The sequence below is a fragment of the Acetobacter sp. AN02 genome (assembly GCF_029759835.1).
Lineage (GTDB): Bacteria > Pseudomonadota > Alphaproteobacteria > Acetobacterales > Acetobacteraceae > Acetobacter.
Map to the genome: position 1 here is coordinate 1 of NZ_JAJJND010000006.1, position 55,339 is coordinate 55,339.

At 59.8% G+C, this 55,339-nt stretch carries 52 protein-coding genes, 1 tRNA gene and 1 other RNA gene; 27 read left to right on the forward strand and 27 right to left on the reverse strand.

Annotated features, from left to right (window positions below):
- Positions 1-333 precede the first annotated feature (333 nt).
- Together LOC54_RS01275 and LOC54_RS01280 are read left to right on the forward strand one after the other, a co-directional pair.
- Complete coding sequence (locus LOC54_RS01275; RefSeq protein ID WP_408740266.1) at positions 334-1,803, forward strand: circularly permuted type 2 ATP-grasp protein; 1,470 nt, start codon at positions 334-336, stop codon at positions 1,801-1,803.
- Positions 1,800-2,867: an alpha-E domain-containing protein gene (locus LOC54_RS01280; protein WP_279312010.1), complete on the forward strand. Its 1,068-nt coding sequence runs from the start codon at positions 1,800-1,802 to the stop codon at positions 2,865-2,867. Before LOC54_RS01275 ends, LOC54_RS01280 begins: the two co-directional genes overlap by 4 nt.
- A gap of 5 nt (positions 2,868-2,872) precedes the next feature.
- Here LOC54_RS01280 and LOC54_RS01285 read toward each other — a convergent pair whose 3' ends face one another.
- Positions 2,873-3,457, reverse strand: coding sequence for a DsbA family protein (locus tag LOC54_RS01285; protein ID WP_279312011.1), 585 nt, complete (start codon positions 3,455-3,457; stop codon positions 2,873-2,875).
- Positions 3,458-3,517: 60 nt separating this feature from the next.
- Positions 3,518-4,477, reverse strand: a complete 960-nt coding sequence (locus LOC54_RS01290) for a bile acid:sodium symporter (protein WP_279312012.1) — start codon at positions 4,475-4,477, stop codon at positions 3,518-3,520.
- A 117-nt stretch (positions 4,478-4,594) separates the two neighbouring features.
- Here LOC54_RS01290 and LOC54_RS01295 point away from each other — a divergent pair, with 117 nt between their 5' ends.
- Together LOC54_RS01295 and LOC54_RS01300 are read left to right on the forward strand one after the other, a co-directional pair.
- Positions 4,595-5,539, forward strand: coding sequence for a hypothetical protein (locus tag LOC54_RS01295; protein WP_279312013.1), 945 nt, complete (start codon positions 4,595-4,597; stop codon positions 5,537-5,539).
- 80 nt (positions 5,540-5,619) lie between these two features.
- Complete coding sequence (locus tag LOC54_RS01300) at positions 5,620-6,471, forward strand: lipid-binding SYLF domain-containing protein (protein WP_408740270.1); 852 nt, start codon at positions 5,620-5,622, stop codon at positions 6,469-6,471.
- On the opposite strand, the gene mltG is transcribed toward LOC54_RS01300, so the two are convergent.
- The 5 genes from mltG to ispG form a co-directional block, all read right to left on the reverse strand.
- On the reverse strand, positions 6,465-7,433 hold the full coding sequence (gene mltG / locus LOC54_RS01305; RefSeq protein WP_279312015.1) for an endolytic transglycosylase MltG: 969 nt from the start codon (positions 7,431-7,433) through the stop codon (positions 6,465-6,467). The genes LOC54_RS01300 and mltG overlap by 7 nt on opposite strands.
- Before the next feature lie 15 nt (positions 7,434-7,448).
- The gene (locus tag LOC54_RS01310; protein WP_279312016.1) at positions 7,449-8,330 is read right to left on the reverse strand and encodes an aldose 1-epimerase family protein; all 882 of its coding nucleotides are present in this window, start codon (positions 8,328-8,330) and stop codon (positions 7,449-7,451) included.
- 46 nt (positions 8,331-8,376) lie between these two features.
- The gene (gene prfA / locus LOC54_RS01315) at positions 8,377-9,435 is read right to left on the reverse strand and encodes a peptide chain release factor 1 (RefSeq protein ID WP_279312017.1); all 1,059 of its coding nucleotides are present in this window, start codon (positions 9,433-9,435) and stop codon (positions 8,377-8,379) included.
- Positions 9,432-10,691, reverse strand: a complete 1,260-nt coding sequence (hisS, locus tag LOC54_RS01320) for a histidine--tRNA ligase (protein ID WP_279312018.1) — start codon at positions 10,689-10,691, stop codon at positions 9,432-9,434. Before hisS ends, prfA begins: the two co-directional genes overlap by 4 nt.
- Before the next feature lie 85 nt (positions 10,692-10,776).
- On the reverse strand, positions 10,777-11,928 hold the full coding sequence (ispG, locus tag LOC54_RS01325) for a flavodoxin-dependent (E)-4-hydroxy-3-methylbut-2-enyl-diphosphate synthase (RefSeq protein ID WP_279312019.1): 1,152 nt from the start codon (positions 11,926-11,928) through the stop codon (positions 10,777-10,779).
- A 326-nt stretch (positions 11,929-12,254) separates the two neighbouring features.
- On the opposite strand from ispG, the gene LOC54_RS01330 reads away from it, so the two are divergent.
- Positions 12,255-14,648 carry a TonB-dependent receptor gene (locus LOC54_RS01330; protein ID WP_279312020.1) on the forward strand — a complete coding sequence of 798 codons (2,394 nt, stop codon included), beginning with the start codon at positions 12,255-12,257 and terminating at the stop codon, positions 14,646-14,648.
- 5 nt (positions 14,649-14,653) lie between these two features.
- Here LOC54_RS01330 and LOC54_RS01335 read toward each other — a convergent pair whose 3' ends face one another.
- Positions 14,654-15,127 carry a nuclear transport factor 2 family protein gene (locus LOC54_RS01335; protein WP_279312021.1) on the reverse strand — a complete coding sequence of 158 codons (474 nt, stop codon included), beginning with the start codon at positions 15,125-15,127 and terminating at the stop codon, positions 14,654-14,656.
- 104 nt (positions 15,128-15,231) lie between these two features.
- On the opposite strand from LOC54_RS01335, the gene fumC reads away from it, so the two are divergent.
- From fumC to LOC54_RS01350, 3 genes are all read left to right on the forward strand, one after another.
- On the forward strand, positions 15,232-16,680 hold the full coding sequence (gene fumC / locus LOC54_RS01340) for a class II fumarate hydratase (RefSeq protein WP_279312022.1): 1,449 nt from the start codon (positions 15,232-15,234) through the stop codon (positions 16,678-16,680).
- Between the two features lie 134 nt (positions 16,681-16,814).
- A complete protein-coding gene (gene argH / locus LOC54_RS01345) occupies positions 16,815-18,230 on the forward strand; it encodes an argininosuccinate lyase (protein ID WP_279312023.1) in 1,416 nt (471 codons plus the stop codon).
- Positions 18,227-18,367: a hypothetical protein gene (locus LOC54_RS01350; protein WP_279312059.1), complete on the forward strand. Its 141-nt coding sequence runs from the start codon at positions 18,227-18,229 to the stop codon at positions 18,365-18,367. The genes argH and LOC54_RS01350 overlap by 4 nt, the downstream gene beginning before the upstream one ends.
- A 25-nt stretch (positions 18,368-18,392) precedes the next feature.
- Here the strand turns inward: LOC54_RS01350 and LOC54_RS01355 are convergent, their stop codons facing one another.
- From LOC54_RS01355 to LOC54_RS01390, 8 genes are read right to left on the reverse strand one after another with little or no spacing between them, the layout of a single operon-like run.
- Positions 18,393-19,205, reverse strand: a complete 813-nt coding sequence (locus LOC54_RS01355; protein WP_279312024.1) for an MBL fold metallo-hydrolase — start codon at positions 19,203-19,205, stop codon at positions 18,393-18,395.
- A gap of 17 nt (positions 19,206-19,222) precedes the next feature.
- Positions 19,223-20,017 (reverse strand): TatD family hydrolase, encoded by a 795-nt coding sequence (locus LOC54_RS01360; RefSeq protein WP_279312025.1) that lies wholly within the window; start codon positions 20,015-20,017, stop codon positions 19,223-19,225.
- Entirely contained in the window at positions 20,014-21,549 is a 1,536-nt protein-coding gene (gene metG, locus LOC54_RS01365; protein ID WP_279312026.1) for a methionine--tRNA ligase, read from the reverse strand. The genes LOC54_RS01360 and metG overlap by 4 nt, the downstream gene beginning before the upstream one ends.
- Positions 21,546-22,490 carry a DNA polymerase III subunit delta' gene (locus tag LOC54_RS01370; protein ID WP_279312027.1) on the reverse strand — a complete coding sequence of 315 codons (945 nt, stop codon included), beginning with the start codon at positions 22,488-22,490 and terminating at the stop codon, positions 21,546-21,548. The genes metG and LOC54_RS01370 overlap by 4 nt, the downstream gene beginning before the upstream one ends.
- A 4-nt stretch (positions 22,491-22,494) precedes the next feature.
- Complete coding sequence (gene tmk, locus LOC54_RS01375) at positions 22,495-23,142, reverse strand: dTMP kinase (RefSeq protein ID WP_279312028.1); 648 nt, start codon at positions 23,140-23,142, stop codon at positions 22,495-22,497.
- A complete protein-coding gene (locus LOC54_RS01380) occupies positions 23,139-24,365 on the reverse strand; it encodes a D-alanyl-D-alanine carboxypeptidase family protein (protein ID WP_408740267.1) in 1,227 nt (408 codons plus the stop codon). Before LOC54_RS01380 ends, tmk begins: the two co-directional genes overlap by 4 nt.
- Positions 24,366-24,373: 8 nt before the next feature.
- Positions 24,374-25,240 carry an RlpA-like double-psi beta-barrel domain-containing protein gene (locus LOC54_RS01385; protein ID WP_279312029.1) on the reverse strand — a complete coding sequence of 289 codons (867 nt, stop codon included), beginning with the start codon at positions 25,238-25,240 and terminating at the stop codon, positions 24,374-24,376.
- Positions 25,237-26,235 (reverse strand): lytic transglycosylase domain-containing protein, encoded by a 999-nt coding sequence (locus LOC54_RS01390; RefSeq protein ID WP_408740271.1) that lies wholly within the window; start codon positions 26,233-26,235, stop codon positions 25,237-25,239. The genes LOC54_RS01385 and LOC54_RS01390 overlap by 4 nt, the downstream gene beginning before the upstream one ends.
- 128 nt (positions 26,236-26,363) lie before the next feature.
- Between LOC54_RS01390 and LOC54_RS01395 the strand changes: the two genes are divergently transcribed.
- The gene (locus tag LOC54_RS01395; protein WP_279312030.1) at positions 26,364-27,005 is read left to right on the forward strand and encodes a DedA family protein; all 642 of its coding nucleotides are present in this window, start codon (positions 26,364-26,366) and stop codon (positions 27,003-27,005) included.
- Positions 27,002-28,093: a D-alanine--D-alanine ligase gene (locus LOC54_RS01400; RefSeq protein WP_279312031.1), complete on the forward strand. Its 1,092-nt coding sequence runs from the start codon at positions 27,002-27,004 to the stop codon at positions 28,091-28,093. Before LOC54_RS01395 ends, LOC54_RS01400 begins: the two co-directional genes overlap by 4 nt.
- A gap of 8 nt (positions 28,094-28,101) precedes the next feature.
- Here the strand turns inward: LOC54_RS01400 and LOC54_RS01405 are convergent, their stop codons facing one another.
- Positions 28,102-28,563, reverse strand: a complete 462-nt coding sequence (locus LOC54_RS01405) for an MlaD family protein (protein ID WP_279312032.1) — start codon at positions 28,561-28,563, stop codon at positions 28,102-28,104.
- A 181-nt stretch (positions 28,564-28,744) separates the two neighbouring features.
- Between LOC54_RS01405 and LOC54_RS01410 the strand changes: the two genes are divergently transcribed.
- From LOC54_RS01410 to glyS, 7 genes are all read left to right on the forward strand, one after another.
- A complete protein-coding gene (locus tag LOC54_RS01410) occupies positions 28,745-29,602 on the forward strand; it encodes an undecaprenyl-diphosphate phosphatase (RefSeq protein WP_279312033.1) in 858 nt (285 codons plus the stop codon).
- A 51-nt stretch (positions 29,603-29,653) separates the two neighbouring features.
- Positions 29,654-31,195 carry an amino acid permease gene (locus LOC54_RS01415; RefSeq protein ID WP_279312034.1) on the forward strand — a complete coding sequence of 514 codons (1,542 nt, stop codon included), beginning with the start codon at positions 29,654-29,656 and terminating at the stop codon, positions 31,193-31,195.
- Between the two features lie 70 nt (positions 31,196-31,265).
- Positions 31,266-31,340, forward strand: a tRNA-Met gene (locus LOC54_RS01420).
- Positions 31,341-31,455: 115 nt separating this feature from the next.
- Positions 31,456-32,322: a glycosyltransferase family 2 protein gene (locus tag LOC54_RS01425; protein ID WP_279312035.1), complete on the forward strand. Its 867-nt coding sequence runs from the start codon at positions 31,456-31,458 to the stop codon at positions 32,320-32,322.
- A gap of 133 nt (positions 32,323-32,455) precedes the next feature.
- On the forward strand, positions 32,456-33,331 hold the full coding sequence (locus LOC54_RS01430) for a bestrophin family protein (protein WP_279312036.1): 876 nt from the start codon (positions 32,456-32,458) through the stop codon (positions 33,329-33,331).
- A gap of 110 nt (positions 33,332-33,441) precedes the next feature.
- The gene (locus LOC54_RS01435) at positions 33,442-34,347 is read left to right on the forward strand and encodes a glycine--tRNA ligase subunit alpha (RefSeq protein WP_408740268.1); all 906 of its coding nucleotides are present in this window, start codon (positions 33,442-33,444) and stop codon (positions 34,345-34,347) included.
- A 4-nt stretch (positions 34,348-34,351) separates the two neighbouring features.
- Positions 34,352-36,415, forward strand: coding sequence for a glycine--tRNA ligase subunit beta (glyS, locus tag LOC54_RS01440; protein ID WP_279312038.1), 2,064 nt, complete (start codon positions 34,352-34,354; stop codon positions 36,413-36,415).
- A gap of 3 nt (positions 36,416-36,418) precedes the next feature.
- On the opposite strand, the gene LOC54_RS01445 is transcribed toward glyS, so the two are convergent.
- The 5 genes from LOC54_RS01445 to LOC54_RS01465 all read right to left on the reverse strand — a co-directional run bounded on the left by LOC54_RS01445 (position 36,419) and on the right by LOC54_RS01465 (position 38,727).
- A complete protein-coding gene (locus tag LOC54_RS01445) occupies positions 36,419-37,234 on the reverse strand; it encodes a TIGR00282 family metallophosphoesterase (protein ID WP_279312039.1) in 816 nt (271 codons plus the stop codon).
- Positions 37,235-37,349: 115 nt separating this feature from the next.
- Positions 37,350-37,910: a 5-formyltetrahydrofolate cyclo-ligase gene (locus LOC54_RS01450; RefSeq protein WP_279312040.1), complete on the reverse strand. Its 561-nt coding sequence runs from the start codon at positions 37,908-37,910 to the stop codon at positions 37,350-37,352.
- 8 nt (positions 37,911-37,918) lie between these two features.
- Positions 37,919-38,075: non-coding RNA, 6S RNA (gene ssrS, locus LOC54_RS01455), on the reverse strand.
- Between the two features lie 9 nt (positions 38,076-38,084).
- A complete protein-coding gene (locus LOC54_RS01460; protein WP_279312041.1) occupies positions 38,085-38,423 on the reverse strand; it encodes a cell division protein ZapA in 339 nt (112 codons plus the stop codon).
- Between the two features lie 4 nt (positions 38,424-38,427).
- Complete coding sequence (locus tag LOC54_RS01465) at positions 38,428-38,727, reverse strand: hypothetical protein (protein ID WP_279312042.1); 300 nt, start codon at positions 38,725-38,727, stop codon at positions 38,428-38,430.
- Between the two features lie 197 nt (positions 38,728-38,924).
- Here LOC54_RS01465 and LOC54_RS01470 point away from each other — a divergent pair, with 197 nt between their 5' ends.
- From LOC54_RS01470 to LOC54_RS01480, 3 genes are read left to right on the forward strand one after another with little or no spacing between them, the layout of a single operon-like run.
- Positions 38,925-39,245 carry a hypothetical protein gene (locus LOC54_RS01470; protein ID WP_279312043.1) on the forward strand — a complete coding sequence of 107 codons (321 nt, stop codon included), beginning with the start codon at positions 38,925-38,927 and terminating at the stop codon, positions 39,243-39,245.
- A gap of 55 nt (positions 39,246-39,300) precedes the next feature.
- Positions 39,301-40,215: a class I fructose-bisphosphate aldolase gene (locus tag LOC54_RS01475; RefSeq protein ID WP_279312044.1), complete on the forward strand. Its 915-nt coding sequence runs from the start codon at positions 39,301-39,303 to the stop codon at positions 40,213-40,215.
- 13 nt (positions 40,216-40,228) lie between these two features.
- Complete coding sequence (locus LOC54_RS01480) at positions 40,229-40,822, forward strand: thiamine phosphate synthase (RefSeq protein ID WP_279312045.1); 594 nt, start codon at positions 40,229-40,231, stop codon at positions 40,820-40,822.
- Positions 40,823-40,826: 4 nt separating this feature from the next.
- Here the strand turns inward: LOC54_RS01480 and LOC54_RS01485 are convergent, their stop codons facing one another.
- Complete coding sequence (locus LOC54_RS01485; RefSeq protein ID WP_279312046.1) at positions 40,827-42,272, reverse strand: FAD-binding protein; 1,446 nt, start codon at positions 42,270-42,272, stop codon at positions 40,827-40,829.
- A gap of 85 nt (positions 42,273-42,357) precedes the next feature.
- A complete protein-coding gene (locus LOC54_RS12320) occupies positions 42,358-42,720 on the reverse strand; it encodes an NrtR DNA-binding winged helix domain-containing protein (RefSeq protein WP_408740272.1) in 363 nt (120 codons plus the stop codon).
- Between the two features lie 817 nt (positions 42,721-43,537).
- Between LOC54_RS12320 and LOC54_RS01490 the strand changes: the two genes are divergently transcribed.
- Positions 43,538-44,227, forward strand: coding sequence for a carbonic anhydrase (locus LOC54_RS01490; protein WP_279312047.1), 690 nt, complete (start codon positions 43,538-43,540; stop codon positions 44,225-44,227).
- A 10-nt stretch (positions 44,228-44,237) separates the two neighbouring features.
- Positions 44,238-45,101, forward strand: coding sequence for an endonuclease/exonuclease/phosphatase family protein (locus tag LOC54_RS01495; RefSeq protein ID WP_279312048.1), 864 nt, complete (start codon positions 44,238-44,240; stop codon positions 45,099-45,101).
- On the opposite strand, the gene LOC54_RS01500 is transcribed toward LOC54_RS01495, so the two are convergent.
- Genes LOC54_RS01500 through secA form a run of 3 tightly spaced genes read right to left on the reverse strand, consistent with a single transcriptional unit; the run spans position 45,098 to position 49,127 of the window.
- Complete coding sequence (locus LOC54_RS01500) at positions 45,098-45,544, reverse strand: hypothetical protein (RefSeq protein WP_279312049.1); 447 nt, start codon at positions 45,542-45,544, stop codon at positions 45,098-45,100. The genes LOC54_RS01495 and LOC54_RS01500 overlap by 4 nt on opposite strands.
- Positions 45,545-45,588: 44 nt before the next feature.
- Entirely contained in the window at positions 45,589-46,338 is a 750-nt protein-coding gene (locus LOC54_RS01505) for a YebC/PmpR family DNA-binding transcriptional regulator (protein WP_279312050.1), read from the reverse strand.
- A 53-nt stretch (positions 46,339-46,391) separates the two neighbouring features.
- Positions 46,392-49,127 (reverse strand): preprotein translocase subunit SecA, encoded by a 2,736-nt coding sequence (secA, locus tag LOC54_RS01510; protein ID WP_279312051.1) that lies wholly within the window; start codon positions 49,125-49,127, stop codon positions 46,392-46,394.
- Between the two features lie 294 nt (positions 49,128-49,421).
- On the opposite strand from secA, the gene LOC54_RS01515 reads away from it, so the two are divergent.
- The 5 genes from LOC54_RS01515 to LOC54_RS01535 form a co-directional block, all read left to right on the forward strand.
- Entirely contained in the window at positions 49,422-50,366 is a 945-nt protein-coding gene (locus tag LOC54_RS01515) for a peptidylprolyl isomerase (protein ID WP_279312052.1), read from the forward strand.
- Positions 50,367-50,468: 102 nt separating this feature from the next.
- Entirely contained in the window at positions 50,469-51,701 is a 1,233-nt protein-coding gene (gene argJ / locus LOC54_RS01520) for a bifunctional glutamate N-acetyltransferase/amino-acid acetyltransferase ArgJ (RefSeq protein WP_408740269.1), read from the forward strand.
- Positions 51,702-51,821: 120 nt separating this feature from the next.
- Complete coding sequence (locus tag LOC54_RS01525; RefSeq protein WP_279312053.1) at positions 51,822-54,221, forward strand: mechanosensitive ion channel family protein; 2,400 nt, start codon at positions 51,822-51,824, stop codon at positions 54,219-54,221.
- Positions 54,211-54,939, forward strand: coding sequence for a 2OG-Fe dioxygenase family protein (locus tag LOC54_RS01530; RefSeq protein WP_279312054.1), 729 nt, complete (start codon positions 54,211-54,213; stop codon positions 54,937-54,939). The genes LOC54_RS01525 and LOC54_RS01530 overlap by 11 nt, the downstream gene beginning before the upstream one ends.
- A gap of 247 nt (positions 54,940-55,186) precedes the next feature.
- The coding region (locus LOC54_RS01535; protein WP_279312058.1) for a transposase at positions 55,187-55,339 on the forward strand (153 nt) is incomplete at its 3' end.

Here is a 55,339-nt window from a genome sequence, read left to right on the forward strand (position 1 = left end):
GACAGATCAAAGCTTCAGCGCGATGATCTATCTCACCGCAGCCGTTATCCATTCACGATGAATCCTCACAGACCTTAGACCAGATAGGCTGAGACGGGCGAGAGAGATGAAATGCCGGACATGGAGTCTGTCTCCTTTTCGGAAAATTCCGGTCCGCCCGTGCCCGTGCGTTCCGACGACGTGTTTGTTCCTGGTTACGGGCAAGAGTGCGTCTCAAAAATAAAAATATGGTTAACGCCGGTCCTGCGAGATTTTTACGCTTGGCGAACGACCTGAAACTTGCTTGGCTGAACGGGAAGGAAAGCGGCTTCCTGTCTGCTTCCGGATGCCCTGATGCAGGAAGGACGGATGAACGAACATATGTCTGCCGGCTTATTCTCTTCCTACAAGGTTCCGGATTTTTTCTGTGAGCTGATGAACTCCGGTGCAGGGAGCGACCCCCAGATCGAGATGATCCGGTCGCGGCTCAATGCCCTGCCCCCTGATGATCTTCGTGATCGTTCTGCCATTGCCGAGCAGGAGTTCTACAATCACGGGATCACATTCACCGTTTATACGGATCGTGATGCGATTGACCGGATCCTGCCTTTTGATCTGATTCCGCGCATTCTGCAGCAGAAGGAGTGGCAGACGATCGATGCGGGCGTGCAGCAGCGCGTCCGGACGCTGAACATGTTTCTGCATGACATCTATCATGACCAGAAGGTTCTGAAGGACGGGATCATTCCGCGTGATCTGGTTGTGGGCAATGCGAACTATGCCCGCATCATGGAGGGTGTTGATGTTCCCGGCGGCACGTATGTCCATATCAGCGGTACGGATCTGGTGCGTGACGAGCAGGGGAATTTCCTGGTTCTGGAGGACAATGCCCGTACGCCGTCGGGTGTGTCCTATGTGATTGAGAACCGGCATGCGACGCTGCGTGTCTTTCCCGAGATAGCGGCCGGGATCGATCTGATGCCGGTTGATGAATACGGGATGCGTCTGAGCAGTGCGTTGCGGGAGGTTGCGCCTGCGGGGGTTGACCAGCCGCAGGTGGTTCTTCTGTCTCCCGGTATTTATAACTCCGCCTATTTCGAGCATGTTTTTCTGGCCCGTGAGATGGGGGTTCCTCTTGTGGAGGGGCGTGATCTTACGGTTGAGAATGACCGTGTCTATATGCGCACGACAGCGGGTCTGAAGCCTGTTCATTCCATCTATCGCCGGATTGATGACAACTTCCTTGATCCGCAGGTTTTCAATCCGGGCAGCATGCTTGGCGTTCCGGGTCTGGTTTCGGCCTATCGCAAGGGGAATGTGACGATTGCGAATGCGATCGGCACGGGTGTTGCGGATGACAAGGCGGTTTATGCCTATCTCCCCCGTCTGATCCGGTATTATCTGTCCGAGGAGCCGATCCTTTCCAACGTCGAGACCCATATCTGCGGCGAGGCGGAGGGGCTGGCCTATACGCTGGCCAATCTTGAGAAGCTTGTTGTCAAGCCTGTGGGAGAGTCCGGCGGTTATGGTCTGATCATCGGGCCTCATGCGACGAAGGCCGAGCTTGAGACTTTCCGTGCCAGCCTGCTGGCTGATCCGTCGAACTATATCAGTCAGCCCGTGATCCGGCTGTCGGTGTGTCCGACCCTGTGTGAGGGCGGGCTTGAGGCGCGGCATGTTGATCTGCGGCCGTTTGCCGTGACAGGCAGGAGCACCTGGGTTCTGCCCGGTGGTCTGTCGCGTGTTGCACTGCGGCGGGGGTCTCTTGTCGTCAATTCGTCCCAGGGGGGCGGTTCCAAAGATACGTGGGTGCTTGCATCATGATTGCCCGGACCACGACTGATCCTGTTTCTTCCGCTCCGCCGCAGCCTCTGCTGTCCCGCTATGCCGAGAGTGCGATGTGGCTTGCGCGGTATATGGAGCGCATTGAGAATCTGGCGCGTCTGATTGACGTGACGGAGACATTTGTCCGTTCCGGTGCGCGCAGCGGCTGGGATGCGATCATCCAGATCAATGCGGATGTGGACCGTTTCAGGGAAAACCATGCGGAGGCTTCGGCCGAGCGTGTAATTTCCTTTTATGTGACGGACGCGGACAATCCGAACTCCATTTCCTCCCTGTCCCATGCGGTCCGTGAGAATGCGCGGGCGCTGCGGCCGCTGATCTCGACAGAGATGTGGACGCATCTGAATATCTTCACGAAGTTTCTGCGCGGGCTGAAGGCTGAGGATATCCGTCCGTCCGTGATCACGCAGCTCTGTGCGAAGATCAAGCAGGAGTGCCAGACGCATGCGGGGATTACGGAGGGGACGTTCTACCGTGATCAGTGTCATGCGTTCTATCAGGCGGGGCGTTATCTGGAGCGCGCCGATCAGATCACGCGTCTGATTGACATCAAGTATCACACGCTTCTTCCCTCCCCGTCTTTTGTGGGGTCGCAGGTTGATATCAGCCAGTGGACGTCCGTTCTGCGTTCGGCTGCGGGGTATCATGCGTATCGCCGGGTGATGTCCTCGGACATGAGTCCGGAGAGTGTGACCGGGTTTCTTCTGAAAAGTCAGGCGTTTCCGCGGTCTCTTGCGACCAATCTGCGGATGCTGCACGTGAGCATCAGCCGGTTGCGGACGGATTACGGTCTGAAGGCGAGCGGGGATATTCTGGAGGCGCTGGAGTTCCTGCGCGCGGGGCTGGATGATCAGTCTTCGGGGCAGATCATTCTGCGCGGGCTTCATGAATTTCTGGACTGGGTTCAGTGCCGTCTTCAGGATATTCAGGCGGCGATTGCCCGGGGATTCTGGCCTGGTACGGAGGAGGATTCCGCTCCCGCTGCGGAAGGTGCCGGGGAGCGTTCGTTTTCCGGGGCCTGGCAGTCTCAGGGGCAGTCCTGATCCGTTCAGTCGTGGCTGTCTGCCCTGATGGCTGTGGCTGCGGCGTCCAGAAGGCGTTCGTAGACGGGTTTATCCTGCAGGCCCGTTATGGCGTAGGGTCCGGCGAGGACGACCGGGATTCCGTTCAGTCCCCGCCGGGCTGAGAGCCGGTGGTCCGCGCTGACGTGTCCGGCGAGCAGTTTTCCCGAGAGAAACGGGAGGACGCGTTCGGGCTCCATGCCGCACGCTCCGGCGGCAGCGGTGAGGACTTCCCTGTCCGAGATGTCCCTGTTTTCTGAAAAGCGCGCGTGGAAGATGTATCTGACGGCGGGTTCCGCGTCCGTGCGTGAGGACAGCCAGGCGATCAGTCTGTGTGCATCGACGGTGGGAGCCGGTTCCGAGAGTGCTCCGGGGCTGAAGCTCAGCCCCTGCTCTGCGGCCTGATCTCTGAGTATCCGTGCGAGGCGTGTCAGCCGGCCCGGGGTGAATTCGGCAGGATCGAGAAGGAAGGGCCGCCAGGTGAAGTCCGGGGTGATATCCGGCCTGTCATCGAGCAGTGAGAACAGCCGTTCCGTGGCCAGCCATGACCACGGGCATGAGAAGTCGAACACGATTTCAACAGGAATCCGGCGGGTATCCGGTCCGGCTGCATGCACTGTCGTGTCCTTTCCTCAGTCGGTGGTTGTGTCCGGTCTGCGTGCGAAATACCGGGCCAGGGCTGCGCAGGCGAAGAGCTGGATCTGGTGGTAGAGCATCAGTGGCAGCACGACGGAGCCGACGGTTGCGGGCGGGAAGAGCACGTTGGCCATGGGGACGCCGGATGCGAGCGTTTTTTTCGAGCCGCAGAAGGTGATGGTGATTTCGTCTTCCGTTGAGAAGCCCAGCAGTTTTGATCCGACTGAGGTTATGATCAGGAGCAGTGCGAGCAGGACGGCGTCGATCAGGGCGATCATACCGATCTGTGACGGCGGGAGGCGTGACCACAGGCCCTGCATGACGGCTTCGCTGAAGGCTGTGTAGACCACGATCAGGATTGATCCCCGGTCGGTGAAGGACAGGAGTTTCTTGTTCCTGCGTGCCCAGTCTCCGATCACCGGCTGAAGGAGCTGTCCCAGGATGAAGGGCAGGAGCAGCTGGAGGACGATGGCCATCACGCCGCCGCCGCCCGCGCCCTGTTTTGCGAGGACCAGTCCGACGAGCAGCGGTGTGATGAAAATTCCGAGGATGTTTGAGGCGGTTGCCGCGCAGATGGCGGCAGGGATATTGCCGCGGGCGATCGAGGTGAAGGCGATCGAGGACTGCACGGTTGAGGGCAGGCAGCACAGGAAGAGGATTCCGAGCCAGACGTCATTGCTCACGAGTCCCGGGGCGAGGCTGTGCAGGGCCATTCCGAGAAAGGGGAACAGGACGAAGGTGCAGGCGAGGATGACCAGGTGCAGGCGCCAGTGCGTCAGGCCTTTGACCATTTCCTCCCGCGAGAGGCGTGCGCCCTGGAGGAAGAACATGATGGCGATGACGATGATGGCGAGGTTCTGGAAGATCGGTACGGCCGCGCCGTGGCACGGAAACACGCTTGCCAGAATGACCGTTGCGATCAGGCTGATGAGGAAAGGGTCAGGTCTGAAGGGCATGATTCGGGTATTCTTCTCTGTTTTTTGCCGGTCTGTGGCCGGAGAATGTCGGTTTACGAAGGGCTGACCTGATCGCGTGCCATTGCTCAGCCGCCTAGATTGCGTCAGATTTACTGCGTGATGAAGATTTTCGCCATTCCCCCTGCCCTGTTCCCTGTCCTCACGGTTTCGTCAGTTCTGGCTGTGCCTGTTCTGTCGGCTCCTGTTCTTGCCGGGTCGGCTCTGGCGGCCCCGGTCCCCGGGAGCTGTGCCGTGATCCGCCATGACGAGACCCGCTCTGCGGGGACTGTCGTTCAGAAGAACGTCACGGTTTCGCTTCCTGCGGGTCCGTCGCTGAAGGCGTCGTCCCTGAAGGTGACGGGAGCGAAGGATGCGCAGAGTGCTTCAGAACTGGCTGATGCGGCCAGTGTGCTGTTTCTGACGGCCATGAGCAACCACCATGTTGCTGCCTGCACCGACTGGCTGAAGGCTCAGGGTGCTGCGACGGAAGCGGCTCTTGAGGCGGGTGCCCGTCCTTCGTTTTCCTGGTCCGCTCTGAGTGTTGCGAACGGTCGTCTGACCATTCAGGCGCAGTCTGCTGCTTTTTCCGTTTCTCAGGCTGATGGCGGGAATGCCGGGGCTGCTCTGTCCCTGAATGGTCTGAACATTCAGGGGACGACCATTCCCGATCTGCTTCCGGAGCAGGCGCAGGCGTCTTTCAGCATGCCTGTGAAGGAGCTGTCTTCCCTGATGCAGGCTGTCGGCGGGCGTCCTTCGGGTGAGCCTGTCGCGCATGTGAACATTGATTCGTTTTCCGCCAGCCGCGGTGATGTGTCTCTTTCCGGTAACGGGTCCGCGCTTCTGACGGGATCTCAGGATACGGCGCAGGCTTCGGGACATCTTGAGGTTGCGGGTCTGAACACGCTGATCAGTGCGGCGCAGTCTGACAGTCAGACGAAGCTTGCGGCCGGGATGGTTGTGGCGAAGCTGGTCAGCCATAAGAGCAATGGCCGCAACACCTGGGATGCGTCCTGGAAGAGCGGTGTCCTGACTGTGAACGGTGTTCCTGTCCCGCTGCGCTGAGGCTGTCCGTCCGGCCATTCTATGGCCACAAATCGACCTTTATTATTCTGCCGGTTATGGCTGAGCGGAGTTTTCTGATGATGCGCGTCTGGCGTGAAGCGGCAGCGGTTCTTGTTGCGGGCGTTTCCATTGTGGCGGCTGTTCCGGCGCGGGCGGCTGACTCGCAGCAGACGCTTGTGGATAAGGCTACCCTGACGGTTCAGGACATGTTTTCCGGAGCGAAGCCTGACAGCGGGATTATGAAGAACATACGGGATGCCCGTGCCGTTCTGATCTGCCCGTCGATTTTCGAGATGTCGATTGTCTTTGGCGGTTCAGGCGGCGGTTGTCTGCTGCTGGCGCGTGATGCGCAGGGATCGTGGTCTGATCCGGCGTTTTACAGGCTCAGCAGCGGATCGTTCGGGCTGCAGCTCGGGATGCAGGATTCCCAGGTGATGTTTTTCATCATGACGGATCGCGGGCTTCAGGCTCTGCTGGACAGTCAGATGAAGCTGGGTGCCAATGCTTCCGCATCCTTTGCCACAATGGGGTCCGGTGTGGGCTCGGGCAATGCGGGGCGGTCCAACACGGATATTACGGGTATCCAGAAGTCCAAAGGGCTGTTTGCCGGGGCTTCCCTGAGCGGGTCCAAGCTTTCCGTGAACAGTTCTGCCAACCGGAGCTATTACAATCAGGCGGTTGGTCCGGAGGATATTGTCATCACCATGCGGGTGAACAATCCGGCGGCTGATTCCCTGCGGTCCATTCTGATGAAGGTGGGCGGCAAGTCTGCTGCCGCGTCGGCGGCGGGCGGGTCTTCTGCGGCGGCGTCAGGGTCTGAGGATGCGGCTCCGGATTATGTGCCGTCTTCGTCGTCTTCCGGTTCCGTTCAGTCCAGTTCCCTGCCGCCTCTGACATCGTCCTCAAAGAAGGCCTCATCCAAGAGCTACTGAGGTTTTTTCCTGAGTTCCGCGACATTGACGTTATGTGCGGTGAGCGTTTCTGAGAAGCGTGTGGTGCCGTCGGGCATGGCGACGAAATAGAGCGCCCTGCCCGCTTCGGGATGTGCCACGGCTGCGAGTGCGGCCTCTCCGGGGCTGCAGACGGGTCCGGGCGGGAGACCTGCGATGATGTAGGTGTTCCAGGGCGTTGCGGATGACATATCCTGGTGCGTCAGGGGGCGTCCGAGTTTTCCGGCTCCCCCGGACAGTCCGTAGATCGTGGTCGGGTCTGACTGCAGTTTCATTCCCGCTTCCAGACGATTGAGGAAGACGCGTGCGACCATGGGGCGCTCTTCGGGGCGTCCGGTTTCCTTTTCCACGATTGAAGCGAGTGTGAGCAGTTCCTCGGGGGATCTGAGGGGCTGAGCGGGATCGCGGGTGCTCCAGATCGCGGCGAGTCTGCGCGCCATGGCGTGCTGCATCCTCTGTGTCAGGCTCAGACGGCTGGTTCCGTAGACGTACTGGTAGGTCTGGGGGAGGATACTGCCTTCGCGGATGTCCGGTGTGCTGCCTGTCAGGGCCGGGGCTGCATCGATCAGCGGGCGTATCTGTGCGGATGTCAGTCCTTCGGGGATTGTCAGCATGTGCTGCACCGGTCTGCCATGGCGCAGGGTGGCGAGTATGGCGGTCATGCTGGCATGTGCCGGGAAGGTCAGTTCCGCAGCGTGAAGCGGGCCGTCATGGCGTGTGAGCCAGAGCACCGCGCGGAAGATTTTCTCATCCGTCCATCTGTCGCGCAGTACGCCTGCCTGCTGCAGGGTACTGATCGTGCTGGCATATCCGCCTCTGGGGATGACGACGTCCGTGGCCTGGCTGAGCGGGCCGGGTCCTGTGGCGGCTCTCCAGGCGAGGCCCGTGGCTGCCAGCCCGCCGAGGAGGACGAGGAGACATAGTCCGATGATGATACGGCGCATGTTCAGGTGTCTGTTTCAGGCGTCTGTGAGTGCGACGTACCAGGCGGCCCGCCAGCTTTCTCCGGGCGGGAGATGGAGCAGTCCGGGTTTTTCCTCGAACGGGCCGCTGAAGGTTTCGGGCGAGGCATAGCCGTACCAGGGTTCTATGCACAGGAAGCCGGCGCCGGGTTTCGTCCAGATTCCGAGCTCGCGGTATCCTTCCCAGGAGATATGCAGACCCGGGTGCCCGGGGCGGCCGAATGTCAGTGCGCTGCTGTTCAGCGAATCCAGGATCAGGGCGTCGTCTCTGAAGAGATCCGGTGTGAGGTGCAGGATCTTTCCGCTGACGGGGGTTGGAAATCCCGTTTCTGCCAGCAAGCCGTCCTTTACGCGTCTGATCGGTGCGGGTTCGGGTTTTTCGAATGTCAGTGTGTAATCGGTCTGTCTGGTTCCCGGCTCCGATAGCCAGCGGAAGGCCGGATGCGCGCCGAGTGAGACGTGCATGACGGTCTGCGGGTCCGGGTTGATGATGGTTGTGATGACGCTCAGGCGTGCGCCGCTCAGCCTGTATTCAATCCTCAGGCGGAAGCGGAACGGCCAGAGCTTCAGGGTCTGCGGGTCTTCTGCCAGTTCGAGGATGCAGCCGTCGGGATTTTTCTCAATCCAGGTGAAGGCGCGGTCCCGGGCGAAGCCATGCTGCGTGAGTTTGTATGTCCGGCCGTCGATTTCTGCCCGGTCGTTTTTCAGCCGTCCGACGATCGGGAACAGGATGGGGGCGTGACGTTTCCATTCCTTTCCCGCATTCCACAGGAGGTCCTGTCCATCTGCGGTCCGGAGCCGGATGAGTTCCGCGCCGTCTGCGCTGACTTCTGCGCTCAGGAGCGGGGAGCTGAAGTGATGGGAGCCTGTGGTGCTCATGATCTCTCTCCGTCGGCGGATCAGCGGTGGTGCCCGGGTGCTGTCCTCACAGGTTTTCTGCGGCCAGGAGTGCGGCCTGATTCTCCTGTATCAGAGCATTGATGACCTCGTCGAATTCACCGAGCATGACGCGGTCGATTTTATGCAGGGTCAGCCCGATACGGTGATCGGTCACGCGGCCCTGCGGGAAGTTGTAGGTGCGGATACGCTCCGAGCGGTCTCCGGTACCGATCTGCGAGCGCCGGTCTGAGGCGCGGGCTTCGTGGGCAGCGGCGCGTTCCTGCTCGTACAGCCGGGCGCGGAGGATTTTCATCGCCTTGGCTTTGTTTTTGTGCTGGCTTTTCTCTTCCTGCATCGTGACGACGATGCCGCTGGGCATGTGTGTAATGCGGACGGCGCTTTCGGTTTTGTTCACGTGCTGCCCGCCTGCTCCGGAAGCGCGATACACATCGATCCGCAGGTCGGTTTCATCGATATGCACGTCCACCTCCTCTGCTTCGGGGAGGACGGCGACCGTGACGGTGGAGGTGTGGATACGGCCCTGGCTTTCCGTGGCCGGGACGCGCTGGACGCGATGGACGCCGGACTCGTATTTCAGCCGGGCGAAGACGCCTGCGCCCGTGATCGTGGCGCTGGCTTCGCGCAGGCCGCCGAGTTCGCTTTCGTCATATTCCAGAATCTCGAAGCGCCATCCCTGCATGTCTGCGTAGCGACGATAGGCATCGAAGAGTTCCGAGGCGAAAAGTCCCGCCTCGTCTCCGCCTGCGGCGGGGCGGATTTCGAGGATGGCGCTGCGCTCATCGGCGGAGTCTTTTGGCAGCATGGCGATGCGGACATCGTGGTGCAGGCTGTCCAGTTCGCCGCGGAGCGTATCGAGTTCCGCCCGGGCGAGGTCTTTCATGTCCGGGTCCACCAGCAGGATTTCCGCCTCTCCTATCTGCTGTTCCGCGGTTCGGAGGGCCTGTATCTTGCGGACGATTTCTTCCGTTTCCGCGTATTCGCGTGAGGCGCGGATGAAATCGTCTCCGGTGATTCCCGAGGACAGCAGGGCTTCCAGCTCTTCTGATCTGGCGACGATTCTGTCCAGCCGTTCATGAAGACTCATGCGGAGGTTCCTGCCGCCTCCTGCACGAGCTGCGCGATGATGCTGTCGGCGGAGAGGTCTGTCTGTGATCCGTTCTCAAGATTTTTCAGGCGGATGACGCCTCTGGCGAACTCCTCCTCTCCGAGGATCAGAGCGCGGACGGCGCCGGATTTATTGGCGCGTTCGAGGCGTTTTTTCATGTTGCCGCGATAGGCCATCTCGCAGCGGATTCCGGCGCCGCGGAGGTGGCTGAGCATATCGACGGCGGCGCCCTGCATGGTGTCGGAGGTCGGGATGATGGCGACGGTGCGTTCGGCGTGTGTGAAATTCTCGAGCAGCATGGAGAGGCGTTCGATCCCGGCTCCCCATCCGACTGCGGGGGTTTTCGGGCCGCCCATTTCGGCGATCAGTCCTTCGTAGCGCCCGCCTGCCAGCACCGTTCCCTGTGCACCGAGGCGGGTTGTAACGAATTCGAAGGCCGTGTGACTGTAGTAGTCGAGGCCACGGACGATCATGGGGTTTTCCCTAAACGGCACGCCGAACGCGTCGAGACTGCGGCGCAGGTCATCCCAGAACGCGCGGGAGGTTTCGTTCAGGCAGGATGCGAAATCCGGGGCGTCTGCGAGGAGCTCGCGGTCTTCGGGAGCCTTGCTGTCCAGAATACGCAGGGGATTTTTTTCGAGGCGCGTGCGGCTGTCTTCCGAGAGACGGTCGCGCAGGGGGGTGAAATAGGCCACGAGCCGGTCGCGCCAGATCTGGCGGCTTTCGGGGTCTCCCAGGGTGTTGAGCTCAAGCTCCACGTCTTTTTCGAGTCCGAGGGCAATGAGGATGTCGTAGCCCATGCGGATGATTTCGGCGTCGGCCATGGGTTCAGACGGGCCGATGAGTTCCGATCCGATCTGATGGAACTGCCGGTAGCGGCCTTTCTGCGGGCGTTCGTAGCGAAACATCGGGCCGGTGTAGAACACGCGCTGCGGGAGGGTCTGTGTCAGGCCGTTGGTGATGAGCGCGCGGCAGATTCCGGCGGTGCCTTCGGGGCGGAGGGTGAGTGAGTCTCCCCCGCGATCGGTGAAGGTGTACATCTCTTTCGAGACGATATCGGAGGTATCGCCCAGCGTGCGGGCGAAGACGCCGGTGTCTTCAAAGACGGGTGTCTGCCACTCGTCAAATCCGTAGAGCGATGTGATGCGTCTGGCGGTATCGACCACATGAGCATGTTTCTTCTGCCCTTCCCCGATCAGATCATGGGTTCCGCGGACAGGCTGAATCATACTCAAGGGTTTTTCTCCGGATGTTGAGGCAGACGCGCATCATCTGCCTGACCTGGCGGATGTCCGCCAGAGGGGCGGACATCCGGTGTTTTCAGTTTGCCGTTGCGAGGAACTCGGCTTCCTTGTCCTTTGCGGCGGCGTTTTCCGCCTCAATCGCGGCGACTTTTGCTTCCACGAGATCGACGATGTGGCTGATCATGTCATCGCCAGGGACGGTGTGATCCTGCTTGCCCGCGGCATAGACCATGTGGCGGCCCGAGCCGCCGCCCGTGACGCCGAGATCGGTCATCAGGGCTTCTCCGGGGCCGTTCACGACGCAGCCGATGATAGACAGTGTGAGCGGGGTTTTGATGTGTGCAAGGCGGTCTTCCAGCGTCTGCACGGTCTGGATGACGTTGAAGCCCTGGCGTGCGCAGGACGGGCAGGAGATGATTTTCACACCGCGATGGCGAAGGCCGAGGGATTTGAGGATATCCCAGCCGACGAGCACTTCCTCTTCCGGCTCTGCGGAAAGCGAGACGCGCATGGTGTCGCCCACGCCGGCCCACAGGAGATTGCCAAGACCGATGGAGGATTTCACTGTTCCGGCGCGGCGGCTTCCGGCTTCGGTGATTCCGATATGCAGCGGGTGATCACAGGCTTCCGCGAGCTGCTGGTAGGCTGCGACGGCGAGGAAGACGTCTGAGGCTTTTACGCTGATCTTGAATTCGTGGAAGTCGTGATCTTCCAGGATTTTTGCGTGTTCCAGCGCGCTTTCCACCAGTGCGTCAGGGTTGGGCTCTCCGTATTTCTCGAGGAGGTGTTTCTCCAGAGAACCTGCGTTGACACCGATGCGGATGGAGCAGTTGTGGTCCTTTGCGGCCCTGACGACCTCTCTCACGCGTTCCGCGCTGCCGATATTGCCCGGGTTGATACGCAGGCAGGCGGCTCCGGCCTGGGCGGCCTCAATGGCGCGCTTATAGTGAAAGTGGATATCCGCGACGATCGGCACGTTCACCTCGCGGACGATTTCCGCGAGGGCTGCGGTGCTTTCCTCATCCGGGCAGGAGACGCGGACGATATCGACCCCGGCCAGCTCCGCGCGGCGGATCTGGGCGATGGTAGCCTCCGCGTCGCTGGTGAGCGTGTTGGTCATGGTCTGGATCGAGATCGGGGCATCGCCGCCGACCGGGACCTTGCCGACATGGATCTGCCGCGACTTGCGACGTTCGATGTGCTGATAGGGGCGGTATCCACCACTCATCGTCCGGTTCTCCCTGTCTGGCCCCGGTGAGGCCGTCTTTGCGGCCGCGCGGCGTTCTGCCGTTTGCCGTCCTGCATTGATGACCGCTTTCTGCCAAATCCGGCGGCGTATGGCTATAGCGCAGAATCTGACATCTGATCTGTCTGCGGGATTTTCAACCTGCTTCCCCGGTCATGACTGTGTCCGTTTTGCAACAGAACGAAGAAAGGTGCTTCGGTATTGTTGTGATTTCGGAATGTTGCGAAGAGTATATGAATACCCGTGTGTTCGTGGGAACGCTGCTGACGGGACACATCATCCGGGCCGGACGGCAGAGGAGTATGATCATGCGCAGAGCAGAGCGGGATGCAGGGTTTCTGTCCTTCCTTAAGGGGACCACCACGCTGATCGGTGCAGCCGGTTTTCTGTGTTCCTCTGCCTTTGCGGCCACACATCACAAGGCGGCGCACCGTCCGCATGCCCGCACGACGGGGGCATCGTCCGTTCCGATGAAGGGGGCGCCCTCCCCTGTGCGCGGGCATCCGTCTGATATTGCCGCGCGGGATAATGAGGCGGTGTCGGTTCATATTTCCCGTCATCATCATGAGGCCGGTGGCGGCGTGATGAAGATCGAGACGGCTCCGCATAATGTCCAGACGATTTCAAAGACTTACATTGCGATGCAGAGCCCGACGAGCACGGTACTTGATCTTGTGAAGCTGTCTCCGGCGCTCAATGCGGTCAATGCGGACAGTTCGGGCATGCAGGGCGGCCGGATCGAGATCCGGAGTCTGACGGATCTGGATATGGGCCTGATGCTCAACGGTGCGCCGACGACGAATGCGAATTATCTCAATGAGACGGCATCTTCCGAGGATGTGGAGAGTGTGACGATCACGCCGGGCAGTTCCTCGGTTGATCTGCCGACGGCGAATGCTGCGGCGGGTGTTCTGGATGAGCGCACGCACACGCCTCTGGCGAAGGCGGGCGGCATGATGGATTTTTCCTACGGCACGAACAATATGTCCCGTCAGTTCATCCGGCTTGAGAGCGGTGAGATCGGGCATACGGGCATAAGGAACTATATTTCCTATGCTCACACGCATTCGCGTTCCTGGATGGGGGCCGGTATCAACGAGCAGCATCATGTTGATTATGGTCTTCAGAAGAACTGGGCGAACGGGTCTCAGAACAATTTCTTCCTTTCATGGAACAAGGAAGATTTTGTTATTGATGTCTATCCGACTGCGGCTCAGTTCTATAACTACAAGCATACGGGCGACGGTTATGGCCGTTATGCCGAGTATGACAAATCACGCCCTGATGCGGGCAATTACTGGCGGAATAATATCGACCACTGGAACCAGATTTTCCTTTCGGCTCCGCAGCATATTGTCATTACCCGCCATGTGAATCTTGATATCACGCCGTATTACAACATGGGCCGGGGCTGGGACGGCAGTTCCGGGGGCAAGGCCGAAGCGGGGCAGTATTACCGCTATGACGGTACGGCGGTTGCTGCGGGCCAGCAGCTGACGTCGTATTATCATCAGAACAATGCCAGTGCCGTTGGCGTGACGGCGAAGCTTGGCATTGATCTGGACAAGCACAATCATTTCATCATCGGATACTGGTACGAGAACAATTATTCCGTATTCGGTCTTCCGACCAGCATCACGATGGATAACGGGCGCAATCCGAGTCCGAACTGGCAGTCGAACATGGCGTTTACGAAGGCGGCTGACGGGAGGCTTTTCCCGGCGCGTCCGAGTATTGACGGCGGGTATGAGATTCATTCGCTGTTTATTGGCGATACGGCGAAGTATCTGGATAACAAGCTGACGGTGGATGCCGGTTTCAAGTTCGTGATGGCCAATCAGTGGTATAAATTTTCCACTCCGGCCGGGGCCTATTCCCATCTGGGGCAGAATCCGACGGCTCCCCTGCCCCATCTGTCGATTGCGTATCGTTTCAATCAGCACCATCAGATTTACGTCAATGGCGAGGGGGATTTCCGTCTGCCTGATCCGACGGCGATGGCTCTGAGTGCCTCTGGGCAGCTTCAGAAGAACCAGTATACGATCAAGGAGGAGATCGGTTACCGGTATAATGGCGATATTGTCATTGCTGATCTTTCATTCTTCAATTCCGCCATCACGAACCGTCTGCAGTCGACCTATCTGGGCAATAACCAGAGCGGTGTGATCAATGTGGGCAATCAGACCGCGCGCGGGTTTGATCTTCAGGTGGGCACGCATTCCTGGCATCACTGGTCTCCGTTTTTCGGGTTTGAGTATCTGGATGCCCATGCTGATTCCAATGCGCCTTATGGCGATACCTATCTCAGGACGAAGGGGCGCCGGGCGGTTATGGCGCCGCGTGTCTCGGCCTCTTTCAACCTGGCGTATGACGACAGCCATTTCTTCGGGAATTTCGGCCTGAAATATATCGGTCCGCAGAAGACCACTCTTGTGGGCGATGAGCGGATGCCGGGCTTCGTGTCTGATTCGATTTCCGTCGGGTATCACTTCAAGCCTTTCAGCTTCCTGAAATCTCCGACGTTCCGGCTGAACTTTGCCAATCTGACGAGTGCCATCGTGCGGCAGGTTCCCAAGGGTATCGGCACCAATGTCTATCCGACCCAGCTTATGGACGGGACGACGATCGCCGGAGGCAATGGTGCGACGTATTATGTGATGCCCCGGTTTAATATGAGCGGGACGATCTCTACTGATTTCTGATGTTCTTAAAGCCCCAGTTCCGTCAGGCCGGGATGATCTTCCGGTCTGGGGCCGCTGATATCCCAGTGGAACAGGCGATCCTTTCCTTTGATGGGAACGTCGTTGATTGAGGCGTGGCGGTGCGCCATCAGGCCTTTTTCGTCAAACTCCCAGTTTTCGTTTCCGTGGGAGCGGAACCACTGCCCGGCAGCGTCGTGCCATTCATAGGCGAAGCGGACCCCGATACGGCTGCCTCCGGCGAGCCAGAGTTCCTTGATCAGTCTGTATTCGTTTTCCTTCTGCCATTTCCGCGCGAGGAAGATCTTTATGGCGTCCCGGCCCCGGATGAATTCGTTGCGGTTTCTCCACAGGCTGTCGGGGGTGTAGGCCAGCGAGACCTTTTCGGGATCGCGGGAGTTCCATGCGTTTTCCGCGGCTCTGACCTTCAGGAGGGCCTTGTCTGTCGTAAAGGGCGGAAATGGTGGTTTTTCTTCAGTCATGCTGATCGGCCTTTCCGGGATGCGGAGTGTGTTGCCGGCAACGCTTGCGATGTCGTGCCGTTGGTATGCAGACACAGATCATGCCGCGCGGGAAGGATCATTCCATGGCAGAGCACCCCGTTATGAAAGATATTCCGATTGGTCTTCATGCCGGCGGGGTTCGCCGGGAGTTTGACAGCATGGGCACGGTGGAGGTTCCGGCTGATCATTACTGGGGTGCCCAGACGCAGCGTTCCCTGCATCATTTCTCGATCGGCGGGGATCGGATGCCGGTGGAGGTTTACCGGGCGTATGGCGTGGTCAAGAAGGCCTGTGCCGAGGTGAACCGGGATAACGGCAGTCTTCCGGGGTGGAAGGCCGAGGCGATTATCCGGGCGGCTGACGAGACGATCCGCGGGGATCTGGACAGCGAATATCCTCTGTTTGTCTGGCAGACCGGGTCCGGCACGCAGTCCAACATGAACGTCAATGAGGTGATCTCGAACCGGGCGATTCAGCTTCTTGGCGGGGAGCCGGGATCGCAGGTTCCTGTCGGTCCGAATGATGATGTGAACCGGGGGCAGTCTTCCAACGATACATTCCCCACTGCGATGCATATTGCGGCCGTGGAGATGCTGGATGGCACGCTTCTGCCGCAGCTTGAGGCTCTTGCCGGGACGATCGAGCACAAGGCTGAGGGATGGACGGATGTGGTCAAGATAGGCCGGACCCATCTTCAGGATGCGGTACCTCTGACTGTCGGGCAGGAATGGTCTGGCTGGGCCGGGCAGTTGCGGGATGTGATCAGGGAGATCCGGCACAGTCGCGAGGGGCTTTATGAGCTGGCTCTGGGCGGGACGGCGGTCGGGACAGGGATCAATGCGCCTCGGGGATTTTCCGTGGCGGTTGCGGCGAGGATTGCGGAATATACCGGTAAGCCGTTTGTGACTGCGCCCAACAAGTTTGCGGCGCAGGGGTCTCTGGATGCGATTGTCCGTGCCCATGCGGCGCTGCGCGGGGCGGCGGTTGCGCTGATGAAGATTGCCAATGATATGCGCTGGCTTGGTTCGGGGCCGCGCTGCGGGATCGGGGAGCTGAAGATTCCGGATACCGAGCCGGGATCTTCCATCATGCCGGGGAAGGTCAATCCGACGCAGTGCGAGGCAATCGTGATGATTTCCATTCAGGTGATCGGCAATGATACGGCGGTGGCGTTTGCGGGCAGTCAGGGCAATTTTGAGCTGAACACGATGCGGCCTGTGATCATCCGTAATTTCCTTCACTCTGCGCGTATTCTGGCGGATGGATGCAGGACGTTCCGGGAATTTTCGGTCGAGGGGACTGATCTGAACCGGGAGGTGATTGCCCGGCATGTTGCGGGGAGTGTCATGCTGGTGACGGCTCTGTCTCCGGAGATCGGCTATCAGGCGGCGGCGCATATTGCGGAGGAGGCCATGGCGAAGGGGCTGACCCTGCGGGACGCGGCTCTGGCGTCGGGCAAGGTGGATGAGGCGACGTTTGATCGTCTGATCGTGCCTCTGAATATGGTCGGGCATGGTCTGGCCGGTGCGTAGTTTTCCCGTCCCTTCGTCTGGCTGAGAGCGGCCGATCCGGTCTGCTGTCAAAACAATGTTTGCACGGTGCCTGTCGTCTCAGTAGGGTCACGCCCGGTTAATGTATCGGGCCGCATCTGAGGACAGGACGGGATATGAGCGCAAAGAACGGGGCCGGGGCCAACATACAGTGGGGCGGTCGTTTTGCTGATGGTCCTTCTGCGATCATGCAGGAGATCAACGCCTCCATTGGGTTCGATAAGGCCATGTGGCGGCAGGATATTGCCGGTTCCCGTGCCCATGCCGCGATGCTGGAGAAGGTCGGGATCATTTCCTCTGAGGACAGGGCGGCGATTTCTTCCGGTCTCGATGAGATTGCGCATGAGATTGCGGAGGGGGCGTTCGATTTCTCTCCCCTTCTGGAAGATATTCACATGAATATCGAGGCGCGGCTGTCCGAGCGGATCGGTGAGGCCGGGAAGCGTCTGCATACGGCGCGGTCGCGCAATGATCAGGTGGCGACGGATTTCCGTCTCTGGGTGCGTGATGCGATTGACGGGACTGCCGCGCAGATTTCGGCGCTGATGCGGTCTCTGTCGCTGCGGGCGCTGGAGTATGCCGATGCGATCATGCCGGGCTTTACGCATCTGCAGACCGCGCAGCCTGTCACGTTCGGGCATCATCTTATGGCGTATGTCGAGATGCTCTCCCGTGATCGCGGGCGGCTGGCGGATGCGCGCAGGAGGCTGAATGAGTGTCCGCTCGGCTCTGCGGCTCTGGCCGGGACATCGTTCCCGATTGATCGCGCGATGACGGCGTCCCTTCTGCATTTTGACCGTCCCACGGCGAATTCGCTCGATGCCGTGTCGGACAGGGATTTTGCACTGGAATATCTTTCCGCGCTGGCGATCATGGCGATGCATCTTTCGCGGCTGTCGGAAGAGATCGTGATCTGGTGCTCCTCTCCTTTCTCTTTCATCCGTCTGTCTGATGCATTCACGACCGGTTCCTCGATCATGCCGCAGAAGCGCAATCCGGATGCGGCTGAGCTTGCCAGGGCCAAGACCGGGCGGGTGAACGGGGCTCTGATCGGGCTTCTGACGGTTATGAAGGGGCTTCCGATGGCCTATGCCAAGGACATGCAGGAGGACAAGGAGCCTGTGTTCGAGGCCACCGAGGCTATGACGCTCACTCTGGCGGCCTGTGACGGCATGATCCGGGACCTGACGGCTGATACGGGCAGGATGCACGCTCTGGCGGGGTCCGGTTTTTCCACGGCGACGGATCTGGCGGACTGGCTGGTGCGTGTCCTGAAGCTGCCATTCCGCACGGCGCATCATGTGACGGGTCAGCTGGTTGCTCTTGCCGAGCGTAAGGGGACGGATCTGTCCGATCTGTCTCTTGCGGAGATGCAGGCTGTCGAGCCGGGCATTACGCAGGATATCTATTCCGTGCTGACGGTTGAGGCTTCCGTGGCATCCCGGGTCAGTGCGGGGGGGACGGCTCCGGCCAATGTCCGTCGTGAGGCTGAGGGCTGGCTGGCCCGGCTTGATAAGGAGACGGTTTCGTGATGCGCTCTCTGCTGATCCTGCCTGTATTTCTCGGCGTTCTTCTGTCGCTTTCCGGCTGCGGAAAGGTCGGCTCCCCTCACCCTCCGGGGCCTGCGGATAAGGTGATCTATCCCCGGACCTACCCTGCGCCTGACTGAGGAGCCGGGTCCGGCTCTTTCGGGGTTATATTCTTACGCGCAGACCGTCGAAGGCGGGTTCGGTCCCTTCGGGCAGATTCTGCTTCATCCAGGCCCAGTCCATTGTCGGGCCGAGATGGGTGAGGATCGTGCGGCGCGGACGGATGCGGGCGTGCCACTGAAGGACGCGGTCGAGCCAGGCGTGTGAGGTGTGAGGCGGCAGGCGCTGGAAGCAGTCCACGATCCAGATATCGAGATCGCGCAGACTGTCGAGCACGCTGTCCTCAAGTTCCACGACGTCGGTGCAGTAGGCGATATCCGCGTGGCGGAAACCGAGGCTGTTCAGACGTCCGTGGCTCTGTAGGAAGACGTCGAGGGTGAAGCCCGCGATCGTGATGGTTTCTCCGGGTGTGACCGGGTGGGCTGTAAGGCCTGGTCTGTAGATGTCCTGCGGGGTCCAGGGCTGGAACGCGTAGCTGAAGCGCTGTTCGATCTGCTGCAGGGTTTCCGGGCTTCCCCAGGCTTCAATCGGGCGTTTTATGGTCCAGTTTATGGCGCGGACGTCATCGAGGCCGGCGATATGATCCGCGTGGGCGTGGGTGTAGAAAATCGCGTCGCACCGGCTGATGCCGCAGCTGAGAAGCTGGTGCCGCAGATCGGGGCCGGTATCGACGAGGAGATTGTGCTCCTCTCCTGCGAGCATGATGGAGGAGCGGGTCCGTCTGTTGCGAGGTTCCTGCGGATCGCAGTCTCCCCAGTAACCTTTTCCGTCCGGGCCGCCGATCATGGGCACGCCGGATGAGCCGCCGCAGCCGAGAAAGATGATCTCGCGCAGCGGGGACTGATCCTGCTCCTGCATTTTCAGGGCGGCGCCTGTCACAGCCGGGCCTGACTGAAAAGACGGAGAAAATTGCTGGTTGTCAGTTCCGCAAAAGCGGCGGGCTCCATGCCGCGCAGTTCCGCGACGGTCTGTGCGGTGAAGGAGACGAAGGAGGGTTCGTTACGCTTCCCTCTGCGCGGGACGGGCGCGAGATAGGGCGCATCGGTTTCCACGAAGATCCGCTCTGCCGGGGCGTCGCGTGCGACGTCTCTGATGGTTTCGCCTTTGGGGAATGTGGCGATGCCGGAGAAGCTGAGATATCCGCCGAGGTCGAGCGCCGTGCGTGCGAGGTCGTGGCCTGAGGCGAAGCAGTGCAGGAGGAACGGGAAGGCTCCGTTTTTCTCCGTTTCCTGTGTCAGGATCGCGGCCATGTCCTCATCGGCGCTGCGTGAGTGGATAACCAGCGGCAGCCCGGTTTTGCGTGCAGCGGCAATATGGGCGCGGAAATATTTATGCTGGAGCGGGCGCACTTCCTCCGTGCCGTGGAAATAATCCAGGCCGCTTTCCCCTATGGCGATCACCTCTTCCGGTTCTGCGAGGGCCGAGATGGCGTCCGCATCCAGATACTCTTCCTCCGAGACGTGATCGGGGTGCGTGCCGATGGCGCACCAGATCGTAATATCCGTGCGGCTCCGGCGGGTCAGGGCTTTCTGCTGCCCGTGTCTGGAGAGACGTGTACCGATCGTGACCATGCCGGACAGGCCTGCACTTTTCGCACGGTCGAGCAGCGCGGGCAGCTCTTCGTCGCTGAAGTGATCCAGATGGCAGTGTGTGTCGATCAGGCCTGTCATTTCGCCTCTTCCGTGTAGCGCGGGAATATCCCCTGCGGTGCGGGCAGGCTGCGGCCTCCGGGCAGAGGTGTGGCGAGAGCCGCGAAGCTGCGCTCCTGCTCTTCCGTGCCGAGCTGCGTGAGCATTTTTGCCATGCTTTCAGGCATCCAGGGCTGGAGTACCGTTGCGATGATACGCAGGGCATCCGCGAGGACGCGCAGGACGTGGGCCATGCGGTCCGGATCGGTCTTTTTCAGCGCCCACGGGGCCTGATGATCGATATAGGCGTTACAGGCGCGGATAAGTTTCCAGACTTCTTCCAGCGCATCGGTCAGCGCGCAGCGGGCCACCTGCCCTTCCATGACGGACGGCAGCAGGCTGGCCGGGGCGAGGAGCTGCTCATCTTCCGGGGTGTGCGGGCCCGCATCCGGCAGCACGCCGCCGCAGTTGCGTGCGATCAGGGAGAGCGTGCGCTGGGCGAGGTTGCCCAGATCGTTGGCGAGTTCGGTGTTCAGCCGGTGGATGAAGGAGCGCCGGGAGAGGTCGCTGTCTCCTCCGAAAGGGACTTCCCGGATCAGGAAGAAGCGCACGGGATCGACGCCGAATTCCTTCACCAGATCGCGCGGATCGATGACGTTTCCGAGCGACTTGCTCATCTTCTCGCCCTCTACGGTCCACCAGCCGTTGGAGAAGACCTTTCCGGGCAGCGGGATGCCGGCGGCCATGAGGAAGGCGGGCCAGTAGACGGTGTGGAAGCGGGCGATGTCCTTGCCCACGAGGTGGAGGTCTGCGGGCCACCAGGCCATGCGGGGTGCGGAGGTATCGGGATATCCGAGGGCCGTCAGGTAGTTCGAGAGCGCGTCGAACCAGACATACATGACGTGGGCCTCGTCACCCGGTACGGGGACCCCCCATCGGAAGCTGGTGCGGCTGATGGAGAGGTCTCTCAGGCCCTGTCTGACGAAGGAGACGATTTCGTTCCGGCTTCCGTGCGGTCCGATGAAGTCGGGCTGTGTCTCGTACAGCTCCAGCAGGCGGTCCTGATATTTCGAGAGGCGGAAGAAATAGGACGGTTCCCTGACCCATTCGACGGGGGCTCCGGTCGGGGCGACCTTTGTTCCGTCCGGACGGGTGGTGAGTTCGTCTTCTCCGTAGAACGCCTCGTCCCGCAGGGCGTACCAGCCTTCGTAATGGCCGGAATAGATATCTCCGCTTTCCGCGACTTTTTCCCACAGGGCCTGAGCGCCTGCGATGTGGCGCGGTTCGGTCGTGCGGATGAAGTCGTTGTAGGAGATCTGCATCGTGTCCGCCATCGCACGGAAATCCGCGGCGATGCTATCGGTGAAGGCCTGGGGAGTTTCTCCGGCGGTGGCGGCAGCCTGTTCGACTTTCTGACCGTGTTCGTCCGTGCCGGTCAGGAAGAAGACGTCATCTCCGGCGAGGCGGCGGAAACGGGCGACGATGTCGGCGGCGACGGAGGTGTAGGCATGACCGATATGCGGGGCGCCGTTGACGTAATAGATGGGAGTTGTGACGTAGAAACGGCGGGTCATGACGATCTCACGAGGTTTATGGCTTCGATAAGGGCTTCCTGGCGGTCGAGACTGAAGCGTTCGGTCTCTGCTGTCAGGCGGCGCAGGTTTTCCCACAGCCGGGCACTTCGGTCTGCGGACGGATGGCGGGCCAGCGCGCCGGTGCGGGCACGCTCCGCGACGAGGGCGGTGAGCCGGCTGAGGAACAGCATGGCTGCATTTTCGTCGCGCCCTGTTTTATCGGCAATTTCAATGGCGCGGGCAACTGAAACCCCGTTCATGGCTTCTTCCGCCAGGGCCGTTGCGGTCCTGAACTCTCCGGACAGGAGGGTGATCCCGCGACCGGCGGAGCCTCCGGCCTGATCTGCCGCGTGCGTGATGTCATCGGCGGAGGCTTCGGGCATGGCACGGGCGAGCACGGCCTGCAGATCCGTGGTTTCCAGAGGACGGAGGGGCAGTGTCCTGCAGCGGCTGCGAATTGTGGGCAGGAGCCTGCCCGGAGCGGAGGCTGTCAGGATCAGGAGTGCGTCCGGCGGCGGTTCTTCCAGGACTTTCAGCAGGGCGTTGGCGGCGTTGCGGTTCATTGTGTCCGCGCTGTCTATGATGACGACGCGCCATCCGCCTTCCGCTGCGGTTCTGTGGAGGAAGGACGCGACCGGCCGGATCTCGTCGGCGACGATTTCCGGACGCAGGCGGTTTTTCTTCTCATCCCAGGCGCGGGAGATACTGAGCAGGTCTGCGTGGGTTCCTGCGGTGATCCTGCGCCCTGCCGGGCTTTCTCCGTTTTCTCCGTTCAGGACGATCCTGGCCATGCGGAAGGCCAGGGCGGCCTTGCCCGTGCCCTCCGGACCGCAAAGCAGCCACGCATGATGGAGGCGACCTGCCTCGAAGGCGTGGCGGAACGCGGTCAGGGCTTCCTCGTGTCCCCGGAGGCGGAGGGAGGCGTCCTGTGGCGTATCCATCGGTTCAGGCCGCTTTCTTCAGCCGTGCATTCACGACTGCTGTCGCGGCTTTTGTGACGGCGGGGATATCGCGGTCGTCAGTGCAGATTTCGTGGAAGCGGTCCGGGTCTGAGGCGGCGATGGTTCTGAACCCGTCGCGCACGCGCTGGTGGAACATGTGATCTGCCTGTTCGTAGCGATCTGCCCGGGCGGCGCGGGCGGTAAGCCGCTCCTGCGTGATGGCCGGGTCTGCCGTAAAAAGCAGCGTGAGATCCGGACGGATGGCGACGAGTTCCGTCAGTCTTGCGATCAGCCCGACAAGCTCCGGATTCCCGGCGGCGCGTCCGTAGCCCTGATAGGCCATTGTGGAATCCGAAAAGCGGTCACACAGGACGATTTTTCCGGCTTCCAGAGCGGGCCTGATCACGCGGTCCACGTGATCCGTGCGTGCGGCGAAATGCGCCATGACTTCCGCGCGGACAGAGAGTTCCGCCTCCCCGAAGAGCAGGAGCTGACGGAGGGCTTCAGCCCCGGGGGAGCCGCCGGGCTCCCGGGTTGTGACGACCTCGTGTCCCTGGTCACGCAGGGCATCCGCGATCAGCGGGAGCTGAGTTGATTTCCCTACCCCCTCCCCGCCTTCGAGCGTGACGAACAGACCGTGACGGCGGGTCAATGTCCGCCGAGGCCCAGTCTGCGTCCGATTCGCCCGCCGAAGCCGAGTTTCGGCACGGCATTTCCGGCCACGAGCGGCACGGGGATATTCTGCCCGCCGTCGAGAGCGATCGTGATCTGTCCCACGGCCTGGCCTGCGGCGACGGGTGCGGGCACGGGCTGGTTATAATCGACGCTGAAATGGACTTTTGACTGCCAGCCGCGGGGCAGCGTGAGGGTCAGGTCCTGTGCGGGGGTTCCGGGGACGGTCCGGGCGGTGCCGTTCCATACCGGAACCTGTTCCAGCACCTGGCCTTTTTTCAGAAGCGGTACGCTTTCGAAGTTTGCGAAGGCCCAGGCCATCAGGCGTTCACCCTCATGGGCGCGTTCGTTTGATGACGCCATGCCGTTGATGGCCATGACGACCCGGCGACCGTTACGCAGGGAGGAGGCGCACAGGCCATACCCGCCTGCATCGGTGTGTCCGGTCTTGAGGCCGTCCGCGAGCCCCTTGTCCACGAGCACGTTGCGGTTGCCCTGGGAAATCTTGTTGTATTTGAACTCTGTTTCCGAAAAATAGTGGTAGTATTCAGGGAAATCACGGATCAGATGAACGGCGATCGTCGCCGTATCCCGGGCTGACATGTAGTGATTGTCCGAGGGCCAGCCGGTTGAGTTCATATAGTGCGTGTTTGCCATGCCCAGCTTGCCGGCGGTGTCGTTCATCAGATTGACGAACTGCTCCTCCGATCCGGCAATGCCTTCTGCCAGAACGATACAGGCATCGTTTCCGGACTGGATCAGCATGCCCTGGATCAGTTCCTCTACGGACACCATTCCGCCAAGCGGCACGAACATTTTCGAGCCCTGCATCTGCCAGGCGCGCTCGCTGACCGGGAAGCTCTGGTCTAGGCGGATGCGACCGGCGCGCAGCATCGCGAAGACGACGTAGGCCGTCATCATCTTCGTCAGGGAAGACGGCGGCATATGATCGTCTGCCGCTTTTTCCAGCAGCACGGTTCCGCTGGTGAAATCGACGATGAAGGCCCAGCGGGCGACGGTATCCACCGGCCCGAGGGGAGATGTGGCCGGGGTTCCGGCGACGGGTGCCGCGTCATTCCCTGCGGCGGCCGGTTTCTTACCGGCGCGGGCGGGAGCGTGGCGGTGATGCGGAGCGGCCAGCAGCTCCTGCGCGGTGACTACGGAAAAAGCGCTTCCGGCAAGGAAAAGGCGACGGGTCTGCACGGCATATCCTATCTGACGACGATCCGCGCTCCGGTTACCCCTTCCCTCAGGGCAAGGTCCAGAGCGGCATCTGCTTCTGCAATACTATTAAAAGGTCCGGTCTGTGCAATCCAGCGACCTGTACCCTGTGTTCCGGCTTCCGTTACGGTGCCTCCGGCCTGCCGGGCCATCATGTCGGCGTACTGGCGGCCTGTGAAGCGTCCGAGCTCGATCCAGAGCAGTCCGCCGGTTGCGTATCCCTGCGACCATGTTGCCGGGAGATCCGGCAGGGTTGCGGGGGATTCGGGTGCGGCGTGCGTGACCGTTGCCGTCAGCGTGGCGGACGGTGCGTCGAGCGAGACGGCCTGCACCGCCTCGACCGGAGCCGCGGTCAGGGGGAGAAGAGGTCCGCCGGGCAGCGTTTCCGCAAGGGTTCGCGAGACCTGGACGTCTTCCGTTATTTCCACCCGTGCGGGGGCCGCTCCCATTCCGAGGAGCGAGGCCACGCGCGGCGTGACGGACAGGATGCGTCCGCGCTGATCGGGGCCGCGGTCATTCAGGCGGATTCTCACCACTCTGCCGTTATCGAGATTGCGGACCTGGACAATGGCGGGCAGCTGCAGCCAGGGATGGGCTCCGGTCATGCTGTCTGCGTTATAGGGTTCGCCGTCGACCGTGCGGCGTGCGCCGCTACGACCGGAATCCGTGACGGCGATTCCCGTGCCCTGCCAGGCAAAATCCTCGTGCGGGTAGGTCCAGACGCCGCCTGCCTGCCATGCTGCTCCGACGACGTAATGCGGTGTGGCGTCAGGAAGCTGTTCTGCACGGTGGTGGCAGGCCGTCATTGCCAGCAGACCTGCGAGGCCTGCGTATCTCGCACGGATGCGCGGGATCATGTTGTCATGTTGCCCATCAGGCCGACGCCGAGTGCATAATAATCCGACGGGTTGTACCGGCGGATCACGTTGAAGTTGTGATAGACCATGAAGGCTTCCCCGCCCTCTCCGTCCGGGCGCACGATGGCGCCGCTGACATCGCCTCTGGAGAACCTGCTGCCGTCCTCCCGCCGCACTCCGGCCTGCATCCAGGCGTCGAGCGTGCGGGTATTCTGCCGTCCGATCTGGCTCTGTGTGAGCGAGTCCGGCATCTGCACCGGCTGCCCCCAGGGTTCGCCGCTGCGCCATCCGCATTTTGCGAGGTAGTTGGCAATGGAGGCCAGGATATCGGGGATGCTGGTCCAGATATTGCGCGGGCCTCCTGCGGGGAAGCTCTGGGCGTAGGTGAGATAGGCGGAGGGCATGAACTGCGGCTGGCCCATTGCACCGGCGTAGCTTCCTTTCATGGCTTCCGGTGTGATGTCTCCGTCCCCGAGAATTTTCAGGGCTTTCATCAGTTCGCTGCGGAAGAAGGAGGCGCGGCGGCCTTCATAGGCGAGTGTGGCGAGGGCATCGATGATGTGGAAGTTGCCGGTGATACGGCCGTAATATGATTCGAGGCCCCATATTCCCGAGAGCGGCGGCATATCCACGCTGTAATGGGCGGAAACCTCTTCGAAGGTTTTCCGGTTCTGTGCGACGGCTGCCTTGCCGGCTGCGACTTTCTCCTGTGTCAGCACCTTTTCCCGGTACTGAGCCCATGTCAGGGTGAATTCCGGCTGGTGCCGGTCCAGCTTTATGACTTTCGGGTTCGGCACCCGTGTCAGCGCCAGTGCGCGGCTGATGATGTCGGACGGGATTCCCTTTGCCTCCGCGTCGCGGCGGACACCGTCCAGGAATGTTGCGTAGCTTCCGGCGGCAAGGGATTTTCCGGCGGGTATCGTGACTGCGGCCGCGAGAGGCGGCAGCGCGCGCAGGAGACCGCGGCGGGACAGCCCCGACCGCACTGGAATTATCGTCACGATCGCATCCTTACCTGTATCGCGGCGGTATTTGCTGACCTGCCGGGCTGTGGGTGCCTTTTATGGCGCAGCCGGTATGCGGCAGCAAGAGAGCCGGAAAATATGTCACGGGATATGCTTCTGTGCAGAAATTCTGTCATAATGGTGGCTCTGCGGTCATTTCCGCGGAAGAGGCCGGAGGCGTGACGATTCATCTTTCCTTTACAGATGTGGAGAAGCTGCCGACTCTGTGGCAGGTGCCGGTCATCATCGCAGCCACCTATCTTCTGGAGGACGGGGCGACTGTCGCGACAGCCCTGGCGGTTGCGGACGGTCATGCGGACTGGATGATCAGCCTTGCGGCGCTTTGGTTCGGGATCATTTCCGGCGATGCCGGGCTTTATGGTCTTGGCATGCTTGCGACGCGGTTTGTATTTTTCCGGCGCTGGCTGCCTGATGAGGAGGACACTCCGGGCTGGGAGGGATGGAAACTGTTCCGGGTGGTGTTTATCAGCCGTTTCATTCCCGGATCGCGGCTTCCGCTTTATACGACATGCGGATATTTCGGCGCGAATTTTGGTATTTTCATCACTGCCGTTATTATCGCCACCCTGATATGGACGACCGTTCTGTTCGAGGTCTCGCTGCGGGCCGGTCATTATCTTGAGTCCTGGCTTGGCACTTGGCGCTGGGTCGGGGTGGCAGGTATGATTATCGCAACCATCCTGATCGGACATATTGTTGCCCGGCAGAGAAAGAAATCCGGCCGGGCGGGTAAGACATGATACGGGATTCAGCTGTTACGGACGGTAATGCTGCTGACGGCACGTCCAGGACTGTCTCATTTTTCGAATTCTGGCCGGGATGGGCGTTCTATACGCCGATCGTGGTCTGGTGGATTCTTCTCGGATTCCGTTTCCGGGATATGAGTCTGCCGACGATTGCCAATCCCCATATTCCGACCGGCGGGCTTTGCGGGGAAAGCAAGAGCGACATTCTTGCTCAGGCCGGCCAGGTTGCGCGCCAGTGGATCGCGCCCTGGACTGTGATGCGTACCGGCCGGCAGGACGGAACTCGTGCGCGGGCTGCGATGGCAGAGGCCGGACTGTCCTTTCCTGTCGTGGTCAAGCCCGATATCGGCTGCAACGGCACCGGTGTGCGTCTGGTTCAGGCTGATGGCGGGCTGGATGAGGTGCTGGCTTCATTCCCCCGTGACGTGGATCTCGTGCTGCAGCGGCTGATTCCCTACGAACATGAGGCCGGTGTTTTCTATATCCGGCATCCCCAGAAGCCGCGCGGAGAGATTTCGTCCCTGACGATCAAGCTGATCCCCTCCCTGACCGGGGATGGCCGCTCTTCCGTGCGGGAACTGCTGCATGCCGATCCCCGAACGGGGCTTCTGACCCGTCTGTATGAGCCGCGGCTCGGGGACCGGCTGGAGACCGTTCCGGCAAAGGGAGAGGTCGTTCCTCTGGTGTTCACCGGAAATCACTGCAAGGGAGCAGTGTTCGTGAATGGTGAGGCCGATATTACGCCGGAGCTGGCGGCACGTATCGACAGCATCATGCAGGATTTTCCCGAGTTCTATTTTGGCAGAATCGATCTGAAATTCCGCTCGCCGGAGACGCTGCGTCGCGGGGAGGAGTTTGAGATTATCGAGATCAACGGAGTCGGTGCTGAGGCGACCCATATCTGGGATGCACGCACGACGCTGCGTGAGGCCTGGATCACGCAGTTCCGGCATTATTACGAGGCGTTTGTCATCGGGGCCGAGAACCGGCGGCGGGGCTGGAAGCCGACCGGTGTGTGGCATGGCGTGAAGCTGTGGCAGAACCAGAAGCGGCTGATGCGGTCCTATCCCCTGAACGACTGAACCTTCGTTCAGTTTGTTCCGAGACCGCCTGATCCGAAGATGTAGTTGCCGATCTGCTGCTCGAGGCTGACCGGTTCCTGGGTGTTTGTCATCTCTGCCCCTGAGGAGACGGTTTTTTCAGAATGGCCGGGCTGAATCATCAGTGCGTTCTCGCCTGATAATGTGGCGCTTCCTATGGTGAGCAGGCTGTCTTCAGGAAGCTTCAGCCGGGAATCGATATCGAAGGCGACATAGGCAAAACCTGTTGCCGGATCAAGCCGGATGGTCGAGACGCGGCCCACCTTCACACCTGCAATATCCACGTCGGCCCCGCTGTTCAGGCCGTTGGCAGACAGAAAGCGGGCGGACAGGCGCGTGTGATCCGCGCCTGGCGTGATCTGCGTGCTCCGGGCATAGAGGCCGAAGGCGACGGCGCAGGCCAGCACGAACGAGCTGCATATGATTGCGCCGTAGTCCCTTTTCCGGATCATGCGGTTCAGTCGCCTTCCTTTGAAATATGGTTCAAGCCTAGCACATCAGAGGTTCTGAGGGGAACAGAGATGGTTTCGTGCAGATGCCGGGTTTCGCCCGTGCGCCTGACAGGCTAGTCTGGGCTTTTATTTTTACGCTTGCGTCGGATGCCCGACGTTTAATCGGGATGTGCATTTTTCCATGACACTGATGCAGGTCATTCTTATCGCCATCTTGCAGGGCATGACCGAGCTGTTTCCTGTAAGCAGTCTTGGTCACGGCGTTGTTCTCCCTGCCCTTCTGCACTGGTCTTTCAGCACTAGGGACGAGATGTTCCTGCCGCTTCTGGTGATGCTGCATCTTGGCACCTCGATCGCGCTTCTGGCATTTTTCTGGAAGGACTGGCTGGCGATTTTTCGCGGGGTTCTCGGGATCGATACGGGGCAGCGGCGGGTTGAGAGCTTCCGTATTCTGTTTCTTCTGATCATTGCGACCATTCCTGCGGTGATCATCGGCGGGGTGTTCGAGCATCTTCTGAAGCAGCTTTTCGGCGCGCCTCAGGCGGCAGCGGCATTTCTTGTCGTCAACGGGCTGATGCTGATCGGTGTCGAGCGTCTGCGGGAACGGAACAGGCGGCGGTTTGCCGATACACACAGGCCGGTGGCCTCTCTGACGGCGCGGGATGCGGTTGTGATCGGTCTTTGCCAGTGTCTGGCGTTTTTTCCGGGAATTTCGCGTTCAGGCGCCACGATTGCGGGCGGGCTTCTGCGGGGCCTGCCGCATGACGTTGCGGCGCGTTTCTCGTTTCTGATGGCGGAGCCTGTCATCATCGCGGCCACGGTCCGCGAGGCTCTGAAGCTGCGGCATACGCCGCCTGAGCCGGGCGTAATGCATATGGCGATGATCGGGGCCGTTGTGGCCGGTATTACCGGTCTTGTCAGCACCTTCGTCCTGATGCGCTGGTTCAGGGAACATGACAGCTGGGCGCTTACACCGTTCGGATTTTATTGCATTCTGTTCGGCGGCGGTTCTCTGATGTTGCTCCACCTGGCGGGCTGACCTATCGTTTTTTTCTCGTAACAGCTTACAGCATGGAAGCCTGTCGTCTTCATGAGCGTTCCGGTATCGAAATATAACTCCTCCCTGCGTAAATCGATCGAACAGATCGAGCGGGAAAACGAAGGCTCCGGCCTCAGGAGGACGCTCGGGCCTGTCCAGCTCACGATGCTTGGAGTGGGATCGACCGTAGGTGCGGGCATCTATGTCATGACCGGTGCGGCAGCGGCGAATTATGCCGGGCCGTCGATTCTTCTGTCTTTTCTCATCGCGGGTCTGGCCTGTCTGTTTACGGCTCTGTCCTATGGTGAGCTGTCTTCCTCCATGCCGGTTTCGGGTTCCGCCTACAGCTATGCCTATGTTTCCCTGGGGGAGCGCTGGGCCTGGTGGACGGGCTGGCTGCTGCTTTTGGAATACGGAATATCCTGCGCGGGCGTGGCCTCGGGGTTTTCCGGATATGCTGTCAGTCTTCTGAAGGATTTCGGGATCGGGATTCCGGCGGCTCTGTCCCATACGACGATTCATTCCACCTTCACCTCCTCTGGCATGGAGGCTGATTTCGGCTGGCGGCTGGATGTGGTCGGGGCGTTTTCGATTCTGTTCGTGACGTTTTTTCTCGTGCGGGGTGTTCAGGAATCAGCGCGGGTCAATACGGCTGTTGTGATCCTCAAGGTCGGTGTTCTGCTGGTTTTTGTCCTGCTGGGTCTGAAGGCCATTCATCCGGCCTATTTCCATCCGTTCATTCCGCCTTCAGAGGGGGCTTTCCGTTACGGTCTGAGCGGAATTTTCCGTGCGGCTTCTCTGGTGTTCTTTGCCTATGTGGGGTTTGAGGCGGTTTCGACGGCGTCTTCCGAGGCGCGCAACCCGCGGCGCGACGTGCCTCTGGGAATTATCCTTTCCCTGCTGGTCTGTACGGCCATCTATATGTGTGTGGCTGCCGTTCTTATCGGCGTGGTGCCGTGGCGGAATCTGGATGTTGCCGATCCTCTGGCTCTTGCCGTGGACGCGATCGGGCAGCCCTGGCTGACGCTGATCGTCAAGCTTGGTGCCGTGATCGGGCTGTGTTCGGTTCTGTTCGGACTGCTTTATGCCCAGAGCCGGATTTTCTTCACGATGGGCCGTGATGGTCTGATCCCGTCGGTCTTCTGCACCCTGCATCCCCGGCACCAGACGCCCTGGCTTGGCGCGATTCTGCTTGGCGGTCTGGTTGCGACGGCGACCGCGCTTCTCCCGATTGATATCATCGGGGATCTTGTCAGCATCGGTACGGCTTCTGCCTTTGCCGTCGTGTGTTTTACGGTGATCTGGGACCGCAATACGCGTCCTGATGCGCCGCGCCGGTTTCTGGTGCCACTGGGCGGGCTGCGTATCGGCCGGGTCTGGATCGGAATCGTTCCGGTTCTGGGGATCCTGTTCTGTGTGATCATGGCCGCGCCACTTGTGATTGACGTGATCCGGGATTTCCTGACCGGCAATTACACGCCGATGGTTCTGCTTGTGGTTTATTTCGTTACCGGAGCACTGCTTTACCGGCAGTATGGCCGTCATCATTCCGCCCTCGCCTCCTCCTTCAGAAAGGATATCCGGCAGGGCTGAGGCGTGATTTTCTTCGTAACGTGCTTGACTTGACGGCGTACGGAGGATAACTCAGCGCCACCCGACCGATGGCGGCGTAGCTCAGCGGTAGAGCAGGGGAATCATAATCCCTTGGTCGGCGGTTCAAATCCGTCCGCCGCTACCATCCGGTCGGGTTTTCCCGAAAATCCTTACTCCTGCAGGTCTCGACAGACCCGAGCTGTCGTTGTAACCGCCGTTTCAGGATTTCCTCGTGTCTTTTCGGGGTCAGGAGCATCCGGATGAAAAAACCCCTCGCTGTTGTCACGATGGTTTATAACGAGCCGGAGTTTCTGCCTGTGTGGCGCCGTCATTACGGACGCCAGGCGGGTGAGGCTCAGTGCTATGTGGTTGACCACGGCTCGACGGATGGCAGCACCTGGCTGCTGGGGGGAATGAACCGTGTTCGGATTCCGCGCTCACCCCAGGATGACACTCGCCGCACTGATTTTCTGTCTGAATTCTGCGGCTCCCTGCTGCAGTGGTATGACGCAGTGATCTATGTTGACGTTGATGAGCTTCTCGTCGCTGATCCCCTGCGTTTTCCTGATCTGATCAGCTATGCCCGCGCGATGGAACCGGGGAGTGTCAGCACGGCTGCCGGTTTTGACGTGATCCACAATCCGGATTCAGAGCTGCCGATTGACTGGGGGCGGCCTGTCAGTCTTCAGAGGCGGTTTCTGCGGTTCACCAGTTCGATGTGCAAGCCGGTTCTGATCCGGCGGCCCGTCCGGTGGGCACCGGGATTTCACTGCATCGATGCCGTGCCGTCGTTTGATGATCTTCGTCTGTTTCATCTGCGTTATGCTGATCTGGACAGCGGGCTGGAGCGGCTGGCGCGCACACGTGTGCAGCCATGGGCCTATCAGGAGGCCGGGCAGCATCAGCGGATGCCGGACCGGGACTGGGAGGGGATGCTGCGTTCAATGAGCGGGCTTCCCGTTCAGGAGGGCGGTTCTCTTGAGGCGCGCGATCCGCTTCTGAGGGAGTGGACTGATAAAGTCATCGCGAGTTCGCTGTTACGGGCCGGAGAGCTTTACCGGTTTGATCTGCATATTTCCGGTGATCATCTCTGGCCTTTACCGGAGCGCTTCGTCGGGAGTTTCTGAGAATTCATCTCTCTGAAATATAACGAAATACTCAGAGAAACTTTCCTGTATCCGTGCTGTTGCGATCTTCTCAGGGTTCGCGCTATCCCGACCTGACGCTGACTGAAATCCACGGACCGGAGACCGGACCAGTATGATCGTCGATAAAAAAGCCGGCCTCAGAATTATTATGGGGGAAAGCGCCCCGATCCTTCTGCTGCTGTTTGCCTGGGATCTTCTTGTCGTCATCCTGTATCAGGTGTTTCACCAGGAGTGGATGGAGCAGCCTGCCCTGCCTGTTTCCATTATCGGCTCTGCCGTGGCGCTCATGATGGGCGTGCGGAATAACTCCGCATATGGCCGATGGTGGGAGGCCCGTACGCTGTGGGGCGCTGTTGTGAACAACACCCGCTCTTTCGGCCGTCAGGCAGGAACGCTTCTGTGGGATCGTCCTGATCTTGCACGTGCGATGGCGGCGTATCCGCATGCGCTGCGTACGGCTCTGGGGAAGGTGGATGGTTCGGCGGACGTCAATCGCCTTCTGCCGCCCGAAATGAACGAGCGGATCAGCAGCTGGGTCAACCGGCCGAACGGTATTCTGTATCAGATCGGCCTTGGCGTCTCTGCTGAGGTTGCGAAGAAGAACATTGACGGTGCCGTACACGGGCAGATCGACCGGATTCTTTCCGATCTTGCCAATGCGCAGGGCGGGCTGGAGCGTATCTGCAAGACGCCTCTTCCGGTTCAGTATTCCGTGATCCCGCGTTTTCTGGCCAATATGTTCTGCATCATTCTTCCGCTTTCGATGGTTCAGACGCTGGGCTGGATCACGCCGCTCGGCTCGTCCATGGTCGGTCTGCTTTTTATCGTTCTTGATAAGACCGGTGCTGATCTTGAAAACCCGTTTGACAACACCGCGCATGCCCTTCCGATGAAGGCGATGGCGACGACGATTGAGACCGATCTTCTGCAGCCGATTGCGGATGTTCCCCCTGCCCCGGTTGCTCCGGCCAACGGCATTCTTCCCTGAGTTCGGGCCTGAATTCGGGTTTTACGTGACAGCGCGGGCATTCCCGTCCGCGCTGTCTCCCTGTATAGGGAGAGCGTCTTTTCCGCCCGCATCGTGAGGGCGGTTTTAATATGTACGGAGCCTGTCTGACGATGAAGCCGGTGTCTGATCGCTCTCCTGACCGGAAACTCTCCTTTCAGGATCTGATCCTGACCCTTCACCGTTTCTGGTCAGAACAGGGCTGCGCCATCCTTCAGCCTTATGACATTGAGGTCGGTGCGGGCACGCTGTCCCCGCATACGTCGCTGCGGGCTCTGGGTGATACGCCCTGGAAGGCGGCCTATGTCCAGCCGTGCCGCCGTCCCTCTGACGGGCGTTATGGCGAAAATCCCAATCGTCTTCAGCATTATTACCAGTATCAGGTTCTGCTCAAGCCGACGCCTGAGGAAAGTCAGGCGCTGCTTCTGGAGTCCTATCGCGCTATCGGGATTGATCCGGAACTGCACGATATCCGCTTTGTGGAAGATGACTGGGAGAACCCGACGATCGGTGCCTGGGGGCTGGGCTGGGAGGTCTGGTGTGACGGTATGGAAGTCACGCAGTTCACCTATTTCCAGCAGGTTGGCGGGATTCCCGTATCGGTTCCGTCCACCGAGCTGACCTATGGTCTTGAGCGTCTTGCGATGTATGTGCAGGGCGTCGAGAATGTCTATGATCTCGACTTTAACGGGACCGGCCTGACCTATGGTGATGTTTTCCATCGGGCCGAGCGGGATTATTCGCGGCATAATTTCGCGCTTGCCGATACGGACATGCTGTTCCGGCATTTTGCCGACTGCGAGAAGGAATCCCTGCGGCTTGCGGAGGCCGGTGTGGCCCAGCCTGCTTATGATCAGTGTCTGAAGGCCAGTCATCTGTTCAATCTTCTCGATGCGCGCGGCGTGATCAGCGTGAGTGAGCGGGCGTCCTATATCGGCCGTGTCCGGACGCTGGCGAAGGCGTGCTGCGAGACCTGGCTTGCCGGTGAGGAGGGCTGATCCGATGGCTGAATTTTTTCTTGAGCTTTTTTCCGAGGAAATTCCTGCCGGGATGCAGGCCGGTGCCGGAGAGACGCTGCTTCGCCTTCTGGACAAGGCTCTGGCTCCGCTCAGCCCGTCTGATGCGCGCGCATTTACTGGGCCGCGGCGTATTGCAGCCAGCCTGAAAGTGGATGAGCAGGTTGCGGCCAGTGTCGTATCCGAGCGCGGACCGCGTGAGAGCGCGCCTGAGCAGGCTCTGGCCGGTTTTCTGCGCAAACATGGCGCGACGAAGGACATGCTGGTCCTGGAGAACGGGTTCTGGGTTCTGAACCGTGAGATCCCTGCCCTTTCGGCTCCGGAGCATATAGCAGCCGTTCTGCCGGGTCTGATCCGCAGTTTTCCCTGGCCGAAATCGATGCGCTGGGGCCGTGGCAGTGCGATGACCTGGGTGCGCCCTCTGCGCCGGATCGTCTGTCTGCTGGACGGCAGGGTCGTTCCGTTCACTCTGGCGGAGGGTGAGGATAATGGTCACGATCTGCAAAGCGGTCATCTGACTGAAGGGCACCGCTTCCAGGGGGCTGCGGAGGCGATTTCCGTATCCGGCACGCAGGACTGGATCGAAGCCCTGAGGAAGGCCCGTGTTCTGGGTGATGCCTCTGAGCGTCGCGGGATCATTGAGGCCGGGCTGGAGCGTCTTGCCTCTGCGGAGGGGCTGAGCATCGTTCCGGATGCCGGTCTTGCCGATGAGGTTTCGGGTCTGACGGAATGGCCTGTGCCGTTCCTGGGCAGGATCGATGACAGCTTTATGGATCTGCCAGCCGAGGTGATGCAGGTTTCCATGCGGATCAACCAGCGTTACTTCGCCCTGCGGAAAAGCGACGGGTCTGCTGCTCCGCGGTTTGGCTTTATTGCGAATATCGAGCCTGCAGACGGTGGTGCACTGGTGATTGCGGGGAACGAGCGCGTGCTGCGCGCGCGTTTTTCGGATGCCCGGCATTTCTGGGATCTGGATCGCAGGCAGCCTCTTTCTTCCCGTGTTGCCGCGCTGGATAACGTGACGTTCCATGCGGCTCTTGGCAGCCAGGGCGAGCGTGTCCGCCGTATCGTGCGTCTTGCCGGGATTCTGGCGCCGCAGGTCAGGGCTTCTGCCGGGGATGCAGAGCGGGCTGCCCTGCTGAGCAAGGCTGATCTTTCGACCGGTATGGTCGGGGAGTTTCCCGAGCTTCAGGGTGTTATGGGCGGATATTATGCGCGCCATGACGGTGAGAGCGATGCGGTTGCCGCGGCTGTCGGAGAACATTATCTGCCGCGCGGACCGGCGGACCGGGTGCCTTCCGCGCCGGTGTCTGTTGCGCTTGGCCTTGCGGACAGGATCGATACGCTGGTTGCGTTCTTTGCGGCCGGAGAGAAGCCGGGCGGCTCGGGAGACCCCTATGCACTGCGGCGGGCGGCTTTGGGCGTGATCCGTCTTATTCGTGAGAATAGCCTGAGGCTGGATATGGTGAAGCTGTTCGTTCAGGCTTCGGAAGCTCTGCCGGAAAATCTGCGCGATGCGGCGGATATCGATCTGCTGCCCGGCTTCATTGCCGAGCGTCTGCGCGTGCAGCTTCGTGGCGAGGGCGCGCGGTATGACGTGCTTGCCGCGATCTCATCAGGAAACAGCGACACGGATATCACGCGTCTTCTTGCCCGCACGCAGGCTCTGACGGATATGCTGGCCACGCCGGATGGCAGCAGCCTGCTGGCTGCCACGCGCCGTGCGTCCAATATCCTGCGGATCGAAGACAAAAAGGATGGTCCGCATGAGGGCACACCGGACGAGTCCCTCTACAGGCAGGATGAGGAACGGGCTCTGGCGCATATGCTGGGCAGCACAGCCGGAGCGGTTGAGGTGGCTATTGCGGAGGAACGTTTTTCCGATGCGATGAGGGAGGCTGCGGCTCTTCGTCCGCTTCTGGATGCGTTTTTTGAGCGTGTTACGGTCAATGATGCTGATGATGCGGTCCGCCGCAATCGTCTGAACCTGCTGTTTCAGTTCGTCCGGATGACGCGGCTGATTGCGGATTTCTCCCAGATCGAGGGATAGACCTCAGAAATCCGGCATTGTCTGGGAAAGAAGCCCGCCCAGCCGCAGGGGGGCGACTTTCCGGGCAAGGCCGGTGCTGTCATCTGTCTCGACCATCAGGCCGGAGACGGTTGCCTCTCCCTCTGCGGGCTGCAGTCTCTCTCCGGGCATTTTCCGGACGAAGCGGGAGATCGCTGCCGGTTTCTGCATGCCGATAATGCTGTCGTAATCTCCGCACATTCCGGCGTCGGTCTGATAGGCCGTTCCTCCGGGCAGGATACGGTGATCGGCTGTCGGGGTGTGGGTGTGAGTGCCGACCACGAGCGACACGGTTCCGTCCAGGACGCTGGCAAGCGAGCTTTTCTCGCTGGTGGCTTCGGCATGAACATCGATGATGGCGGCCTGAATCGTCACGCCCAGGCGATGGCGGGATATGAGTTCCTGCGTCAGGCGGAACGGATCATCCATCGGGTCCATGAACACGCGGCCCATAACATTGGCCACCAGAACCTTCCGCCCGTCCGCCAGGCTGACGATCACGCTGCCCTGGCCCGGAGTTCCAGGCGGGAAATTCAGCGGGCGGATCACACGTTCAAGTCCTCCGATCTCTCCGATCAGGTCCCGACGGTCCCAGGCATGATTGCCGAGCGTGATGACGTCCGTCCCTGCTGCCATAAGATCCCGTGCGATCCCCGGAGACAGGCCGAAGCCGTGGCTTGCATTTTCCGCGTTGACCACCACGAAATCGAGCCTGAGTTTTTCACGCAGTTCAGGAAGGCGGGTCGTGACGGCATCACGGCCGCTTCGACCGACGATATCTCCGAGAAACAGCAGCCTCACTCCGGTCTCCTTTTCCGGACAGCCGGGAGGCCGTCACCGTGTTTCAGGCGAATGGCGCCCTGTTACTGCGTATGGTTTTACGTTCAGACCGGCAAGAATGAAACACCGGCCGCGTTCATGCTCCCGAAGTATGCAGCGCTCCCCGCTCCGTAATGATGAGCGGGAGCGGAATATCCCAGGGTTCGACCGGGAGGGCCTTCGCTTCCTGGAAGGAGAAGGCAAATCCCACGAGAATGGCGTTCGGAAAGGCCGTCAGAGTGCGATCGTAATACCCGCCGCCATATCCGAGTCTGTGCCCCTTTCTGTCGAAGGCCAGCATTGGCACCAGGATTAAATCCGGAGACATCACCGGGCCATCCGGATGGAATGTTCCGAAACGACCTTCGATCATCCTGGCCTGTGGCGCCCAGAGCCGGAACTCAAGCGCTTCGCCGCGAGGAGGCGTTTCGGGCAGCAGGACGTTCCGGCCTGCCTCATGAAGACTGCGGTTCAGGGCACGGAGATCAGGCTCTCCCGGAAGCGGCCAGAGGGAGGCGATGGTCTGCGCGCCTGATCGGAGGATATGGGAGAGAAGTGCCTCTTCAAGCCCGGCAAGGGCTGCCGGATCCGATCCGGCTAATCTTTTTTCCCGCCAGCAGCGACGAAGCGTGGATTTTTCCGCGCGTATGTCTGTCATGGGAAAGAGACGGAGCCACCCTGACCGTTGGTCTTTACAACCTCCAGGACCTGCGAGTGCAGGTGGGCGCCAGGTAACATGACCAGGATCACATCAGAGCCAGCTCCCGAGGAAGTGCTTATCGGCCCAGGGGATGAATTCGCCTGACGAGCCGGGCAGCCCCGCATGACTAATCTAGTAGCGCTCAAGGGCGTCTGCAATGGTTTCGGCACGATCAGCGAGAATTTCCAGCTGTTCTTTCCACAGGGCGTTCTCCCTGATGGCCCTCTCTCCCGATGCCAGCGCTTCCGTTGTGGTGACGGAGAACATATCCGCCTGCATGTCGGAAATCTCGTCCGCCATCAGCAGGGCGGCCAGGACCAGAACGCGGGCTTCTCCGCTGAAGCCAAGGGCGCGGACTTTGGTGACGCGCTTTTCGACCTCGTGCGCCATAGACTGGAGGTGACGTTCCTCTCCGGCCTCACAGCCGATCGTGTAGACATAGCCGTTGATACGGACAGACACCTGCGCCACGTTCTTATCCTTCATCCTGGGACCGCGCGCGTGCGACGATGTCTCCGATTCTGGCGATCAGGGTATCGAGCTGTGCCGCGATTTCCTGCAGATCCGGACCCGGAGCCGACGGAGCTTCTGCCTGCGGGGCAGCGGGCTCAGCAGGAACCTGAGTTTCCTGCCATTTCCGTTCAAGCGCAAATGCAATACGGTCGAGCGCGGATGACAGCCTTCCCACGGCGTCCGGCCAGTTGTCCGGCAATACTCCGGCGTCCGTATCCGGCACCGGAGACCCCGCTACGGTTTCGTGCTCTTTATCCGACACTCTCTGCCCGCTTCCGATCCTGTTATCTTCCGTTTCAGGAATCCCTTCTGCCGCTCTTAACGTCAAGCCTGACTTCACGGACTGCCATGTCTATTTTCAACGGATTCTCTGAAGAAAGTGTTCCTCTTTATGTGGAATGCCGGTCTGTGGCCGAAATCCTTGCTGCCGGTCTTTTTTCGCACCGGCATAACATTGGTGTGACAATTCTTTCTCCTGAAGCTGCAGCTTCCTTTATCGGCGTGGCGGCCTGGCGGGCGCTTGTTTCCCGTGCGGGTGCCGGTGTCGGGGAAGATATTCTGGATTGCGGGGATTCAGCGGGTTATACGCTTGAGGCTCTTCATGCCGGGCAGCAGAGGCTGATTTTTTCAGGCAACCCGGAACAGAGGCGCTCCCTGTTCTGCATTGCGGAGCGGGCAGGAGCACGGATTCTGCCCGGCAGACCTGATGCAATGCGCTTTTCTTTGCTGTCTTCTGAACCGCTCATGCTTGTTCGCACCCTCGAAGAACGGTATCTGTGACGGATTGCCTGAGTTGTCCGGACCTGTCCGGATGTCATGCCGAAGGATCACAGTCATGTCTCTTACGCCCCGGGTCAAAGAAATCCTCTCCTATTACGAGAGCGACAATCCCGGCACGAAAGCCAATCTCGTCCGCTTCCTGAATGCCGGCAAGCTGGGCGGCACGGGTAAGCTGGTCATCCTGCCGGTGGATCAGGGCTTTGAGCATGGCCCGGCCCGCTCTTTTGCGGCCAACCCTGCCGGTTACGATCCGCACTACCACTTTGAGCTTGCGATTGAGGCCGGTCTGAGCGGGTATGCCGCGCCTCTCGGGATGCTGGAAGCCGGTGCCGGTACGTTTGCCGGTCAGATTCCGCTGATTCTCAAATGTAACAGCTCCAACAGCCTTGCAACCGAGAAGGACCAGGCTGTTACGGGAACGGTGGCGGATGCGCTTCGCCTGGGCTGCTCGGGTATCGGCTTTACGATCTATCCCGGCGCTGAATACTGCTTTGATCAGATGGAAGAGCTGCGTCAGCTGGCTGAGGAAGCCAAGGCGGCTGGTCTGGTCGTGATCCTGTGGAGCTATCCGCGTGGTCCGCTTCTGGATAAGGCCGGCGAGACGGCGATCGATATCTGCGCCTATGCCGCGCATATGGCTGCTCTGACGGGCGCCCATATCATCAAGGTGAAGCCGCCGACCGAGGTTCTGTCCCTTCCGGCCGCAAAGAAGGTCTATGAGGAGCAGAAGATCGACGTCTCCACGCTTCCTGCCCGGATTCGTCACGTTGTTCAGTCCTGCTTCAACGGCCGCCGGATCGTGATTTTCTCCGGCGGAGAGACGACGGGAACCGACGGTCTGCTGGGTATGATCCGCGGCATCAACGAGGGTGGCGGCTTCGGCTCCATCATCGGCCGTAATGTCTTCCAGCGTCCGAAGGCCGAGGCTCTGCAGCTGCTTGAGGAAATCACCACGATTTTCAAAGGCTGAGCCTGATTTTCTGATGAACGATACTGCGTCTGGCACAGCCGATCCCTGCGAACTTTATCTCGTCACGCCGGTTGTGTCCGATGTCAGGTCTTTCCTACCTGTTCTTGAGCGGACCCTTTCCCTGCTTCGTCCGTCGGCCTTACGGCTGAGACCTGAGGGGGATGAGGCCGCTCAGAGGGAGATTATCTCCCTGCTCTGTCCGAAGATTCAGGCTCATGATGTGGCCCTGATTCTTGAAGGGCCCCCTGCCCTCGCCCGCTCCTGCGGCTGTGATGGTGTGCATGTCCCTGCATCCGAGGTAGCTGCCGCCCGTCGTGCTGCCGGGGATAATCTGCAGCTTGGCGCTTTTTGTGCTGACGGGCGCGACGACGCCATGACCGCCGGAGAGGACGGAGCGGATTACATATCTTTCAGCGCGGATAAGGCCATGCTGGCCTGGTGGCGTTCTGTTGCCGAACTTCCGGGGGTTGCTGAACTCCCGGATTTCAATCCTGATGATTCTGCCGGTCTTCTGAAAGAGCTTCAGGCGTGTTCGGACTTCATTGCGGTCGGAGGAGAGGCCCTCTGGAGCAATCCGGAAAAATTCCTTCGTCTGTGGGGCGGCTGACAGTTCAGTGTCGGCTGTCTGAGTGATTTCTGATCCTGGCGATTTCCTTCAGGATGAACGGAAGCGCGAAATCGGAGTGCTTGGCCTCTTCCATGCCGGATGGAAAATCCATTCTGTAATGACAGCCTCGGCTTTCCTGCCGTCTTAATGCTCCGAGACAGCAGGTGGTGACGAGCAGCGCGGCGTCATCAAAGCTGACGAATTCCGCGAGCTTGCTGATCACCAGTTCCAGAACTTTTGCCGATCTCACGGGAGAAAGCGCCACGTATGAAAGGCGCTGCAGCAGACCGGCGAGACCGTGTGGCCTTACTCCCGCGGTATGGTTCTGGTTCATGAGCGGAAAACGGGCTGTCTCGCGAATGAGGACATTCTGTGCGACCCTTCGGCTGAACAGGAGCGCTTCCAGAAAAGCATTTCCGGGCAGATAATCCGCCCCGTGAAGGCCCGTGCTTGCAATCTCGCCGCAGGCCCATAGCCCTGGCACAGAGCTTCTGCCGTCTGTATCGACAAGAATACCTCCCGTATGAAACGCCGGGCTTGCGGTGACGGGAAGTTTTTCTACAGTCAGATCACGTCCCGCGCGACGACTGTTTTCCATAAATCTGATCCAGGTTGTATTCGTCAGATGACGCGGGTCCGCGGCTGCCTCGCTGAGATCGAGATAGACACGGTGACCGCTTTCGGTCTGACGCCAGACGGCGCGGGCCAGCGCCGGTCTGTCCCTGACCGGGAAGAACAGAGGATGATTTTTTTCGTCGGAAAAGAAGATGGTCTCTGCCGAAACGTTCTCAGGGACAAAAATCTGCTCCTGCCCCTCCGTGAACGTCAGGGGATGAAAGTGAATAAATTCCGGATCGCGTATGTGTGCACCGGCGCGTAAGGCCAGGGATATTCCGCATGTTTCCGGCTGACGGCCACGGATTACGGAGGTGACGCCGCCTGAGGCAAGGATCACGGCATCGGTGCTGATCTGTATGCTGCGCTCATCCGCACGGAGGGAGACACCAGTCACACGTCCCTCCGTCTTTGTTATTCCCGTAAGAACGGCGGGGGACAGGAGTGTGATATTTCTGTTCTGTCTGACTCTGTCGAGAAGGCTGGCACGCAAATCTTCTCCGTTTCCATTCTTTTCCCGCAGTTCGGCGGGAATAAAATCAGCCATATCTTTCTGAATGAGGCTGTTGCTGTCTGCAAAAAGCTGCACTGTCTCCGGCAGGCAGAGACCGTCTCCGCAGGCGAGCGTTCCTCCGGAGCGTGCGATAAATGTTTTTGATGTGATTTCCGGATCAGGAAGGGGTTCACGACGATACGGACAGCCTCTGTTCTCTCCCGATGAGACGACAATACATGGTGCATCCTGCATATGCAGGGCAATCAGAAGTCCGGCGATACTGCTTCCCGCGATAACCGGCTGTCCATGAAGTTTATCGATATTTTCCGGAGTGTTCACTGAACACGCTCCGGCATGGCAGAAACGGGTGCTGTCATTGTCATGTCTCCTGAGCGGAGAATGACGAAAATTTCTGACTAACCGGTTACCGGGCGGCTGGCTGCCAGTTCAGATGAACCGCGTCGCTGCTGAAGATCATGATGGCCGCTTGGGTGAAGCGGTATAATCTTGCCGGCCGGCCTGACGCACTGTCACTGAGGCTGCCTGTTTCCTCCAGAAAACTCAGGCGGACTGTATTCCGACGGAATGAGAGCCTGTCTTCATATTTTCCACGAATACCTTCTGTTGCGATCTGCAGTTCAGGCATGCTGAACTCTTCAGGCAGCAGGGATGGCGGTGCGGAGGCGACCGGGCTGTTCTTCCGTAGATAGGCCAGCGCCAGTATCGCGCATTCCAGAATATTTTCCGGAGGACACTCTGCTTTTTCTGAAAAAAACTCTTTTATAATATCCGTTTTTTAAAAATACGTATCTCTCCTTTATGAGCTCCGGATGCCAGAACTGTCCGTTCATCCCGAAAAGAACGTCTGCAAGCTGTCTTTGTGACGAGATCGCGCCGCCTGACCCGCTGAGCCGGACGGCAAGCAGTTCCTGTATTCTCGCGTGGATATCGCCACGGCTGTCTTCCCATGGTGCCAGAGAATAAAAGGAGATTTTTCGTCCCGTGTTCAGATCCGGCGGTATGCACGCAACGCAGATTATATCTCTGCGCCTCTGATACGGGTGATGATCCGGCGTCCCGGACGGGAACTGATGAGCCATGACGGATCCGCTGACCGTGCTGGCGGGCAGAATCTTTATGAGGGCAATTTTTAGAAGCGCCCTGATATCCGCAAGCTCTGAGGATGACGCATGTGTGACAGGGAGGTGTCCGTTCTTATCGGTCAGGAGCACGGGCATGCCGGCTTTCAGAGCAACAGGAACGACGATGACTGTCTGGCCGGCCGCGTCATTCATGCTGCCACAGATATGGCGGGATCATCCGAAGCGCGGAATCAGCGGATGATGTTATAACAAAGAATGTGACCTGATGCCGTTGCATCAAAATCATCAGGTCATCCCCTGTCCGCAACGAAACCGGACCGCAGCCGGATACTGACTGCTTTCCGGGACTGCTCAGCGTACCGGCACCTTCCCGGAAAATTCAGAAGCCGGCTGTCACTGTGACGTTTTATGTCGACAGGGAAACCTGTCTGCCTGCACCTGCTTTTTCCTCTGGTGCATTACTGCTAACGTTCTGCACAGGCGATTTCCCGCACGGAGTACATGATGACCAAAGCTGACGCCCGTTCAAGCCTTATCTCCCTGCTCCGCGGAGTTGAACATTTCAACTCTGAGGTCTTTCCTGAGAAGAAGGAACTTTTCAGCCGCCTGGCTGAGGGACAGTCTCCGCACACGTTGCTCATTGCCTGTGCGGACAGCCGTGTCACTCCTGATCTGATCACGCAGCAGGATCCTGGCAATCTTTTCATTGTGAGGAATGTCGGCAACATTGTTCCGGCCTATGGTGAGGCCCTGGGCGGCGTCTCCTCTGCGATCGAATACGGGGTCATGGCGCTCAAGGTCTCTCATATCATCATCTGCGGTCATTCCAACTGCGGAGCGATGACGGCCCTGTGCAGCCCGGACCCGTCCAAGCTGGATGCGATGCCGACGGTGCGGACATGGCTGAAAAATGCCGAGGCGGCACGGGCTGTTGCCGGTGCGCTCAACTCGGAGGATGGCGGACCTCCTTCGGTGCAGAGCATGTCCGAGCAGAACGTCCTGCTGCAGATTGCCCATCTGAGAACACATCCTTCCGTTGCTGCGGCACTTGCGCGCGAGGAACTGATCATCCAGGGCTGGTTCTATGATATCGGCACGGGTGAGGTTCTTGTTCTGGATGAGAAAACGCGGAAATCGATCTCCATTAATGAGGCGATCCGCCAGCTGGATGCAGGCGTGCCCACGACCTGATCTGATCAGTATGATACGCGGCGGCAGTCTTCTTATAACGCTGCTGTCCGCGTGCCTTCTGCCTCTTCCGGCGCTGTGCCGGGATATCAGGCTCAGCACCTGGAATATGGAGTGGGTGACCGGCCGCACTTCTGGTCTCCCTGAAAATGTCCGCCCGCGTACTGATGCGGATTTTATAGCGTTGGGGCTGTTTGCGGAGAAGCTGAAACCGGACGTGATCGGGTTTCAGGAGGTTGACGGTCCGGAGCTTGCTGCCCGGATTTTTTCTCTGTCACGTTATCGTGTGTTCATGACCGATGATGACATTGTCCAGCGTGTGGGCATTGCGGTGGAGCGAAGCCTGTCCGTGACGCGCAACCCGGATGTGACGGAACTGAACGTCTATCCTCCTTCAGCACCTCATGCCCTCCGCCGGGGACTGGATGTTACCGTCAGCAACGGTCGCAGTTCTCTGAGAGTTCTGGTCGTGCATCTCAAGACCGGCTGCTGGGAAAGATCTCCGGGGGAAAAGCGCTACTCCTGCCCGGTGCTGAGGCAGCAGTTCAGTGTGCTTCAGGACTGGGTGCTCCAGCGACAGGATGAGGGTGTTCCTTTTGCCATTATCGGAGATTTCAACCGGCGTCTTGCACCGCATGATCCGCTTTTCGAGCAGCTCGACCGCATTTCGCCTCTCACACTGACGACTGCGGGGCGGTCCAGTCCGTGTCATGGAGGCGAGTATTTTATCGACTCGATCCTTCTGGGGAATCAGGCACGTTCCTGGCTGATACCTGACAGCCTGCGCGTCAGGACCATGCGCGGGCTGTCTGCTGAGGAGACCGCACGGCTGTCAGATCACTGCCCGGTTTCCGTGCGGATGAGTCTGCCCGATTAAGGTGTAACGCTGATACGGTAATCTGCGGTGGCCATATTTCCGGACGGCGCGATCGCGGAAATGGCTGTGAAATCCTCGCCCGTATATCCCGGCTGCGGGATATACCGGACCAGGATACCCGGATGCTTGCGCACGTTGCAGGCATATCTGTTCGGATCGGACGACGGATAGGAGGGGTAATATTCCCCGCTCTCGATCTTCAGAGTTCCGTGCTGCGGCTGGCGGGTGATGGTGAAATGCGCTGTTCCGGCCGAGGAGCAGTCAGGATTAACCAGGACAGCGTTCGTCAGTACGACAGACCGCCCTCCGACAGACGCAAGGGCCCGAACAGTGCCGGTTGCTGACTCTGCCTGTGTTCCCGCGAGAAGCGTGAACGGTGTCGGCGGATTACATCCCGAAAGTCCGAGCATTATGACCGGCAGAAACGTCCTGACCGCGCGCATGGAACAGCCTCTTTCACAGGGCAGGAATACGGAACCTGCTTTCGTCAGGCCGAAAGCTTCTCCGCCACATCTTCCGGAAGGTCGAAATTGGCGTAGACATTCTGAACATCGTCATTTTCGTCAAGGACGTCCAGCAGTTTCAGCACGGAGCGGGCAGAGTCCTCGTCCAGGGAGACGCTGTTCTCCGGACGCCAGTCCAGCTTTGCGCTTTCCGGCTCTCCGAAGCGGCTTTCCAGCGCATCCCTGACGGCGAAGAAGGATTCCACCTGACACGTGATTTCGTGCATGTCGGCCGTGGATGCGACGTTCTCGGCTCCGGCTTCAATCGCGGCCTCAAGCATGTCGTCTTCCGATGCGGCTGCCGCAGCATATGTCACGACGCCAAGACGCTGGAACATGAAGGAGACCGAATTCGTTTCTCCCAGAGAGCCGCCGTATTTCGAGAAAGCCGCACGCACGTCGGAAGCCGTGCGATTGCGGTTGTCGGTCAGCGCCTCAACGATCACCGCCACGCCTGAAGGACCGTAGCCTTCATAGCGGACCTCCACGTAGTCCTCTCCGCCGCCGGCTCCGGTGGCTTTCTTGATAGCCCGCTCGACCGTATCCTTGGGCATATTGACTTCACGCGCAGCGGAAATCGCGGCGCGAAGACGCGGGTTGGAAGCGGGGTCCGGCATACCGGAACGGGCAGCCACCGTGATTTCCCGGATTACCTTGGCGAACTGTTTTGCACGGCGGGCGTCCTGTGCGCCCTTGCGGTGCATGATATTCTTGAATTGCGAATGACCAGCCATTTCGCCTCCGGTTACTTCTGTCTTCTTTTCAGAAACCTGTCAGGCCGACCCGCTCAGGGCACGCGACCATGACAGTGTTTGTATTTTCTGCCCGATTCGCAGGGGCAAAGTGCGTTGCGGGGCGTTTCACCCCAGCTGGACGGATCATCCGTCACGATCGCACCGGCTCCGATCGGCAGCATGCTTTCCCCTGTGCCGGGGCCGCCTTCTCCTGCCGCAACCACGCCCGAGAGAGATTCAGGGCCCGATTCATAAAGATCCGCGTGGATTTCGTGCGTTCCGGCAAGCGGGTCTGTCATTTCCAGAGGCGGCGCAACCTCGACACGAGCCATCAGCGTGACAACGCGCTCACGCAGCTCGTCAAGCATGTAGGTGAAGAGCTTGAAAGCCTCGTGCTTGTATTCGTTCAGAGGATCTTTCTGACCATATGCGCGCAGGCCGATCCCCTGGCGGAGCTGATCCAGGTGATGGAGATGCTCTTTCCAGACGGAGTCAAATGTCGTCAGAAGGATCTGCTTCTCGATATACCGCATCAGATCCGGGCCGAAATTGGCTGCCTTGACAGCCTGGGCCTCGGAAGCGGCCGTCATGATGCGAGAGGCGACCTGCTCCCGATCCATACCATCTTCACGCGCCCATTCCTCCACCGGAAGGGTCAGACCGAAAATCCGCTCAATATCTTCCCTGAGTTCAGTGCTTTGCCACTGCTCGGCAAAGGATTTTTCCGGGATACGGGACGCTGTCAGATCCTGAATGAGGCTTTCATGCATCTCGGCAAGGAGAGAAGAGACATCTTCCTCAAGCATATATTCGCGGCGCTGCGCATACACTTCCTTACGCTGATCGTTCATCACGTCATCGTATTTCAGCGTATTCTTACGCATGTCGAAGTTGCGGGCCTCGACCTTTTTCTGTGCGCGTTCCAGAGCCTTGTTCAGCCAGGGGTGGATGATCGCCTCCCCTTCCTTCATGCCCATTTTCTGGAGCATCGTGCTCATACGCTCGGACCCGAAGATCCGCATGAGATCGTCCTCAAGAGAGACGAAGAAGCTGGAGTTACCCGGATCACCCTGACGCCCGGCGCGGCCACGGAGCTGGTTATCGATGCGGCGGCTTTCATGCCGCTCCGTTCCAATGACGTACAGCCCGCCGGCGCTGCGGACGATCTCGCGATTACGCTCGACCTCCTCGCGGATGGCATTCTCTGCCGCCTCGCGCTCCGTCGGATCCTCAATATGGCCCAGCTCCTGGGCAATCCGCATCTCGATGTTGCCGCCGAGCTTGATGTCGGTGCCGCGCCCGGCCATGTTCGTGGCGATCGTGATCGCGCCGGGGGCACCCGCCTGGGCTACGATGGAGGCCTCCATCTCGTGGAAGCGTGCGTTGAGAACGCTGTGCGGAACGCCGGCCTCACGCAGATGCTGAGACAGAACCTCGCTCTTCTCGACGGAAGTCGTGCCGACCAGAATGGGCTGTCCTGAGGGGTGAACTTCCTTGATCAGCCTGATGACGGCGGCAAATTTATCTGCTTCCGTGAGATAGATCTCGTCATCCCCGTCCTTACGTGCAACGGGCAGGTTGGTGGGGATTTCCACCACGTCGAGCTTATAGATTTCCGCAAACTCGTCCGCTTCCGTCATTGCAGTTCCGGTCATGCCGGACAGTCTGGGATAGAGGCGGAAGAAATTCTGGAAGGTGATGGAGGCGAGGGTCTGGTTTTCCTGCTGGACCTCCACGTGCTCCTTGGCCTCAAGCGCCTGATGCAGGCCGTCTGAGTAGCGCCGTCCGTCCATCATACGTCCGGTGAACTCGTCGATGATGATCACCTTGCCGTCGCGGACGATGTAGTCCACGTCACGCGAGAAGAGCGTATGGGCCCGCAGGGACTGCTGGACGTGATGCACGACCGAGACGTTATGCGCGTCATACAGTCCGCCTTCGGCGAGGATGCCTGCCGTGGCCAGCATTTCCTCCACACGGTCGCTTCCGGACTCCGTCAGGATGACCGAACGGAATTTCTCGTCCTTGTCGTAGGTTGCCGGATCCTTCACCAGTTCACGCACGACGGCGTCCACCGCGCGGTAGAGATCCGAACTGTCTTCCGCGGGACCGGAAATGATCAGAGGCGTGCGGGCTTCATCGATCAGGATGGAGTCAACCTCGTCCACGATCGCGTGGTGGAATGGTCTCTGGACCATGTCCTCCAGGCGGAACTTCATGTTGTCGCGGAGATAGTCGAAGCCGAATTCGTTATTCGTGCCGTATGTGATGTCGGCAGCATAGGCTTCGCGGCGTGCGTCGTCCGGCATGTTAGGGATGATCACGCCGGTGGTCAGGCCAAGGAAGGAATAGAGCCTGCCCATCTCATCCGCGTCACGCCGGGCGAGATAGTCGTTGACCGTCACGACGTGCACGCCTTTCCCGGTCAGGGCACTGAGATAAACCGCAAGCGTGGCAACCAGGGTCTTGCCTTCGCCCGTCCGCATCTCCGCGATCTTGCCGCTCTGGAGCACCATGCCGCCGATCAGCTGCACGTCGAAGTGTCGCATGCCGAGGACACGCTTCGATGCCTCACGACAGACCGCGAACGCCTCGGGCAGCAGGGCTTCCTGCGTCTCTCCCTTCGCCAGACGCTCCCGGAACTCTCCGGTCTTTGCCTTCAGTTCCTCATCGCTCAGCCCCGTGACGGAAGCTTCCAGCGCGTTGACGTCTGCCACCCGTCGCCGGAATGTCTTCAGCGCGCGATCATTTGAAGTGCCGAATAAAGCGCGGACCAGCGAGGCGAGCATTGAAACCTTCCGGAGTATCGGGGAATACCCCCGCCCGACAGATTTCCCCGCAGGGGGAAGCCGGGGAATACAGACAAAAACACATGCGGAGACAAAATCTCCACGCGGCCATGAGATAGGCCCGCCCCCGTTTCGGGTCAACCTGAACAGGCCTTGACGGCTGTTTTTCTTCGCTTCTGAACCGGCGATGGCGGCCTGATTACAGTTCGGAAAATCATATCGTCGCGCTCTTGCGGGCGGCAGACACCTCAGCCATGATGTCCGCGCTTTTCGATATTCAGGATCTTTATTCTTATGGTCTTTGCACGGGTAGCTTCTCTCCTGTCCCTCGGAGCTCTGCTCTCCTCCTCCCTGACGCCGGTTGCCGCCTTTGCCGCGGACGCTCCTGCTGCGGCGAAACCGGCAGCCGCCGCGACGCCCGCTCAGGAGGCGCCGATTGATCCGAACGCGACGATCGCGACGGTGAACGGCCAGAAAATCACGGTCGCGGACGTGCAGAAGGCCGCAGCGAACGTCCCGCCGCAGCTTCGTCAGCTGCCGGAAAAAATGATCCTGCCGATGCTTGTCAAGCAGATGGTGGATCAGAAGGCGATCCAGATTCTTGCGCATCAGGAGAAGCTTCAGGACAAGCCTGAGGTTCAGGAAGCGATGCAGCATGCCGCGGACAACGCGCTCCAGAGCGCCTGGCTGTCCGATCAGGTCAAGCCGCTGCTGACTGATGACGCCATCAAGGCCTATTATGACAAGAACTACGCTTCCAAGAAGCCGGAAGAGGAAGTTCATGCCCGTCATATTCTGGTGAAGACCGAGGCTGAGGCGAAAGACATCATCGCCAAGCTCAAGGGCGGTGCGAATTTCGGCACGCTGGCAGAGAAGCTTTCCACCGATACCGGCAGCGCGAAGCAGAACGGCGGCGATCTGGGCTGGTTCAAGAAGGGCGACATGATCCCGGCCTTCTCCGATGCGGCTTTCGCGATGAAGCCGAACACCTACAGCCAGACGCCGGTCAAGACCCAGTATGGCTGGCACGTCATCCAGGTTCTTGAGACCCGCACGGCGCCTGTTCCGAAGCTGGATGAGGTGAAGGACAAGATCCGCCAGGATATCCTCCAGAAGGGTATCAGCGACGCCGTCGCGAAGGCTGAGAAAGCCGTCAAGATCGTGCGTTACGATCCGACGACCGGCAAGCCGCTTCCGGATGCTCCGGAGACCCCGGCAGCGGCTCCGGCAAAGCCCTGATCGGCTTCTGCTCCGATACCGGCCGGGACTGCAGATATCTCTGTGTCCCGGCCGTTTTTTTCTGATCATCTGCTTCCCTGATCATCTGGCGGATATGTTCTGATGCCTCCCGTTCCCGTTTCTCCCCTTGCCCGGCCCCTTCCCTCCCTCGGCGTTGTTGCGGGTATCTGTCTGGGTGCTGTTGCCGCGGGTATCCGATATAAGGGACGCACGGACCTCGTCATGATGACGTTTGACGAAGGCACGACAGTTGCGGGTGTCTTCACCCGGACCCTGTGTCCCGGTGCTCCGGTGGAATGGTGCAGAGATATCCTTCCGGCGGGCAGAGCCCGTGCCCTTGTCGTCAATGCCGGCAATGCGAACGTCTTTACCGGCAGGGCCGGCAGAGAAACCTGCGATAAGACGGCACAGGAAGCCGCCCGTCTCATTGGATGCGGGCCTGATGAGGTTTATCTGGCCTCCACAGGTGTGATCGGAGAGGTTCTGCCTTCCGGGCGGATCACTTCCGCGCTGCCGGAGCTTTATGCCAGCCTCTCCGAAGACGGGTGGGAATCTGCTGCTCGCGGTATCATGACGACGGACACATTCCCCAAGGCCGCGGTTCGCAGAACCACGATCGGGGATGTGCCGGTCATCATTCAGGGGATTGCCAAGGGCAGCGGCATGATCGCTCCGGATATGGCGACCATGCTGTCCTATGTCGCAACGGATGCCGCCCTGCCCGCTCCTGTCCTGCAGTCTCTTCTGAGTGAGGGAGTGACGGGCAGCTTTAATTCCATCACGGTCGACTCAGACACCTCAACCTCGGATATGGTTCTGCTTTTCGCCACGGGAAAAGCGGGAAATCCCGTGGTTAAAGAAGCGTCTGACCCGCAGCTTTCCGCTTTCCGCACGGCACTGAATGAGGTTCTGCTTGAACTGGCCCTTATGGTCGTCCGCGACGGAGAGGGCGCGACACATCAGATCGAGGTAACGGTCGAAGGGGCTGTCTCTGATGCATCCGCGCGGAAGATCGCACGCTCCATCGCTGATTCCCCGCTGGTGAAAACCGCTATTGCCGGAGGAGATGCCAACTGGGGGCGGGTTGTGATGGCGGTTGGCAAGGCTGGTGAGCCTGCAGATCGGGACCGGCTGTCCGTATCCATCGGCGGCGTGACCATTGCCCGTGACGGTGCTGTTGTCGAAGGGTATGACGAGACACCTGTCGTTGAGCATATGAAGGGCAGCGATATCTCCGTCAGCGTCGATATCGGCCTGGGAGAAGGCCGTGCCAGGCTGTGGACCTGCGATCTGACGCATGGCTACATCGACATCAACGGATCATACCGCAGCTGAAGCAGACCGGCTCTGCGTTTCCCCTCGCTGGCTGTTCTGATAAGCCTTCCCTGTCTGTATTCAACCGGGAAGGAATACTGAATGATCCCGTCTCGCTGCCGTCGCTCTGCCGGAAACCGGATGACTCCTGCGGGACAGATCTTTCGTTTTTTCCTTTTTCTTCTCGTTTTCTGCGGGGCAGCAGCCGCACCGCTGCACTCGTCCCTGGCGCAGTCCGCGGCCCCGGCAGCGGCAAACCCTCCCCCGCTCAGCCAGGAAGATGCGCGAAAGCTGCTGGGCGTTCTGAATGATCCCAGGCAGCGCGAACAGTTTACACAGACGCTTTCGCTGATGGCCCGGGGGCTGTCAGCCCAGCAGAAGCCTGCGTCCGGCACCACCGCGAAATCTGTCGACAGCGCGATTGATCATGATATTGCCACTGATTTCGGCAGTATCGGCCACAGCCTGAATGGTTATGCACATAATTTTGCAGGACTTTTTATCAATCTGAAATCTGTTGCCGTCTGGGCGAGAACGGAATTCAGCAATCCTGACCGGCGTGATGAGTTCCTGAATATCTTCTCGCGCGCCCTGATTATCCTCCTGACCGCGCTTGCGGCAGAGCGCGGGACGTCCATTCTGCTCAGGGGCCGCCTGAATGCCGTCACCGCGCGGGCGCGGTCTCATGAAACGGATCGCCGGACCGGTGCTGTCGATACCGATCCGGCAGATCCGGCTCCGGACGATGCTGCCGCGCTGCCCGGGGCAGGAACACGCGCCGATGATGAGCGGCGGCAGCGTGAGACCCTGAAGTTTCTCGCCCGCGTGCCCTATGTCGTCCTGCACCTCCTGCTCAAGCTCGTGCCGGTGGCGGTTTTCCTGTGTATCGGATACGCGGGCGGCAGTTTCATGACCGATACGGTCCTTGCCGCTTCCGTCGTTTTCACCCTGACCAATGCCTATGTCATTGCCCGCGGGTTTTTCCTGCTGGTCGAGACGGCTCTCGCTCCCAAATCTCCCGAAATCCGCCTGACACCGGCTTCTGACGAAACTGCGCGGCTGCTTGTGCGGTGGTGGATGCTGCTGGTTGCCGCGCCGTCCATTGTCGTCTGTCTCTCGAAGCTTGGCGGAGAGTTCAACCTGTCGGAACAGGGGACTCAGGCCATGATCCGGGCTGTCGTTCTGGCTGAGCACCTGATCATCGCCGCGTTCATATGGCGCGTCCGCAAGATCGTCACGCGCACGCTTCAGCCGTCCGGAGAGACGCGGAAAACGGCTTTCGGCGCGGCTCTGTCCACTCTTGCGAGTTTCTGGTGGATCCCTACCCTTTTCCTGGATGGCGCTCTCTGGCTTGTCTGGGCTGCCAGACTGCGTGGCGGATACACCTGGATACTCCAGGCCGTCGGCATGACCGTCGCGATCATCGCGGTCAGCAGGCTGGTGTCGGTTCTGCTTTATGGTCTGCAGGATCGTCTTTTCCGGATTTCTCCGGAAATGATCCGCGAACATCCGGATATGCAGAAACGGGCTGATCGTTATTATCCGTTCGTTCGCGGCGTGATGACGGCACTGATCATGTTCGTCACGGTGGTTGCCGTGACGGAATCCTGGGGCATCCGGAGCTGGTACTTCTTCACGGCCTCCACACTTGGCAGCCGGCTGCTGAATTCCGCCATGACACTCGTGATTGCGGCCTCTGTCGCGGCCATGATCTGGGAGGTTATCAATGCAGCCCTGAACCGGCAGCTTGAGCGCTATAACGATGCCTCTCTGGCCTCTCGTGCAACACGTCTGCGGACCGTGATGCCGATCATCCGCACCATGCTGCTGACGGTGATCATCATCATCGTTCTGGTCACGTCGCTGTCCCAGATCGGCATCAATATCGCACCGCTGCTGACCGGTGCCGGGATTATGGGCGCGGCCATTGCTTTCGGCTCCCAGAGTCTGGTGAAGGATTTCATCACCGGCTTCTTCATGCTGGTGGAAGATGCGATCCAGGTCGGTGACTGGGTGACGGTCGGGAACGTGTCCGGCAATGTGGAAAATCTTTCGATCCGGGCCGTAAAGATCCGTTCGTTTGACGGGGATCTCCACGTTATTCCGTTTTCCTCCGTCTCCACGATTGCCAATACGGCGCGTGATTTTAACCAGATCATCGTCAGTCAGACGGTTGATCTGGGCGAGGATTACGGGCGTGTCGCGGGAATCATGAGAGATGTTGTGGAGGAGATGCGTCAGGAGGACGGGTTCCGGAGCATTATTCTCTCGGGCTATAATGATCTTGGGGTCAACCTTGCCGACGGAAACGGTGCTGTCGTCTTCGGGACAATCCGTACGGGCCCCATGATGAAGTGGAAGGTCTGGCGTGAATTCTATAAGCGGCTGGGCAACCGCATGGTGGAAGCCGGTGTAAGTTATTATACGCCGACCTCTTTCACCGCATCTGCCCCGAATACCGCGCTCAATCTGGCCATGACCGGTCGTATTCCGGGATCGCCGCCACCCGCTCCTGAAGGTACGAAACCGGATGCAGTCTGACAGCAGCCTCTCGCGCATTGCAGAGACCACAAGAGAGCACGGCTTTGCCTTCCTTCCCGGAGCCGCGATGCGGGAGCTTCTCTCTGCCTACGGCATGACCGACTGGGAGTCTTTTGCTGCCTCATGGGATGATCTCGGACCGGATCTCTACATGGCTGACGGGGGCAGATACCGGCGGCGGCGCTATGCCACTTTTGCTCTCGATCATGAAAAAACTGAGCGCAAACGGCATCAGCCTCATTATCAGAGTCGTGATTACAACACACTGAACGGCGGGATAGAACGCTGGTTTGAGCCTGTGGCCGATAACGTCGGCGATCATCCTGCCATGCAGGCTATATTGCGCCTGATGCAGCATTTTACGCGAGATATGTCTCCGCCCTCTCTCCAGCCGGAGACATGGCATACAGAGATACATCAGTTCAGGATTGAGGCATCGGAAAACGGGTCAGGCCACCCTACTCCGGAAGGCCTTCATCAAGATGGTGTGGACTGGGTGCTGGTCCTGATGATCCGGCGGGAAAATATCGCCAGCGGTGATACGACGATTTACGATCTGCACAGGCAGCCCCTTGGTGTGTTTACTCTGGAGCAGCCGATGGACGCAGCCTTTGTTGATGACCACAAGGTTTTTCATGGCGTCACCCCGGTTTATCCGGTGGATCCGGAACGCCCCGCCTGGCGGGATGTTCTGGTTGTGACGCTGCGCCATCAGTAATGAAGGCCAAGCTCGGGCCTTATTGATTTTTGCAGGGAATTTTGATTCAGGATATGAGGGGGAGACTGAAGATAAGCGATCTGTCCTGACTGACGGATGAACAGAGGGTGCGTCTGCGGCCGTTTTTCCGTGAGCCGCTGCAGACCTCGTGCTGAAGATTGCCGCGTGCCGGGTGGCATTATTTTTGTGAACCGCAATAAGGTCTGTGGGGATTCACTCGTAGCTTGAGATGTGATTCAAGCTTTGGATGGAACGTTTTGTGCTGACTGACGCCCATTGGGCGTTGATTGAACCTCACTGCCTAGGCAAGTCGAGCGACCCAAGTCGCAGTGGGCGGAATAATCGGCTGTTTGTGGAAGCGGTGTTGTGGATCGCGCGTACGGGCAGTCCATGGCGCGAT

Excerpts from the sequence above, each read along its gene's own strand:
- LOC54_RS01275 (WP_408740266.1), top strand. The coding sequence starts at position 334 with ATGCAGGAAGGACGGATGAACGAACATATGTCTGCCGGCTTATTCTCT.
- LOC54_RS01280 (WP_279312010.1), top strand. The coding sequence starts at position 1,800 with ATGATTGCCCGGACCACGACTGATCCTGTTTCTTCCGCTCCGCCGCAG.
- LOC54_RS01290 (WP_279312012.1), bottom strand. The coding sequence starts at position 4,477 with ATGCCCTTCAGACCTGACCCTTTCCTCATCAGCCTGATCGCAACGGTC.
- LOC54_RS01300 (WP_408740270.1), top strand. The coding sequence starts at position 5,620 with ATGCGCGTCTGGCGTGAAGCGGCAGCGGTTCTTGTTGCGGGCGTTTCC.
- mltG (WP_279312015.1), bottom strand. The coding sequence starts at position 7,433 with ATGCGCCGTATCATCATCGGACTATGTCTCCTCGTCCTCCTCGGCGGG.
- LOC54_RS01310 (WP_279312016.1), bottom strand. The coding sequence starts at position 8,330 with ATGAGCACCACAGGCTCCCATCACTTCAGCTCCCCGCTCCTGAGCGCA.
- prfA (WP_279312017.1), bottom strand. The coding sequence starts at position 9,435 with ATGAGTCTTCATGAACGGCTGGACAGAATCGTCGCCAGATCAGAAGAG.
- ispG (WP_279312019.1), bottom strand. The coding sequence starts at position 11,928 with ATGAGTGGTGGATACCGCCCCTATCAGCACATCGAACGTCGCAAGTCG.
- LOC54_RS01330 (WP_279312020.1), top strand. The coding sequence starts at position 12,255 with ATGCGCAGAGCAGAGCGGGATGCAGGGTTTCTGTCCTTCCTTAAGGGG.
- LOC54_RS01335 (WP_279312021.1), bottom strand. The coding sequence starts at position 15,127 with ATGACTGAAGAAAAACCACCATTTCCGCCCTTTACGACAGACAAGGCC.
- fumC (WP_279312022.1), top strand. The coding sequence starts at position 15,232 with ATGGCAGAGCACCCCGTTATGAAAGATATTCCGATTGGTCTTCATGCC.
- argH (WP_279312023.1), top strand. The coding sequence starts at position 16,815 with ATGAGCGCAAAGAACGGGGCCGGGGCCAACATACAGTGGGGCGGTCGT.
- LOC54_RS01355 (WP_279312024.1), bottom strand. The coding sequence starts at position 19,205 with ATGCAGGAGCAGGATCAGTCCCCGCTGCGCGAGATCATCTTTCTCGGC.
- LOC54_RS01360 (WP_279312025.1), bottom strand. The coding sequence starts at position 20,017 with ATGACAGGCCTGATCGACACACACTGCCATCTGGATCACTTCAGCGAC.
- metG (WP_279312026.1), bottom strand. The coding sequence starts at position 21,549 with ATGACCCGCCGTTTCTACGTCACAACTCCCATCTATTACGTCAACGGC.
- LOC54_RS01370 (WP_279312027.1), bottom strand. The coding sequence starts at position 22,490 with ATGGATACGCCACAGGACGCCTCCCTCCGCCTCCGGGGACACGAGGAA.
- LOC54_RS01385 (WP_279312029.1), bottom strand. The coding sequence starts at position 25,240 with ATGATCCCGCGCATCCGTGCGAGATACGCAGGCCTCGCAGGTCTGCTG.
- LOC54_RS01400 (WP_279312031.1), top strand. The coding sequence starts at position 27,002 with ATGATACGGGATTCAGCTGTTACGGACGGTAATGCTGCTGACGGCACG.
- LOC54_RS01405 (WP_279312032.1), bottom strand. The coding sequence starts at position 28,563 with ATGATCCGGAAAAGGGACTACGGCGCAATCATATGCAGCTCGTTCGTG.
- LOC54_RS01410 (WP_279312033.1), top strand. The coding sequence starts at position 28,745 with ATGACACTGATGCAGGTCATTCTTATCGCCATCTTGCAGGGCATGACC.
- LOC54_RS01415 (WP_279312034.1), top strand. The coding sequence starts at position 29,654 with ATGAGCGTTCCGGTATCGAAATATAACTCCTCCCTGCGTAAATCGATC.
- LOC54_RS01425 (WP_279312035.1), top strand. The coding sequence starts at position 31,456 with ATGAAAAAACCCCTCGCTGTTGTCACGATGGTTTATAACGAGCCGGAG.
- LOC54_RS01430 (WP_279312036.1), top strand. The coding sequence starts at position 32,456 with ATGATCGTCGATAAAAAAGCCGGCCTCAGAATTATTATGGGGGAAAGC.
- LOC54_RS01435 (WP_408740268.1), top strand. The coding sequence starts at position 33,442 with ATGTACGGAGCCTGTCTGACGATGAAGCCGGTGTCTGATCGCTCTCCT.
- glyS (WP_279312038.1), top strand. The coding sequence starts at position 34,352 with ATGGCTGAATTTTTTCTTGAGCTTTTTTCCGAGGAAATTCCTGCCGGG.
- LOC54_RS01450 (WP_279312040.1), bottom strand. The coding sequence starts at position 37,910 with ATGACAGACATACGCGCGGAAAAATCCACGCTTCGTCGCTGCTGGCGG.
- LOC54_RS01475 (WP_279312044.1), top strand. The coding sequence starts at position 39,301 with ATGTCTCTTACGCCCCGGGTCAAAGAAATCCTCTCCTATTACGAGAGC.
- LOC54_RS01480 (WP_279312045.1), top strand. The coding sequence starts at position 40,229 with ATGAACGATACTGCGTCTGGCACAGCCGATCCCTGCGAACTTTATCTC.
- LOC54_RS01490 (WP_279312047.1), top strand. The coding sequence starts at position 43,538 with ATGATGACCAAAGCTGACGCCCGTTCAAGCCTTATCTCCCTGCTCCGC.
- LOC54_RS01495 (WP_279312048.1), top strand. The coding sequence starts at position 44,238 with ATGATACGCGGCGGCAGTCTTCTTATAACGCTGCTGTCCGCGTGCCTT.
- LOC54_RS01500 (WP_279312049.1), bottom strand. The coding sequence starts at position 45,544 with ATGCGCGCGGTCAGGACGTTTCTGCCGGTCATAATGCTCGGACTTTCG.
- LOC54_RS01505 (WP_279312050.1), bottom strand. The coding sequence starts at position 46,338 with ATGGCTGGTCATTCGCAATTCAAGAATATCATGCACCGCAAGGGCGCA.
- secA (WP_279312051.1), bottom strand. The coding sequence starts at position 49,127 with ATGCTCGCCTCGCTGGTCCGCGCTTTATTCGGCACTTCAAATGATCGC.
- LOC54_RS01515 (WP_279312052.1), top strand. The coding sequence starts at position 49,422 with ATGGTCTTTGCACGGGTAGCTTCTCTCCTGTCCCTCGGAGCTCTGCTC.
- argJ (WP_408740269.1), top strand. The coding sequence starts at position 50,469 with ATGCCTCCCGTTCCCGTTTCTCCCCTTGCCCGGCCCCTTCCCTCCCTC.
- LOC54_RS01525 (WP_279312053.1), top strand. The coding sequence starts at position 51,822 with ATGACTCCTGCGGGACAGATCTTTCGTTTTTTCCTTTTTCTTCTCGTT.
- LOC54_RS01530 (WP_279312054.1), top strand. The coding sequence starts at position 54,211 with ATGCAGTCTGACAGCAGCCTCTCGCGCATTGCAGAGACCACAAGAGAG.